Here is a 57671-nt window from a genome sequence, read left to right on the forward strand (position 1 = left end):
AGCTCAGAAGCCGAACGGCAATCCTGCTACCCCGACTTCATCGAGTACTACAATCAGCGCAGGCCACACACTGCACTCAAAGGCGCCTCACCCGCCAGCCGCGTCACCAACCAACCGGGTTAGTACATCTAGCCGTGCTGGTGGACGGATATCCGGAAGTCTTCCCCGTCAACTACAAGGTGGATCAACAGTCGGTGATCTTCCGCACCGGGGAAGGAACCAAGCTGCGGGCCGCCGGGGGACCACTCGCCGTCGCGCTTGAAGCAGACGGCCATGACGACGTCCAGGCGTGGAGCGTGCTGGTCAAAGGCAAGGCCGTCATCCTGGAGCCGTCAGAGGAGCTCCTGTCCGGGGCGGGCCTCACGTTGTTTCCCTGGCAGGCCGGAGAAAAGGACCACTTTGTCCGAATCGTCCCCACTTCCGTCAGCGGCAGGCGCTTCACCATCACGTCCCCGCTGACCTGGTGGAACCACGTGGGGCAACGTGCGGGCAGGGACTCTGCGTAGCCGGCGGCGGGCCCATCGGCCCTTTGCTGAACGACTCCTTGCTGGTAGCACTGACCTATGATCGCGTCCCCCACCGCCGCCGCTGCCAAGCCTCCGTTCGACGCCGTCATTTTCGACTTGGACGGGGTGGTCACCAACACGGCCCTGGTCCACCATGCCGCATGGAAGGACGCCTTCGACCGGATCCTGCAGGACCCGAGGATTCCATCCGGTACCAACCGTGCCCCGCTCAGCAGGTCGGACTACCTCACCTTCATCGATGGCATGCCCCGCGAGGAAGGCGTGGTGCGGTTCCTGGCAAGCAGGGGAGTGCATCTTGAAATAGGCCAGGAGACAGATGAGGCCGGAACCTGGACCGGATTCGGCCTGGGCCGGTGGAAGAACGCCCTGTTCCTGGAACACCTCCAGCGGGATGGCGTCCAAAGCTACCCCGGAACGCTGCAACTGCTGCAACGGCTCGCACGCGCGGAGGTGCCAACGGCCGTCGTCACGTCAAGCCGGAACGCCGCGTCGGTTCTGGCGGCAGCGGGCATACAGGGCTTCTTCACCGTGGTGTTGGACGGAGCGGCGGCGGCACGTCTTGGGCTGCAGGGAAAGCCGGCACCTGACGCTTTCCTTGAGGCGGCAGCCAGGCTGGGAGTCGCTCCATCGCATGCCGTGGTGATTGAGGACTCCGCTGCAGGCGTTGAGGCAGGGCGGCGGGGCGGTTTTGGCCTCGTGGTGGGGATCGACCGCACCGGCAACCGCAGGCAGCTCGAAGCCGCGGGCGCCGGAACAGTCCTCAACGACGTGGGAGAGCTGGACCTGGGCCAGGTCATCGGCAATGCCTGGCACCTCGTGTTCGAAGGTTTCGACGCCGCCCACGAGGGACACCGGGAAGCCCTGACCACCCTTGGCAACGGTTACATGGGCGTCCGTGGGGCGGCGCCGGAGGGTGGTCCGTTCAGCTACGCAGGAATGTACCTCGCCGGCGTCTACAACCGTGTCAGGGCAAAGTCCGCCGACGAGATGCTGCTGGAAGAACACATGGTCAACGCACCCGACTGCCTTCCCCTTGATCTTCGCCTGCCCGGCCGGCAATGGTGGTCGGAAGGCGGCATGGCCGTGGTGCGCGAACGGAGGGTCCTGGACCTCAAGAGGGCGGTGCTGGAGCGAAGGCTGTTACTGGAGGGGCCGGACCGGCGGCGCCTGGAAGTGGTACAGACCCGCTTTGCGTCCATGGCCGAACCCCACCTGCTGGCCCTTCAAACGGTTATTACGGCACTGGGCTGGAGCGGAGCAGTTGAGGTCCGCAGCGGAATCAATGCCGGTGTCCGCAATGCCAACCTGCCCGAACGCGCCCAAGGATCCGATGTCCACCTGGCAGACAGGACAGCCCCGCCGTGCCCGGACCAGGACCTGCCCCCGGACGCCGCCTCCGTCGTCGAAGTTGAAACCACCCAAAGCCTGATCCGCATCGCCGCAGCCTACCGGACCCATGTTTCTCCTGGGGCGGCCGGAACCGAGGTGGGCAGGAAAGGGGCTTTCCACTTCCGGACCCTGCGGCTCTCCCTCGAGGCCGGTATCCCGGTCCAGATCACCAAGACGGTGGCGGTGGTGACGTCCCGCGACCGGGCCATCGCCTCGCCGGAAACGGGGGCCCGTGCGGTCCTTGAGCGTACCGGCGGAAACTTCGATGCATTGCTGGCGGCGCACGAGGAGGCATGGCGGCGCGAGCTCCGTCCGTTCCTGGTGGAGATTGACGCGCCGGTCCAGGTGCGGCTGGTCCTCAACCTGCACATCTTCCATCTCCTGCAGACATTGACACACCACACGGCTGAACTGGACGCCGGCGTTACCGCCCGCGGCCTGCACGGCGAGGGCTACCGAGGCCATGTCTTCTGGGATGAGCTGTTCGTCCTCCCGGTACTCACCTCAAGGACTCCCGATATTGCCCGCTCAGTGCTCGATTACCGGTGGCGCCGGCTTCCGGCGGCCCGGCACGCGGCTGCCACGGAGGGACTCGCAGGCGCGAAGTTCCCGTGGCAAAGCGGAAGTGACGGGACCGAAGAAACCCCAAAATGGCTGTACAACGACAGGTCCGGCAGGTGGGTGCGGGACCACTCGCACCTGCAGGTCCACTCCGGCCTGGCCGTGGCCTTCAATGCCTGGCAGTACTTCCAGGCCACGGGAAACAAGATCTGGCTCCTCCAGAAGGGGGCTGAGCTGGTCATCGAGGTTGCCCGGTTCTTCCACTCCCTGGCGGCCTACGACGACCACGGCGGCAGGTACCACCTGCGGGACGTGGTGGGTCCGGACGAGTACCACACGGGCTATCCCGGCCGCGACAAACCCGGGCTGGATGACAATGCGTACACCAATGTCATGGCGGCCTGGGTCTGCTCGCAGGCAGCAGGCATCATGTCCTTCCTGCACGGCAGCGAGCGTGCCGGACTCATGGAACGCCTTGGAGTCAGCGAGGAGGAAACAGCCGGGTGGGCGCACATGGGAACCGCCATGTACGTGCCCTTTCACAGTGACGGCGTGATCAGCCAGTTCGAAGGCTACGGGAACTTGCAGGAACTCGACTGGGAACACTACCGGGACCGGTACGGCGACATTGAACGGCTGGACCTGATCCTCGAAGCTGAAGACGACGCAACCAACGGCTACAAACTGGCAAAGCAGGCGGATGTCCTGATGCTCCCGTACCTCCTGGGCCATGAAGGGTTGATCGCCATCCTCCAGCGGCTGCACTACGGCTTTACGCAGGAACAACTCAACCGGACCATCGAGTACTACCTGGCCCGGACGGCCCACGGGTCCACGCTGAGCCGGGTGGCACACGCCTCTGTCCTGGCAGGCCTGGATGCGGACCGGGCATGGGACAGCTTCCGGGAAGCGCTCGACGCCGACCTCGACGACACCCAACACGGCACCACCCGCACGGGTATCCATTTAGGTGCGATGGCCGGAACCATCGACGTGGTCCAGCGCAGCTTTGCGGGGCTGCGGTTCAGCGGCGACACCATCCTGTTCGCTCCCAACCTGCCGACGGGGCTCCGTGCGGTAGCCTTTGAGGTCCTGTACCGGGGCCACCGCCTCCGGGTCAACCTTAAGGACGGGCACATGAGCATCGCTTCCGCACCCGGTGACGCCGGCCCCATCACTGTGCACGTGTCCGGCAATGATGTGGTCCTTCCACCCGGCCAGACCCGGCAGTTCCCCATACCTGTAAAGGATCCGGGGGTGGCGGCGTCATGAAGAGGCTGGGGATCCTCACCAGCGGGGGTGACTGCCCGGGAGTCAACGCGGTTATCCGGGGAGCCGTGCTGGGCGGTGATGTTGCGCATGGGTACGAATTCCTGGGATTCCGGGATGGGTGGCGTGGTGTCCTGGAACAGGACGTTGTTCCGTTACCCCGGACGAGCGTCCGGGGTATTTCGCGCCTGGGCGGAACCATCCTGGGCACGTCCAGGACCAATCCGCTGGTGGAGAAGGGGATCGACGGCGTCCGCGCCTGCGTCCAGCGCAACGGCCTCGACGGACTGATTGCCATCGGGGGAGAGGGCACCTTGGCGGCAGCCCGCGAGCTGTGCGGACAGGGCATCAATGTGGTGGGGGTGCCCAAGACCATCGACAATGACCTCGGCGCCACGGACTACACGTTCGGCTTTGATACGGCGGTCCAGACTGCCACCGAGGCCATCGACCGCTTGCGGACTACAGGCGAATCCCATCACCGGTGCATGGTTGCCGAAGTCATGGGCCGCAATGCGGGCTGGATAGCACTGCATTCGGGAATGGCCTCCGGTGCGCACGCCATCCTGGTGCCTGAGCACCCCGTGTCCCTGGACCAAATTTGCTCGTGGGTACTTTCCGCCCGTGACCGTGGCAGGGCGCCCCTTGTCGTCGTGGCCGAGGCCTTCGCGCCCGAGGGCCACCCGGCCCCCTACTCTCCCCGTGGCCTGGATACCTTCGGACGGCCGCGCCTGGGAGGCATCGGACTGCTGCTGGAGGGGGAACTGCAGATGAGGACAGGCATCGAAACCCGGGCCACGGTCCTGGGCCACATCCAGCGCGGTGGCGAACCCACGGCCTTCGACCGTGTCCTTGCCACCCGGCTGGGGCTGGCCGCCGTCGAGTCCGCTGCGGCAGGAAGGTGGGGCACCATGGTGTCGCTTCGGGGCACCGACATCGTCAACGTTGGCCTCGAGGAAGCGCTGGGGGCACTGAAGGTGGTGCCGGAGGCGCGCTACCAGGAGGCCGCTGTCCTGTTCGGCTGACTGTCCTCCGGCCGGATCCGCAAAACGGCGGATCCCGTAATCCTGTCGGCTGCCAGGTCTTCCAAAGCTCTGTCCGCAGCATCGAAAGGGTAGGCCGTAGTGGTGATGGACAGGGAAAGCCGCGCCGCGAGGGCCAGGAACTCACGCCCGTCGGCCCGGGTATTGGCTGTCACGCTGCGCACCTGGCGTTCGAAGAAGAGCTCCCTGCCGTAATCCAGGGAAGGGATGCCGCTCAGGTGGATCCCGGCGATGGCCAGGGTCCCGCCACGGTCCAGGGCACGCAGCGCGACCGGGACCAGACCGCCCACCGGGGCGAAGAGAATGGCAGCATCGAGCGGTACCGGCGGGCTGTCGTAAGCGTCTCCCGCATACTCAGCACCCAACTCCATTGCGAGCGCCCGGGCATTTTCGGAACGCGTCATCACGAACACGGAGGCGCCCTGCTTGAGCGCGAGCTGGGCCGTGATGTGCGCAGAGCTGCCGAAGCCGTAGATGCCCAGGCGCCCGCCAACGGGCAGGGCGGCGCGCTTCAGGGCCCGGTATCCGATGATCCCGGAACAGAGCAGCGGCGCGGCCTGTTCGTCGGTGAAGACCGCGGGTACCGGGTAGGCAAAGTCCTCTGAGACGGTCATCTGCTCGGCATAGCCGCCGTCCCGGTCCCATCCGGTGAACACCGGTGCTACGCACAGATTCTCGTCGCCGCGGCGGCAGTAGTCGCAGCGGCCGCAGACACCGCCCAGCCATGCTACCCCGACCCTGTCACCGGGCCTGAAGCGGGAGCAGTCCGGCCCCGTTTCAATGACGACGCCGACTGCTTCGTGCCCGGGCACCACCTGCGGGTGCCGCGGAGGCAGGTCTCCCTCGGCGAGGTGGAGGTCGGTGCGGCAAACGCCGCAGACGCTCACTTCCACAAGGATTTCACCGGCTGCTGGCCGGGGCGCGGCGCGGATCCCCTGTACCAGTGGATGGGTGGATATGGCGCCGGGCTCATTAACCCACCATGCGCGCATTGTTTCTCCTGCCCGGAGCCTGCAGGCCCGTGGCTCGCGGCGGCCCGCTTACTCGAAGCCGGCCCGGGTCGCGTCGTCCAGGGGGCTCTGCCACAAAAGTGGGGCGTTCATGGTGAAGCGCCGTCCCGTTACCGACTCCGGCGTGATGCGGATGAAATGCTCCTGCCCCACGCCCTGCCAAGGAAACAGGGCCCGCCGGATGTCATCAAGGTCAGGCCCTGTCGGCACTGTTTCAACGGCCTTGCCCTTGACTACGACGCTCCACGCAAGGCCGAACTGTGCGCTGACAGCATCTGCTTCCAGCGCCACGGTGGCGTCCGACTCGATGGCCTGCTGCTTGGTGCCGGCACCGGTGCGGAAAACCAGCGTTTGGCGGTCCACCTTGTAGTTGACGGGAAAGACGTCGGGATGGCCGTCGGCGATGACGGCCAGCCGCCCCACCCCGGTTTGGCCGAGGAGGGTCCAGCACTCTTCCGCATCGAGGATTTCCGGGACAGGTACGTTCGTGTTGTCAGTCATAGGCCACAGCGTAGGCAACTCTCCGGCATCCGGAAAGGGCATAAAGGCCCGGCGAAAAAGGGAGGACCTATGGCACTTGGGACCCGCCCGGCCCGGTGGGACGCTGTGGGATGCCTGCTGGGGCTGCACAGTCCGCGCAAGCCGCCCGGCATGCCACAGGGCCGGCCTTCAGCCTAAGGAGAATCCCATGAAAGCCCTCGTCTACGGCGGACCCGGGGAGAAGTCCTGGACCGACGTCCCGGACCCCAGAATCCAGCAACCTGGTGACGCCATTGTCAAAGTCGACACCACCACCATCTGCGGCACGGATTTGCACATCCTCAAAGGTGACGTTCCCGCCGTCGAACAGGGGCGCATCCTGGGCCATGAGGGCGTGGGAACCGTTGTGGAAACCGGTCCGTCCGTCACCGGACTGAAGCTGAACGACCGCGTCATCATCTCCTGCATCAAATCCTGCGGCCACTGTGCGAACTGCAGGACGGGACTTTATTCGCACTGCCTGGGAGCCGAGGGCCAGGAAGGCGCCGGCTGGATTTTCGGCCACCTGATCGACGGGACCCAGGCGGAATATGTCCGGGTCCCCTACGCCGAAAACTCGCTGCACCTGCTGCCCGGGGGCGTCAGCGACGAGCAGGCGGTGATGCTGTCCGATATTCTTCCCACCGGGTTTGAAATCGGCGTCCAGTACGGTCGGGTGAAGCCAGGCGACACTGTGGCGGTGGTCGGTGCCGGGCCCGTGGGACTGGCGGCGATCACCACGGCCGGGCTCTATGGGGCGGCCACGGTCGTAGCCATCGACCTGGACGCCAACCGCCTCCTCAAGGCCACGGAGTTCGGCGCCACGGACACAGTTCTCTCGGGCAGAGCTGACTGGAAGGACCAGGTCATGGCCCTGACCGGAGGGCGCGGCGTCGACGTCGCCATCGAGGCCGTGGGCGTCCCTGCAACCTTTTCCATGTGCACCGGGATAGTGCGGCCCGGCGGATCTGTGGCCAACGTCGGGGTGCATGGAAAACCAGTGGAACTGCATCTGGAGAATCTATGGATCCAGAACATCAACATCAGCATGGGTTTGGTGAATACCAACACCACGCCCATGCTGCTCAGGCTCGTGGCGCAGGGGAAGATCAAGGCGGAGAAATTCGCCACGCACCACTTCGGCTTCGACCAGTTCCTCGACGCCTACGACACGTTCTCCCGGGCTGCCGAGACCAAGGCGCTCAAGGTGATCCTCACATCGTGACGTCCTGGCTGGAACTGCACAGGCCTGGCGGGAACTGCGGAGGGGCTGCCGGGACCTAGAGCCAGTCCGCGGAGAAGTCGACCGGCGGCCACCACCGCGTGCGCGACCGCACGGCAAAACGCCGCCCGGTGATGTCCGTGGGGGTAATGGCCACCAGATGGTCCTTGATACCCGGCTCCCACGGTTCCCGGTCGGCATCGGCGTCCGGCAAAGCCATCCGTTCCTCATCGAAGGGTTCCGGCCTGCCTTTGGCCACCACGCTCCAGACCTCCGTGGCGTACGGATTGAGCCCGTCCACTTCCAGGGCTGCAACTGCGCCACTGAGCAGGGCTCGCAGCTTGGTGCCCGGTGCCGTGCGGAACACCAGCGTTTCCCCGGCAACGGAAAAGTTCACCGGAAAGATCTCGGGCACGTCACCGTTGATGACTGCCAGCCGGCCGATGTAGGAGGACCGAAGATACCGCCAGCATTCGTCGGGATTCAACAGTTCGGTCCGGGACCCGGCAGGCGAATCAGTCATGCTACCGATCCTAGAGCCTGGACACCAGCCGCGCACGGGTGGGCACAGGACCCGGCATGGCGCCCGGACGTTGGAACAGGAACGTCAACCCGCATCTCCTGAAGAGGGATTCGACCCCCACGCAGGCGGCGATGACGGCCGCGGTCAAGGCAAGCGGGTAGACCAGCGCGATGGGCAATGACTTCGAGATGGCCGGCCCAACCGGCGACAAAGGGCCGTGGAAAGCCAGCACAAGGAAATCCATGATGGGCGTGTGCAGGAGGTAGATGCCAAGCGTGCGCCGCCCAATCCACGACCCTGCCACCGCAATGGGCCGGTACCTGGTGACCGCACTGATCATCGCTACCAGTGCAATGACAGCGGCCAGTCCTTGAACTATGAAGACGGCCTGATCGAGGCCGGGGTGGATCTCCGGCAGCGCCATCAGGGCAACGAAGGCCGGGAGTGACACCGCGAGACAGCGCAGCCTGCGGGCGCCCGCGATGTGCAGGAAGATGTTCTTTCCGTAGACACCGGCGGCGAAGAAGACCGCAAGCTCCGGGACTTTGCCCCACTGGCCGGCGGTGCTGTCTACCAGCACGGCGGTGATGATGCTCAAGGCTGCAAGAGCGGCCAGGACCACCGACGACGGGAGTTTCCTGCAGAGGGCCAGCAGCGGGACGTAGACGGCCAGGGCGTAAATGAACCAGAGGGGAGTGTCCGGGGCGATGAGCTGCAGGAAGAAATCGCCGGCAGAGCCAACCCGCTGCGGCCGCGGCGAACCCGCCAGGACGACGCTGAGCAGTGCATAGAGAAGCAGCCATACGGCGTACAGGTAGTAGTTGTTCAGGCTGTACTTCCACGCCCTGCCGTTCCCGAACCCGTTGCGGACCTTGGAGGCGGCAAGGATTCCGGAGACGGCAAGGAGCAGCGGCATGCGGACCGAGCCAAGTCCGGTGGCCACCATGTCCCAGAAGGTGAACGCTACGCTGGCCTCGTGCTCGAAGCGGAGGAAGTGCCACAACCCAACGTGGAAGAGCACCACCGCGACGACGCACAGGCCCCGTGCCGCATCAATCCATTCGACGCGGACCTTTGCCGGCTGCTCCGCAACGGCTGGTCCGTGATTCCCCCGTGACATTGCCCCAAGCTAACAGCGCGGCAGCAGGTATTTCTCTACTTGATGGAATATTGAGGGCGTTGAGGGTACCCTCACAAAGTGCAGCGCTGCCCCGGCACCGTTCACCGAAGGCGTAGCCGGCGCGGGACTGGATTCGGGCCCTGCATCGTTGACTTCCGTAAGGCCCCTGAGGGCACCCGACCGCCGAGAGCGGAACTGAATCCGGAGGTGCGCCATGGAACAGGCGCAGGAACCCATGCCAGCGGACACAGGCGACGTCCTGGACTCTTACTCGCAGACAGTGATGCGCGTCGCGGCGGCAGTCACGCCCCACGTCGCAGCCATTGAAATGACGGCGCAGCGCCGCAACGGACGGGTCAGGGTGGGCGCAGGCTCCGCAGTCCTCTTCACCGAGGACGGCTATCTGCTCACAAACTCCCACGTGGTGGCCGACACCCGGCAAGGCTTCGCGGTCTTTGGCGACGGCAGCAGGATGGAGCTGGAACTGGTGGGCGCGGACCCGTTGTCAGACCTTGCCGTGGTGAAAGGTTCGCGGCCCGGGATTCGGCCTGCAGAGTTCGGTGCGGCGGAATCGCTCCGGGTGGGCCAACTGGTGGTCGCAGTGGGAAACCCGCTGGGACTTGCCGGTTCGGTGACCGCGGGGGTGGTCAGCGGCCTGGGCAGGGCCATTCCGGTTTGGTCGGGCGGTAACCGGCGGGTCATCGAGGACGTCATCCAGACAGACGCGGCCCTGAACCCCGGAAACTCCGGCGGTGCGCTGGCGGACACCCACGCCAGGATCGTGGGCATCAACACTGCCGTGGCCGGAGCCGGATTGGGGCTGGCGATCCCGATCAACGCCACCACTCGCAGGATTATCTCCGCTCTGCTGTCAGACGGAAGGGTGCGCCGCGCGTACCTGGGCCTGGTGAGCACCCCGATGCAGCTCGGCTCGAGCGCCGTGATCCGCACCGGGCGGCGGCAAGGGCTTCGGGTGGTTGAGGTGCTGCCCGGTTCGCCGGCAGGCAAGGCAGGCCTGTCGGCAGGGGACGTCATTGTCACAGCCGGCGGCCACCCGGTCAGCAACGCCGAGAGCCTGCAGCGCCTGCTGTTCGCCGATGCCATCGGCCAGCCGCTCGACCTGGCCGTGCTGCGGGACGGCGCCGAGCTCCACCTGACGGCTGTTCCGGAGGAAATGACGGCCAACGGCGCTGGATAAGGGTCGACGGCGGCCCGGCACCGTGGGCGGGCACGTCCGGAAGGCGAAGTACGAAAGGCTACTGGCTGACCGGAGGCGCTTCCACGTCAGCGATGCCCACGAAACGCGTCCCCACGCCGTCGTACTCGCTGCGGACGCAGCCGGGGCGCACGGCGGGAACGTCCGAAGGGGCGTGGTGCCCGCACACCACGTAGGTGAAGTCCGGCCACCACTTCTTGGGCCGGGCGGCTTCCTCGTACCCGCAGACGGCGCATTCCAGGTGTACCCAGACGGGCCGTTTGCCGGTGCGGTTGGCCCGTGACTGCACCAGCCAGGGCGGGGGATTGTCCATGATGCCGCGGAGCTCGTCCTCCGACATCCATTTCGGCAGGCCGTGGCGCTGTGCCATCTCAAGGGGAACATCAAGGGTTATTGCTGCGTCGCGTCTGCTGATCATCACCTTCCACCATACGGGAGCCGGCCAAATCGGCAGAGGACAGCCCGCTTAACCGCCGAGGACGCAGCCCGGGTGCGGGGTGTCGCTGGAGACCCACAACGCTGAGGCGATTTCGTCAGCAAGGTCGTAGTCGCGGGTGCCGCCCGAACCGGCGATCCGGACCATCAGCGCGCCGCCAAACGGCCGCCGTCCCATCACCTCGACTTCGGCGTCGAGGTCGATGTCCTGGGCGGCGAGGTACCGCAGGAGCTCGGGGTTGTCATCGCTGATCCTGGTGATCTTGCCGCTGTGTCCCTGGTCCAGCGCGGCGAGCAGGTGGGCGCGCGGCATCAGGACCTGGCCGTCCGCGGTGGGGATGGGGTCGCCGTGCGGGTCCCGCTTAGGGTCCCCGAGCTTGGCGGCAACGCGCTCGATGAACGTATCCGACACTGCATGCTCCAGCTGTTCAGCTTCATCGTGGACCTCGTCCCAGCTGTAGCCGAGCCGCTGGACGAGGTAGGTCTCGATGAGCCGGTGGCGCCGGACCATGGACAGGGCCAGGCGCAGGCCGGCCTCGGTCAGCGTGACGGCGCTGTAGGGCTTGTGGTCCACCAGGCCCTGGTCCTTCAGCTTCCGGACCATTTCCGAGACCGAGGAATTTGCCACTCCCAGCCGCTGTGCCAGCTGGGAGGACGTGATGGGCTTGTCCTGCCATTCGGTGAATGAGTAGATGACCTTGACGTAGTCCTCGATCGAGGAGGAGGGCGCGCTGGTCTTCACATGCCCAAGCCTACCGGTTTGGCCGGTGCGGCAGAGTGCGCCGCTTCGGCCACCCCGCCGCAGACCGCGTGCGTCATGCCTTGGTGGCGCGCCAGGCCAGGGTGAGGTAGGGAAGGTCAAGTTCCTGGCCGGGGGCATGGGCCAGGTGCTCGTGCAGGTACCAGTCCAGGTTGGCCAGAACTTTTGCCCGCGTCGCCTCACCGGCCCGAAGGTAGTAGCTGCGCGACTTGGTGAGCTCCATCAAGTGCCCGGTGGTCACCCTGTCCTGCCAGTGGGTGACGTGACCTTCGAGCCGGTGGAATTCTGGCCCGACGACGGGCTTGTGGCCGGGCCGGTACACATCGCCGGCGTGCATGATCCGGGAGAGCCGGTGCACCCAGGGGACGGAGGTGTCCAGCTGGTTCCAAACCAGGCCAAGTGTTCCGTGCGGGCGCAGGACGCGCGCCAGCTCGGTGCTTGCCGCCAGGGGGTCGCACCAGTGCCACGCCTGGGCAACGGTCACGACGTCGAAGGCAGCGTCGGGAAGGCCTGTCGCCTCGGCAGTCCCCGGCGCAGCCGTGGCGGCGGGGCAGTGGGCCTTCAGCTGGGCGAGCATGTCCGCAGAGGGGTCGACGGCGGTGACGTCCAGCCCCATGGCCAGCAGCAATGCGGTGAACTTTCCCGTACCGGCGCCGACGTCCAGGGCGTCATGGGCTCCGGCCGGTACCAGCCACCGTGCAGATTCCGCAGGATAGCCGGGACGGACCCGCTGGTAGTGGCGGCCGCCGTCCTGGAAGCTCTGCCCGAGCTCCGTGCGCCGGCCGTGATCAAGCCTGGGGCCACCCCGAACCACGCGTGGCCTCCTTCTGGTGCTGCTTGCGGATGTCCTTCGAATTTACCGCATGCCCGGCATCAGCAGGCAGCCGCCGCCCCGCCGCCTAGTCGTCCAGGCAGGGGGCTGCTCCGGCCGTCCCGGGGGTATTGGGCGCCCAGTGCGGGTAGGTGCGGAAATCATTGGCGGGCACCCAGCGGCCCGCATCCACCACGTAATCCCATCCCAGTCCGTTGCTGCGCAGCGTCCGGATGCCGGCGAGGAGGCGTTCGGCGTCTTCCAGCCGCGAACCCACGCCGAAACTTGCCCGGAGGGAGCCGGACGGCAGGCCCAGGCGCTTCAGCAGGGGATGGGCGCAGAAGCGGCCGTCGCGCAGGCCCACCCCGTGCTCTGCGGAAAGGTAGGCGGCCACCAGCCCTGCGTCGTAGCCCTCGACCGAGAAGTTGACCACGCCGATGGTGTCCGTTTCCGGGTTGGTGTCCTTGAAGATCTGGTGGACGGTGACGCCGTCGATGTCCTGCAGGCCCTCCACCAGGAAGGAACGGATGGCGGATTCGTGGGCGTGCCACCGGTCCTGGTCGAGTTCGGCGATGACCTGGGTGGCGCGGGCCAGGGTGGCGGCGCCGAGGACGTTCGGCGAGCCCCCCTCGTGGCGGGCCGGGCCCGTGGCCCAGCTGACGCCGTCGAGCCGTGCTTCCTTGACCGCCCCGCCGCCGGCGAGGTGCGGGACACCGGTGTCCAGCCAGTCGGGACGTCCCACCAGGACACCCGCGCCGAACGGCGCGTACAGCTTATGGCCGGAAAAGGCGAGGTAGTCGACGTCGTCCGCGCTGATGTCCACCCTGCGGTGCGGCGCGAGCTGGGCCGCGTCCACCACGATCCGGGCGCCGTGCTGGTGGGCCAGCGCGGCCAGGGCCCGGATGGGAAGAATCTCGCCGGTGACGTTGGAGGCGCCGGTGACGGCCAGCAGGCTGACGCCGCCCTGCTCCAGCTCGGTCCGGACGGCGTCCAGGGTGCCGGTGATGGTGTCGGCGGCAACGATGCTGCGGTGCGGAACGCCCTGCCACGGCAGGAGGTTGGCATGGTGTTCGATGTCCAGGTAGAGGACCTCGCCGTCATGCCGGCCGTCGGTAGCAGGCAGGCAGCCGGCCAGGAGGTTCAGCGAATCGGTGGTGTTGCGGGTGAAGATGACCGAATCATCCGGCCGGCCGCCCACGAAGTCCCGGACGATGCTGCGGGCGTTCTCGTAAACGGACGTGCTGATCTGGGACGCGTAGCCGGCCCCGCGGTGGACGCTCGCGTAGTACGGCAGGATCTCGTTCAGGTAGGCGGAGACCACGGAGAGCGCCGGAGCGGATGCGCCGTAGTCAAGGTTCGCGTACCGGATGTGGCCGCCGGAAATCAGTGGTGCCTGGATTTCCGCGCCGGTGACGGCAGCAAGGGGACGGCCGGCAACGGCGTGGCGATCTCCGGGAGCGCCGGATTCGGCAATGGCGGGCTGGGGGGAGACGGTGGCAGTTGTCACAGAGACCTCACTTGAATACAGGACTCCGGCATAGGGAATCCGCGCTTGCCGCATCCACTCCGGACCGGCCTGGTCGTCACCCGGGGCACCCCGCCGCGAATGGAGGGTTGCCGGCCAGCAAACCGGGGTTTTGCGCTGGCACTCGTGACCTGCATAAAAGCGTAGGACATGGGGCGGCCAGGATTGAAGCCGCGGCAATTGTTAAGGGCTTTGTTACGCAATATCGAATAAACGACGCCGGACACCCCCGTCTGGAGGTGTCCGGCGTCGCAATATTCGCCTAAGGGGGCCAAACCGTGGCAGTTACAGCAGGTCGTCCAGGTACGGGTTGAGGCGGTGCAGCACCTCTGAGTGCAGGATCGAGTTGGTGGCCAGCGCGTTCCCGCCGAACGGTCCGTCCTCGCCTTCGAGGGAAGTGAACCGGCCGCCCGCCTCAACCACGATCGGCACCAGCGCAGCCATGTCGTAGAGGTTGAGCTCCGGTTCGCAGGCAATGTCCACCGAGCCCTCTGCCACCATGCAGTACGACCAGAAATCGCCGTAGGCCCGGGTCCGCCAGACGTCTTCGGTCAGCCCGAGGAACTCGTCGAGGTTGCCGCGTTCCTTCCAGCCGCTCAGGCTGGAGTAGGAGAGGGAGGCGTCGGAGAGGCTGGACACGTCGGAGACGCGCAGCCGGGTGGCAGCTGCCAGGGACCGGCCCATGTACGCGCCCATGCCCTTTGCCGCCCACCAGCGCTTGCCGAGGGCCGGGGCGCTGACCACGCCCACCACAGGCTCGCCTTCATCCACCAGGGCGATCAGCGTGGCCCAGACCGGGACGCCCCGGACAAAGTTCTTGGTCCCGTCAATGGGATCGATGATCCAGCGCCGTGAACCGTGCCCGGTGCTGCCGAACTCCTCACCCAGGACGGCATCGCGGGGCCGGGAGCGCGAGAGCTGGCCGCGGATGGCTTCCTCCGCTGCCTTGTCGGCGTCGGTGACGGGCGTCAGGTCCGGCTTGGTCTCAACGTGGAGGTCCAGGGCCTTGAAGCGGCTCATGGTCTGGTCATCCACGGAGTCGGCCAGGACATGGGCCAGGCGCAGGTCATCGTTGTAGCTCGAAGCGGGTTGGATCATGGTTACAAACTACCGTCTGTGGACGCTTCTGCCGGGAGAACGCGTCAGTTGACGCTGCCGAGCTCTTTGGTTTCCTGTGCGTCCATGCGCGGGTCCGTGCCGAGCAGCCGCCGGAGCGATGCCAGGCGTGCCGGGCCGGTGGGACCTGCGTGTCCGCCTGCCACCCAGTCGTCGAGGCCGCAGTTCACCGCGTTTGCAGTGTGCTTGCACCCGCGTTCACAGTTTTCGATGCCGGGGGACAGGTCGGGGAAGGAGCGCAGGATCCGGTCCGGGTCCACGTGTGCCAGTCCGAAGGAACGGATACCGGGGGTGTCAATGATCCAGCTGCCGGCCGGCGCGTCCGCCAGGCGCAGGGCCAAGGCCGACGACGACGTGTGGCGGCCGCGCCCCGTGACCGCGTTCACTCCGCCGGTGGCCCGCTCGGCGCCGGTCAGCGCATTCACCATGGTGGACTTGCCCACGCCGGAGTGCCCCAGCATCACGGTGACCTTGCCGTCGAGATGGGCGCGGAGGTCGGCCACCGCCGCGCTGTCCAGCCGGGCGGAGAGGCCGTCGTCCGACCGTGCATCGATCCCGGAGGCCTGTGCATCGGCGGTCCGGCTGATGATCACCGGGAAGTCCAGGTGGGTGTAGTTGGACAGCAGCTCCGCGGGGTCTTTCACGTCGGCCTTGGTGACCAGCAGGATCGGCTCGATCCCGGCGTCATAGGCAGCCACCAGGGCGCGGTCGATGAACCCGGTGCGTGGTTCCGGGTTGGCGGCCGCCACCACAATCACCAGTTGGTCGGCGTTGGCCACCACGGCGCGCTCGACGGGGTCGGTGTCGTCGGCGCTGCGGCGCAGGAGGGTGTGGCGGTCCTGGATTTTCACCAGGCGGGCAAGTGTGTCCGGTGCCCCGGACACGTCCCCCACGAGTGAGACGAAGTCGCCGGCAACCACGGGCGAGCGGCGCAGTTCGCGGGCCCGCGCCGCGATGACAACGCGTTCGTTGCCCGAGTCTTCGCCCACCACTGCCGTGTACCGGCCGCGGTCCACCGTGATGATCCGTCCGGTGACGGCATCGTCATGGCTGGGCCGGTCCTTGGTGCGGGGCCGGGAGCCTTTCTTGCTGGGGCGGATCCGGACGTCTGATTCGTCCCAGGAGTCAGTGCTCCGCGCCACTGCCGCGCCCTTCCGGCCCCGGGGTCCCGGCAGCATCCTGGGCCAGCATGTTTGTCCACAGTTGCGGAAAGTCGGGCATGGTCTTGGCTGTGGTGGCGATGTCCTCCACCTGGACGCCGTCCACCGCGAGGCCCAGGATTGCCCCGGCCGTGGCCATGCGGTGGTCGGCGTAGCTGTGGACTACGCCGGCGTGCAGCCGGGCGGGCCGGATGACCAGGCCGTCGCTGGTTTCCTCGGCGTCGCCGCCGAGCCGGTTGATTTCCGCGACCAGGGCCGCCAGCCGGTCGGTCTCATGTCCCCTGAGGTGTGCGATCCCGCTGAGCCGGGAAGGCCCCGTGGCAAGGGCGCACAGGGCCGCGACCGTAGGAGCCAGCTCACTGGTGTCAGCGAAGTCACCGCCCTTGATCTCCGGGCCGCCGGTGACGGTCAGGACGCCGTCAGCAAGGGAGACGGTGGCTCCCATCCGGGCCAGGATGCCGCGCCAGAGGTCGCCCACCTGCTGCGTTTCCAAGGGCCAGTTGGGGATGCGGACCGTACCCCGTGAGGCCAGGGCCGCCGCCAGGAAGGGCCCGGCGTTGGAGAGGTCCTGTTCAATCCTTTGGTCGAAGGCGCGGATGGGTCCCGGTGCCACCACCCAGTGGTTGGGGACAGAATCGTCCACTGACACGCCGGCGCCGCGCAGGACAGCCACCGTCATGTTGATGTGGTCCAGGCTCGGCACAGGCTTTCCGACATGCTCAAGGTGCAGGCCCTCGTCGAATCTCGCTCCCACCAGCAGGAGGGCGGAGACGAACTGCGACGAGGCGCTGGCGTCGATCACCAGGTGGCCACCCCGGACTGCGCCGGTGCCCTCCACCACGAACGGGAGCGACGACGGCGCGGTGCCGTCTTCGGCGGAAACGGCCACGCCCAAGGCTTTGAGGGCTTCGATGATGGTCCCCATGGGACGCTTCCGGGCATGGGGGTCGCCGTCGAACACACTGGCGCCGTTGCGGAGCGCTGCGAGCGGCGGGACGAACCGCATGACGGTGCCGGCAAGCCCGCAGTCGATCCTGGTGGCGGACGGCGCGGCTGCCGCCGGGAGCGGAACAACCTCCAGGTCAGGCCCAAAGGATCCGTCCCCTGGCACTTCGGTGATGGTGGCGCCGAGCTGCCTGAGCGCTTCGATCATGAGTGCGGAGTCCCTGGAGTGCAGGGGTGCCCGGAGCCGGGACGGGCCGTCCGCGAGGGCCGCGAGGACCAGGTACCTGTTGGTCAGGGACTTCGATCCGGGGACGGTCACGGTGGCGTTGACGGGCCGGGACGCGAAAGGTGCGGCCCAGTGCTGGACGGGTGTTCCGGAGGTGTCCCGGGTGGCAGCTGCTGCGGTCATTCGTGCTTAGGCTCCCGCGGCGTGCTCGACGGCGCGGCGTACGGCCTTGTCCGCCTTGTTCAGCTTCTTGGTGGTGGTCCGGCGGGCGTCGGCGGCCAGGTGCGAAGCGTTCCGGCGGGCGTCGGCGGCCAGGTGTTCGGCGCGCCAGGCGAGGCCGGGCTTGCCTGCAGTGTCCACGGAGGCGAGCAGGGCGCCGCCACTGAGGGAGAGGTTCTTGAGCAGCTGGTTCCTGCGGCCTTCGCGCCCTTCCTTGCTGCTGATGTCCGCGCTGCGCCACTCAACGAAGGTGTTCAGGAGGGAAACCACGGTGAGCAGGCCGGCCGAGAGCCGGGAGAACTTGCCAAGGCCGAACAGGACGCCGGCTCCCACCTGGGTTCCGCCGATGACGCGGGCCAGGGTCTTCTCGTTCGTCTGGAAGGGAAGCGAGGCCGCAGCCTTGCGCAGCAGGGGTGAGAGCTGCTGTGCAGTGTCGTCGGAGTTCTTGAGCTTGTCCAGTCCGGCAAGAACGAAACTGGAGGCGAGCATGGGCCTGGCGAGCGTGCGGACAAAGGACATGGATTTCCTCCTGGATGGACGAACCGCGGCGAGCGGCGGAGTCGGTCCTAGTCTTGCACTTTTGGGGAATATTTGCCCGCGGGAGACGGTTATGGCTGTCGGGTCTGAAGGATGGGCCCGGCGATCAATCACCCGATACAGAGCGGAGTTGGGCCTTGCGGAAGGTGTTGGACGGGACCAGACAGGCGGGACCGGTGGCAGTGGACAAGCTGGCCACCGAGCCGCCCGGGTACGGCATGCCCCCGGCAGGGCGGCTGACAGTAGACTTGAAGGCGATGAGCACCCTGGATCCGGCCGTCGCGGCCATGTATGAGGCTTCTCCCGGCGAAGCGAACGGCAGGGAAGGAACGTCACCCCTGGCCGCAGGGCCGGCGGATGCCGGTCCGCCGGCCGTTGACGCGGACGCCGAAGACAGCACCGTGGACGTTGCCACGGAAAGCGTGGAACAACGCCGCCTTCGCTTTGAGCGGGACGCCATGCAGTATGTCGACCAGCTGTACTCCGCGGCGATGCGTATGGCCCGGAACCCGTCGGACGCGGAGGACCTGGTCCAGGAGGCCTACACCAAGGCTTTCTCGGCATTCCACCAGTACAAGCCCGGCACCAACCTCAAGGCGTGGCTCTACCGGATCCTGACCAACACGTACATCAACCTGTACCGCAAACGGCAGCGTGAGCCCCTGCAGTCCAACTCGGACAGCATCGAGGACTGGCAGCTGGCCCGGGCGGAATCGCACACGTCAAGCGGACTGCGTTCGGCCGAGGCTGAAGCCCTGGACCACCTTCCGGATTCTGACGTCAAGAGGGCGCTGCAGGACATTCCGGAAGAGTTCCGCCTGGCGGTCTACTTCGCGGACGTGGAGGGCTTCGCCTACAAGGAAATTTCAGACATCATGAACACGCCCATCGGCACCGTGATGTCCCGGCTCCACCGCGGCCGGCGAATGTTGCGGGACATGCTCGCGGAATACGCCGCCGAGCGGGGATTCAAAACGGCCGCGGATGCGTCGGATGCGGCAGGAAGCAAAGCACAGGAGAACAGGAAATGAGCGACTGCCAGGGATTGGGCGACTGCGACGATACCCGGATGCAACGCATCTACGAGTACCTTGACGGGGCACTGACCCGCGAGGATATTACGGAAATCAAGAACCACCTTGATGACTGCCCCGAATGCACGGAGCAGTATGACCTCGAATGCGTCATCCGCAACATGGTCAAGCGGTCCTGCACCGAATCCGCACCGGACAACCTCAAGAACGCCATCCTGGACCGGATCCACGCGATCCGTCCCGTGGAGGCGTAGGTACCGGACGCGGTAACGCCCATCAGGGCCGAAGACAGCAAAGGACCCCGTAAGCCGAGTGGCTTGCGGGGTCCTTCACTTGAACCGTAGTCCCTGGCATTTGCCTAGGTGTTGGGGCGCTTCCCGTGGTTCGCGCCGCCACGCTTACGGTCACGACGCTTGCGTGCACGCTTGCTCATAGCTGGCCTCCTTACTGTTGGTACTCAAAAGAGCTGCCCTCAAGTCTCCCACATGATCTGGCGCCCCGCGAACCGGGAAACGGCGGATGACCTGCGGCAGGGCTGCGTGGCGGGGTGCTAGGGCTGGAGGGTGCCGCGGATGGCCGCACGGGCGTCGTCCAGGGCCGTCCTGACCGTCTCCAGCGTCATGGGGCTGATGGGCCGGTGCATGGCCTGGCGCCGCAGGTCCGCGCGGAGCTCGTCGCGGAAATCCTGCAGCAGCAGTTCTGCCTCCCTGAGCGGCTGCCCCCTGCGCGCCTGCGACTGGCCGCTTCCCGGCGGAGTGGTGGCCGAGGCAGCCGCGGCACGGGCTGCCTCCGCCGCTGCCGCAAGGTCGCTCCGGAACCCCCGCATGCTGCTGCGGATGTCCTCCCTGAGGGTTCCGGAAAGCCGTTGCACCGAGGCTGCGATGTCATTCTCAACGCCCGCCAGGTCCTCGCGGCGCCGGTTCAGTTCAGCAAGGCCGGCGGCGGTGATGCGGTAGTTGGTGCGCCGTCCCGCCGGCTCGGTGGACACCAGTCCGTCCTCTTCGAGCTTGCCCAGCCTGGGGTAGACGGTTCCCGCACTCGGTGAATAAGTCCCGCCGAACCGGTCCTTGAGCGCCTTGATGAGCTCGTAGCCGTGCTTGGGGCCGCTTTCGAGCAGGGAGAGGAGATAGAGGCGCAACGCACCGTGTGCGAAGACGGGAGGCATCAGCGTTCAGCTTCCCCAAGGGAGTCGACGGGCGCCGGTGCCGGTTCGTGCGAGATCGAGGTTTTGCCGGACACCGAGTTGGTCCGGACAAGCATCAGCTGCCCATCGGGCCCGGCAATCGTCTCCACCTTGCCGTTCGTAAGGAGGCACTGGTGGCCGTCCAGGATCACCGCCCCGCCGGCGGACTTGGCGACGATGTCGACGCCCACGTCAGCGGGCAGGCGGATGGTGAGGTCTCCCGAGACGGAGTTGGAGCCAAAATCCTGCGTGAAATCGAGCAGCTCGAAGCTGAGGTGTCCGCTGACGGTGTTGGTGCGTACGTGGCTGAAGTGGCCGGACGCAGTGACTTCACCGGAGATGCTTTTGGCGGTAAGGACACCCCGGTGGTTCCTGACGGCCACGCTGCCGCTGACCGTGTTGACCTGCAGTTCGCCGGAGGTGCTGTCCGCAGTGACGGAACCCGCCACGGTGTTGAGCCGGACATGGGCGGCAATACCTGAGACGGTTCCATCCCCCCTCACGGTTCCGGCTTCCACCTCCACTCCGCGGGGAACGGCGACGGTGATGACGGCGGAGTTGTCGCTGGTGTGGTTGACGGTCTCCATGAGGTTCTTGAACCAGCCCTGCGCACCGTGCAGTTGATGCCGGACTTCCAGCCTGCCGCCGTTCAGGGACACCGCCACGGGGTCGCCGTGGACCTCGGAGAATTCCAGGCGAACTGCGGGTGCGTCGTGCTCGATGATCTGAAACCTGCCCCCGACCATGCCTAGTTTCACGGACGTCACGGCGTCCACGTCGATGGTCTGCGGGCTGGCGACTGTCCAGTTTTCTCCGGCCATGGTCCCCTCCAAAGGCGATATATCGCGTTATCGCTCCAAGGTATCGCCGCCCGGTGGCGGGGTCAAGATATATCTCGAACGGCGCTACTGGGGCGCGTCCATGCCCAGCCACTGGAACCAGCCGCGGTGCAGCACCAGCCATGCCATGAGGCCATACCCGGCCTGGCCTGGGGTTCCGCCGTTTGCGGCGAGGTCCTGGCGCCACTGTTCGTGGTTCAGCAGGGGCGAGAACGTGTCAACGTAGAGGTGCTTGCGGCGGGTGGTCACATCCGCGAAAGCGGTATTGAGTTCGTCCAGCCGGCGGTTCTGGGCGGGGTCCAGGGTGGGGGGTGGCCCCACGACGAATACTTCGATCCGGTTCTGGGAAGCCGAGTCCAGGATATTGGCCAGGTTCAGCCGGCTCCGTGCAGTGGAGAGGCCGAACTCGATGTCGCGGCCCGAAAGGCCGATGACCAGCCGGTTCTCCGCCTGGGGGCTGAATCGCCTGCCGGCTTCATCCAGCCAGCGCGCAGCGAGGCCTTCCGTACCTTCCTGCGGGCAGGGGAGGGCATAGCTTTCGAGCAGCATGCCGTCCTGGGGAGTGCGGGCCAGGACGCGGCCCAGCCAGCCAAGTGCCCGGGGATCGCCCAGTCCGGCCAGCAGTTCGTCTCCTACAGCCGCGATCCGCAGCTTCCTGTCTTCCACGCGTTCCTCTTTACTTCGGTACGGGTTACTTCGATACGGCCGCTGCCATCGTTGCCGCCGCAGCTGCGGCGGCGCGGGGAGGCGCTGTCAATCCATTAAACAGAACTGCCCGGCCGGAGTCGGGTATTTCGACTCCGGCCGGGCAGCCTTACTGCTTACTTCCGTGCAAATGCCTGCTTCAGCAGGACATCCTGCTCCGCAGCGTGCCGTTTCATGGAACCGGCGGCCGTGGAGGCCGATGCCGGGCGGGACACCAGGCGGACGCGGCGGTCGAGGGCCTCCGGCAGGTGCAGGCCCATAAACGGCCACGGCCCCTGGTTGGCAGGTTCGTCCTGGGCCCACACCACTTCGGCGTTGGGGTACTTGGCAAGTTCCGCCTCGATCTCGGCGTGCGGCAGCGGGTAAAGCTGCTCCACGCGGATGATGGCGGTGGTCTTGTCACCGGTCTTCTGCCGGGTGGACAGGAGATCGTAGTACAGGCGGCCGGACACCAGGAGCACGCGTTCGACGGCGGTGGCCGGCAGCTGCTCGTGGTCACCGATGACGGGGCGGAACGTGCCGTTGGTGAAGTCCTCGACCGACGACGCGGCAGCCTTCAGGCGCAGGAGCTGCTTGGGCGTGAAGATGATCAGCGGCTTGCGCGGGCGGCTGTACGCCTGGCGGCGCAGCAGGTGGAAGTGCGAGGCCGCCGTGGTCGGGTTGGCCACGATCATGTTGTCCTCGGCACACAGCTGCAGGAACCGCTCGATCCTGGCGGAGGAGTGGTCCGGGCCCTGTCCCTCGTAGCCGTGCGGAAGCATCAGGACCAGCGAGGAGCGCTGGCCCCACTTCTGCTCGGCGGACGAGATGAATTCGTCGATGATGGTCTGCGCGCCGTTGACGAAGTCACCGAACTGGGCCTCCCACAGGACCAGGGCATCCGGGCGTTCCACGGAGTAGCCGTACTCGAAGCCCATGGCGGCGTATTCGGACAGCAGGGAGTCGTAGATCCACAGCTTGGCCTGGTCATCGGAGAGGTTGCCCAGGGGCAGCCATTCCTTGCCGTTGGCACGGTCGTGGAAGACGGCGTGGCGCTGCACGAAGGTGCCGCGGCGCGAGTCCTGGCCGGCCAGGCGTACGGGGACGCCCTCCATGATCAGCGAGCCGAAGGCCGCAATCTCGCCGAAGCCCCAGTCGATACCACCCTCGCGGGACATCTGTTCGCGCTTCTCCAGAAGCTGCTTCAGCTTGGGGTGGACCGTGAAGCCGTCGGGGATCTCGACGTGTGCCTTGCCGATCCGGGCCAGGGTTTCGGCGCTGATGGCCGTGGAGGCCGGTGCGCTGACGCTGGAATCGGACTGCTGTGCCTTGGGCCGTTCGATGTCGGACACGGCAGCGGAGTCGGCGGTCACGATCGGGATAGGCGAGGTCTGGGCGGCGTGGGTCTCGGCAAAGACCCGTTCCAGCCGTTCCTGGTAGTCGCGGAGCAGCTGCTCGGCTTCTTCCTCGGTGATGTCGCCGCGGCCGATGAGTGACTCGGTGTACAGCTTGCGGACGGAGCGCTTGGCTTCGATGAGGTTGTACATCAGCGGCTGGGTCATCGAGGGGTCATCGCCCTCGTTGTGGCCCCGGCGGCGGTAGCACACCATGTCGATCACAACGTCCTTGTGGAAACGCTGCCGGAACTCGTAGGCCAGCTGGCCGATGCGGACAACAGCCTCGGGGTCGTCGCCGTTCACGTGGAACACCGGCGCCTGGATCATCTTGGCAACGTCCGTGGAGTAGGTGGACGAGCGCGACGACGACGGTGCGGTGGTGAAGCCCACCTGGTTGTTGACCACGATGTGGATGGTTCCACCGGTGCGGTAACCCCGGAGCTGGGACAGGTTCAGCGTTTCAGCCACCACGCCCTGGCCGGCGAAGGCCGCGTCGCCGTGGACCATGATGGGCAGGACAGGGAACGACTCGCCCTGGTCCAGCCGGTCCTGCTTGGCCCGGACGATGCCTTCGAGGACGGAGTCCACGGCTTCCAGATGCGACGGGTTGGCGGCGAGGTAGACCTTGGTCTCCTTGCCGTTGTCCGAGGTGAAGGTGCCTTCGGTGCCCAGGTGGTACTTGACGTCACCGGAGCCCTGCACGGAGCGCGGATCCTGGGTGCCCTCAAACTCACGGAACACCTGGGCATAGGTCTTGCCGGCGATGTTCGTCAGCACGTTGAGGCGGCCACGGTGGGCCATGCCGATCGCAACCTCGTCCAGGCCGTCGTCGGCGGCATCGGACATGATGGCGTCAAGCAGCGGGATCAGGGACTCGCCGCCTTCCAGCGAGAAGCGCTTCTGGCCCACGAACTTAGTCTGCAGGAACGTCTCAAAGGCCTCGGCGGCGTTCAGCTTGGAGACAATCCGCAGCTGTTCCTCGCGGCTGGGCTTGGAGTAGGCGTGCTCCAGCTGGTCCTGGAACCACTTGCGCTCGGCAGGCTCCTGGATGTGCATGTACTCGATGCCCGTGGTGCGGCAGTAGGCATCGCGCAGGACGCCGAGGATGTCGCGGAACTTCAGCATCGGCTTGCCGCCGAAGCCGCCGGTGGGCCATTCGCGGTCCAGGTCCCAAAGGGTCAGGCCGTAGGTGAGGACGTCGAGGTCCGGGTGCTTGCGCTGGACGTACTCCAGCGGGTCGGTGTCCGCCATGAGGTGGCCGCGGACGCGGAAGGAGTGGATCAACTGCTGGATCCGGGCCACCTTGTTGATCTCGTCGGCCGGGTCCACCTGCAGGTCCGGGCTCCAGCGGACGGGCTCGTACGGGATGCGCAGGGCTTCGAAGATCTCGTCGTAGAAATTCTGCGCGCCCAGCAGCAGCTGGTGGACCAGCTTGAGGAACTCGCCGCTGCCGGCGCCCTGGATGACGCGGTGGTCGTACGTCGAGGTCAGGGTGAGGACCTTGCTGATGGCGTTCTGGGCGATGATCTTCTCGCTGGCGCCCTGGAACTCTGCGGGGTAGTCAAGGGCGCCGACGCCGATGATGGCGGCCTGGCCCTTGGAAAGGCGGGGCACCGAGTGGACGGTGCCAATGCCGCCGGGGTTGGTCAGGGACACGGTGGTGCCCTGGTGGTCCTCGGCGGTTAGCTTGCCGTTGCGGGCCCGCTTGATCAGGTCCTCGTACGTGTGCCAGAACTCGGCGAAGTTGAGGGTCTCGGCCTTCTTGATGTTCGGGACCATGAGCAGCCGGGTGCCGTCGGGCTTGGGCATGTCGATGGCGATGCCGAAGTTGACGTGCGCAGGCTGGACGGCAACGGGCTTGCCGTCTACCTCGTCGTAGTACACGTTCATGGAGGGGAACTGGGACAGGGCGCGGATGACGGCGTAGCCGATGAGGTGCGTGAAGGAAACCTTGCCGCCGCGTGCGCGGGCCAGGTTTGAGTTGATGACCACACGGTTGTCGATGAGCAGCTTGGCCGGAATGGCACGGACGCTGGTGGCAGTGGGCACCTGGAGGCTGGTGACCATGTTGGTGGCGATGGCCTTCGCCGGTCCGCGGAGGACGGAGACGACGTCTTCCTCGGGTGCGGTGGGTGCCTTGACGTTCTTGGGCAGCTGCGCCGGGATGGGCTGCGAGCCGGTGCCGGCCTCGGTCTTCTTGCCGCCGTCGCGGGCTTCCGTGGCCGGGGCCTTCTTGACGGGTGCGGGGGCTGCCGGTGCGGCAGGCGCCGGGGCAGCGGCGGCGGCCGGCGCAGCGGGGGCGGCAGCCGGCGACGGTGCCGGTGCTGCGGAAGCCTGCTTCACGATGGGGAGTTCCCGGGTGGGAGGGTTGGCGGCCTGTGCGGAATTTCCGTTGGAAGAAGAACCGTTGCCCGAGTCGAAGGATTCGAACAGGGGCCACCACTTGGCATCCACGGCGTTCTTGTCCTGCTGGTACTGCTCGTACAGTTCGTCAACGAGCCACTCGTTTCCGCCAAATTCCTCTGGTAGACGGTGGCTTGGCTGCTCTGGCACTTGAAATACGCCTCTTCCATGAGTTTGATTTCTCTTTGGCCCCCCGGTGCTTCAGCACTACGTTCGAACCAGTCTCTGCGTCCTCTGAACCCGGACCTTTGCAAGTCTAGTGAGCATCCTGTGTTAACTGCCAATAAGGGTGACTCAAATCATGAAGTGACGAACCCGGGCCCGAATATGGCGGCCACCGGCCTGCCGCCGGGGGCCGTCATCAGCCCAGCGCGGCAGGCGCGAAGGCGTGCCAGCAGGCCACTTCCGGCCGCCCGGCCGAGCGTCCGGCGCGGGGCTGCTCCTGTAGACTGAAATTCTTATGGACAGTAAATCTAGGTGCCGGCCTGGGCGCTGTCAGCGGAGCTCGAAGAGCAGCGCCGCGCAGTCCGCCCCCAGAGCCGGCAAACCCCGACAACGCGCCCATCACCAGCCCACGGCCCAGCTTGCCGCAACCCGCACGGACCAGGCGTCGGTATCCGCCGATCATCCTCCGCCGGGACGAAACAGCTTTTCCACACCACGGCCGCTTCCCCTTCCGGCACAGCCCGCGCTCCGGGCGGGATGCTGAATGGAGTGGTTCCTCCTCGCAGCAGGCTTGCTGCTGATCGCCGGCACCGGGTTCTTCGTGGCCGTCGAGTTCTCCCTCATCGCCCTGGACCAGGCCACCGTCCAGCGCGCAATCGACGACGGCGACACGGGCGCGGTGCCCTTGCTCACCTGCCTCAAGTCGTTGTCAACGCAGCTGTCCAGCTGCCAGCTCGGCATCACGCTGACCACCTTGCTCACCGGTTACGTTATGGAACCCTCGATGGGCCGCCTCCTCAAGGCGCCGCTGGGCGCCGTCGGACTTCCCGACGTGGCGGTGGAGTCCGTGTCCCTGATCCTGGCGATGGTGGTGGCGACCCTGCTGTCCATGCTCCTGGGTGAGCTGGTGCCGAAAAACATGGCCATCGCACTCGCTTTTCCCGTGGGCCGCGCCCTGGCCGGCCCCCAGCTCGTCTTCACCACCATCTTCAAGCCGGCCATCCTGGTCCTCAACGGATTTTCCAACAAGGTCCTGCATGTCTTTGGGCTGGAAGCCAAGGAGGAGATTTCGGGAGCCCGGACGCCGGCGGAGCTCGCCTCGCTGGTCCGCAGGTCTGCTGCGATGGGAACCCTTGACGCCGGGACTGCCAACTTCATTGCCCGCACCCTGAACTTCTCCACCAGGACAGCGGCGGACGTGATGACACCGCGCATCAGGCTGGAGACGATCGACGCAGACCAGCCGGTTTCCGACGTCGTGGATGCGGCACGCCGGACCGGCTACTCACGCTTCCCGGTCATCGGTGATTCGGCCGATGACATCCGTGGCCTGGTGCACGTCAAGAAGGCCGTTGCCGTTCCGTGGGAACGCCGGCAGAACCTCGAAGCGGGCGCCATCATGACCGAGGTGCTGCGCGTGCCCGAAACCATCCACCTGGATGCGCTGCTGGCCGAGCTCCGGGAGGGAAACCTTCAGCTGGCCGTCGTGCTGGATGAATACGGCGGAACCGCCGGCATTGCCACCCTGGAAGACCTGGTGGAGGAAATCGTGGGCGAGGTGGCGGATGAGCACGACAAGGTCCGGCCGGGGCTGCTGCAAAGCGCCTCCGGCGACTGGTACTTCCCTGGGCTCCTCCGTCCCGATGAGCTGTCCGAGCAGATTCCCGGCCTGAGCGTTCCGGATGAAGCGGCCTATGAAACCGTGGGCGGCTATGTCATGAGCAAGCTCGGCAGGATCGCGGCCGTGGGCGACACCGTTCCGGTCAACGGCGGGACACTCAGCGTGACCCGGATGGACGGCCGCAGGATCGACCGTATCTGCTTCCACCCCGCGGCGGAGCCGGCTGCGCAGGACGCCAACCACAGGAGCAAGCCATGAGTGACTGGGCCGGAATACTGTGGCTGGGCGTCCTCCTGCTGGGCAACGCCTTCTTCGTGGCCGCTGAGTTCGCCATCATGTCCGCGCGCCGCAGCCAGATTGAACCCCTGGCGGACGCCGGCTCAAAGCGCGCCCACACCACCCTGCGCGCCATGGAAAACGTCTCCCTGATGCTGGCATGTGCGCAGCTGGGCATCACGGTCTGTTCGCTGTTGATCCTGCTGGTGGCCGAGCCGGCAATCCACCACCTGCTCGCGGTCCCCATCGAGACGGTGGGCCTCCCGGCGGAAGTGGCTGACGTGGCAGCCTTCGCTGTGGCCCTGATGCTGGTGACCTTCCTGCACGTGACATTCGGCGAGATGGTGCCCAAGAACATCTCGGTGTCCGTGGCGGACAAGGCAGCACTGTTCCTGGCCCCGCCGCTGCTGTTCATCTCGCGGCTGGTCCATCCGGTGATCTCAGTCCTCAACTGGTCCGCCAACCACATCCTCAAGCTGATGCGGATCGAGCCCAAGGACGAGGTCACGTCCTCCTTCACCCTGGAGGAGGTGCAGTCGATTGTGCAGGAGTCCACGCGCCACGGCTTGGTGGATGACGACGCCGGGCTCATTACGGGTGCGCTGGAGTTTTCGGAGCACACGGCTGAGGACATCATGGTCCCGATCGGAAACCTGGTCATGCTGGGGGCCTCCACCACCCCCGTGGAGTTCGAGAAAGCCGTCAGCCGCACTGGTTTCTCCCGGTTCCCCATGCTGGACGACGAGGACATGCTCTACGGCTACCTCCATGTAAAGGACGTGCTGTCCATACCGGAGTCCGCCTATGAACTGCCCATCGCCGAAAGCCGGGTCCGGTCACTGGCAAACCTGGCCCTGGATGACGAGATCGAAAAGGCCATGTCCGTCATGCAGCGCACCGGATCCCACCTGGCGCGCGTGATTGGCCCGGACGGCAACACACGCGGGGTGCTCTTCCTTGAGGACGTCATCGAACAGCTGGTCGGCGAAATCAGGGACGCAACCCAGGCCACCGGAATCCGCAGGCTGGGCCAGCCGAACGGCAGCTGAAACCCCGGACGCGCCCCTGGCTGTTCCCGGGGGCGCGTCGGGGGTGGGCCTTGGAAAGCAGCGCGTCCACCTAAATAGGAATCATTCGCATTTAGGTATAGGCTGGGCATTGTTGTCCTCCCCATCCTGTGTGAACTGAGGTTTTCCGTGCGCCGTCCAGCCGCTGCCAGCTCTTTCCTTGCCGCCCTCGCCGGTGCCGGCCTCCTGCTCAGCGCCTGCAGCCCCCAGCCGTCGCAGACCGCGGACCAGGCGCAGGGGATCAACGTCGTGGCCTCAACAAACGTCTACGGTGACATTGCCCGCACCATTGGCGGGGACAAGGTCAACGTGACGGCCATCATCAACAGTGCCGGGCAGGATCCGCACTCCTACGAGGCGACCGCCCAGGACCGGCTGGCTGTGTCCAAGGCCCGGCTCGTCATCGAAAACGGGGGCGGCTACGACGACTTCATCCACACCCTGGTGGAGAGCAGCAAGCTCGACAGCGCCTCCGTGCTGACCGCCGTCGAGGTTTCCGGCGTGGCCCACCCGGACGAAGCTGCCAGTGCAGCGCCATCCGCCACCGCCGAGGCAGCAGCTGGCCATGACGGTCACGACCACGGCGGCCTTAACGAGCACGTCTGGTACAGCCTGCCTGCCATGGAGCGGATGGCTGACGGCATAGCGGACAAGCTCGCAGCGCTGGACCCCGGCGCTGCGGCTACCTTCTCCGCCAACGCTGATTCCTTCAAGTCCTCCCTGTCCTCCCTCCACGGCCACCTGGATGCCATGAAAGCCGCCGGGGGAGGGGGCCGGGTGGCAGTCACGGAGCCGGTCCCGCTGTACATGCTGGAAGATGCCGGGCTGGCGAACGCGACGCCTGAGCAGTATACGGCCGCTATCGAAGAGGGCACTGACGTTCCTCCCGCCATCCTGAAGGAAGCCTCGGACCTGGTCGGTTCCAAGGCAGTCCGCCTGCTGGGCTACAACGCCCAGACGGAAGGACCCCAGACCGAGGCGCTGAAGAAGGCGGCGGAAACCGCCGGAGTGCCCGTTGTGGACTTCACCGAGACACTGCCCGAAGGCAAGACCTACCTGCAGTGGATGACGGACAATGTGAACAACATCAGCAAGGTTCTGGAGACAAACAGGTGAATTCCGTCGTCAGCCTCAAAGGGGCGCGCCTCAGGTTCGGCCAGCGCACGCTCTGGGACGGCCTTGACCTGGACATCAGGCCCGGCGAGTTCTTCGCCGTGCTGGGTCCCAACGGCAGTGGCAAGACCAGTTTCCTGAAAGTCCTGCTGGGCCTGCAGAAACTGCACGCCGGAGAAGCGATGCTTGGCGGGCGCCCCGTGGAACGCGGCAGCAACCTGATCGGCTACATACCCCAACAGAAGTCCTTTGCGCCGGACACGCCCATGCGTGCCCGCGACCTGGTGGGGCTGGGAGTGGACGGACACCGCTGGGGAATCCGGCTCTCGCAGGGCAGGACAAACCGGAAGGTTGACCAGCTCCTGGAACTCGTGGGTGCATCCGACTACGCCAACGTCCCGGTGGGGCAGCTCTCCGGCGGCGAACAGCAGCGGCTTCGGGTGGCCCAGGCCCTGGCGACCGATCCCCAGGTCCTGCTCTGCGACGAGCCCCTGTTGTCCCTGGACCTGCACCACCAGCAGGCGGTGAGCGCCCTGATCAGCAAGCAGAGCCGCGAGCACAACAGCGCCGTGGTCTTTGTGACCCACGAAATCAACCCGATCATCGAGTACGTGGACCGGGTCCTCTACCTGGCCGGGGGACGTTTCCGCGTCGGAGCGCCCGATGAGGTCATGACCACCGACGTGCTGTCCGACCTTTACGGCAGCCATGTGGAGGTGATCCGCGCCAACGGCCGGCTCGTGGTGGTAGGCCTTCCCGACGCCACCACCCACCACCACGCCGGTGCGGACACGATGGCAGGGGAGGTGCTGTAATGGACGCCGACAGCATCCTGGGCGCCATCTTCAATTTCGACAACTACGGCGAGCTGCTGGTCCTGGTCCAGAATTCCATCTGGGCGGGTGCCATCCTGGGGCTGCTTGGCGGCCTGGTGGGCATTTTCGTCATGAAGCGCGACCTTGCCTTCGCAGTCCACGGTATTTCCGAGCTGTCCTTCGCGGGAGCCGCTTTCGCACTCCTGGTCGGGGCGGATGTGGTCTTCGGCTCGCTGGTTGGATCGGTGGCGGCCGCACTGCTGCTGGGCCTGATGGGAGTCCGCGCGCGGGACAAGAACTCGATCATCGGGGTCATCATGCCGTTCGGGCTGGGACTGGGCATCCTGTTCCTGTCGCTTTACCAAGGCCGCGCGGCGAACAAGTTCGGGCTGCTGACCGGGCAGATCGTTTCCGTGGACACAGTCCAGCTCCAGGCACTCGCCGGGACCGCCGTCGTCGTGATGCTCGTGCTGCTGGCCATCTGGCGGCCGCTCAACTTCGCCAGCGTTGATCCGGAACTCGCTGAGGCGCGGGGAGTGCCCGTCCGCAGCCTGGGCATCGTGTTCATGATTGTCCTGGGCGTCAGCGTGGCCCTGTCCATCCAGGTGGTGGGCGCCCTGCTGGTCCTCGCCCTGCTGATCACCCCCGCTGCCGCGGCGTTGCGGGTCACCTCATCTCCGGTGGCGGCGGTGGTGCTCAGCGTGGTCTTCGCCATGACGGCCACGGTGGGCGGGATACTGCTGGCCCTGGGCGGCCGGATCCCCATCAGCCCCTATGTCACCACGTTGTCGTTCCTGATCTACGTGGTGTGCCGCACGATCGGCTCGGTACGGGAGGCCCGTGGCCTCAACGGGCGGGTCCTTACAGCTTCCCGGCAGCCTTAAGGGCGGTGCAGTCCGGGCACAGCCCGAAGATTTCCACCGTGTGGTCCACCTCGGTGAACCCATGCTCGGACGCAGTGCGCACGGCCCACGTCTCCACGGCGGGGGCTTCCACCTCCACGGCCTTCCCGCAGTTCCTGCACAACAGGTGGTGATGGTGGCCGGTCACCGCGCACCGCCGGTACACCGCCTCGCCATCGCCGTTGCGCAGCACGTCAACCAGGCCCTCATCGGCGAGTGACTGCAGGATGCGGTAGGCGGTGGCAAGCGACACCGACACACCCTGGTTCTGCAGGATCCGGTAGAGCTCCTGGGTGCTGACGAAGTCGTCCAGCCGGTCAAGGGCAGCACTGACGGCTTTGCGCTGCTTGGTAACGCGCTGTTCCTTGCCGCCTCCAGCCGGGGACGGGGCGGCGGAATCAGCCTTGACGCCGGTAGGCATGGACGAACTCGCTTCCGTGGGGGGCAAACATCAAGATTACCAGCCGGATCTTCCTGGACGGCGTTCGTGGACAGCGTTCCGGAACGGACCCTAGGCTGGCGCTTATGAAGCTGACCAAATACACCCATGCCTGTGTCCGGCTCGAGAAGGAAGGCGGGGTCCTGGTCCTGGATCCCGGATCCTTTTCCGAATCAGCGGAGGCGCTGTCCGGGGCCCACGCCGTACTGGTGACGCACGAACACGCTGACCATTTGGACACCAAGGCCGTGGTGGAGGCCCTCCACGGCAACCAGCACCTTGAGCTCCACGCTCCGGCGGGCGTGGCAGAGCAGCTGCGCCAGGAGGCTCCGGGTGCCGCGGACCGCATCCACGCGGTGGAGCCGGGGTCCTCGTTCCAGGCGGCGGGCTTCGACATCCGCAGCTTTGGCGGCCAGCATGCCCTGATCCACCCCCAGATTCCCATGGTGGCCAACATCGGCTTCCTGGTGGACCAGAACGTGTACCACCCGGGGGATTCCTTCATCATTCCGGACGGCATCACGGTCCAGACACTCCTGGTTCCGCTGCACGCCCCCTGGAGCAAGTCCGCCGAGGTAGTGGACTTTGTGATCGGGGTGCGGGCGCCGCGTGCCTTCCAGATCCACGACGGGCTGCTCAACGACAACGGCCTGGGAATCGTTGAAGGGCACGTCAAGCGGATAGGGGCCAAGTACGGCACGGAGTACCGGCACCTGGCACCGCGCGAGTCGGTGGAGGTCTAGTTGGTCCACTCCCCGGTGTCCAGGAAGCGCGCAATCACCGCTTCGTATGGCGCCGGGTCCAGTCCCTGGCCGGCCAGCCAGTCCTGGTTCCAGTAGTTGCCCGCATAGCGTTCGCCGCCGTCGCACATCAAGGACACGATGCTGCCCCGGCGTCCCTCCGCCAGCATGCCGGCAATTGTCTGCCAGACGCCCCACAGGTTGGTGCCGGTGGACGGGCCGGCGTGCAGGCCCGCGAAGGAGTGCAGGTGGCGCATCGCAGCAACGGACGCGGCGTCGGGGACCTGGACCATCCTGTCGATCACCGTGGGAATGAAGCTGGGCTCCATCCGCGCCCGGCCAATGCCTTCGATCCGCGAAGGCAGGCCCGTGGGCTGTGCGGCTGATTCCCCCAGCCAGCCGGGGTAGAACGCGGAGTTTTCCGGGTCCACCACCAGCAGCCTGGTGGGATGGCTGTGGTACCGCAGGTACCGGCCGATCGTGGCGCTGGTTCCGCCGGTGCCGGCGCCCACCACGATCCAGTCCGGCACCGGGTGCGGCTCCAGGCTGAGCTGGCCAAAGATCGATTCGGCGATGTTGTTGTTGCCGCGCCAGTCCGTGGCCCGTTCCGCATAGGTGAACTGGTCCATATAGTGCCCGTTGCAGGTGGCAGCCACCTCTTCCGCCGCCGCGTAGACGTCAGAGGCGTTTTCCACCAGCAGGCATGAACCGCCGAACTTCTCGATCAGCGCGATCTTCTCCGGGCTGGTGGTGCGAGCCATGACGGCGACGAAGGGCAGACCCAGCAGCTGGGCGAAGTACGCCTCCGAAACAGCGGTGCTTCCGCTGGAGGCCTCGACGATGGTGGTGTCCTCCCGGATCCAGCCGTTGACCAGGCCGAACAGGAACAGCGACCTGGCCAGCCGGTGCTTGAGGCTGCCGGACCGGTGGGTGGACTCGTCCTTGAGGTACAGCTGGATGCCCCAGTGCTCCGGCAGGGCCACCGAGTAGAGGTGGGTGTCCGCGGAACGGTTGTTCTCCGCCGTGATGGTGCGGATGGCCTGGTCCGCCCAGTCCCGGTCCGTTCCGCCGCTGCCCGTGCCGGTGCTGCCCTCGATCTTCACCGCACCAGCCTACCCGCGGCAGCCGGACTGCCCGTCTAAAGTTGGACCGTTGCCGGCGCCAGCACATGGCCCGTATTCCGCAGAAGGAGCACCATGAAGCCATTGATCGACGTCCCCGGCCTTGAAGCCAGGCTTGCTTCCGGGCTCCGGACGGTACTGCTGGACGTGCGGTGGGTGCTGGGCGATCCGCATGGCCAGGACCACTACCTGGCGGAGCACCTGCCGGGCGCGGTGTTCGTTGACCTGGCCACGGAGCTTGCCGATCCGGCCGTGCCGGACCGGGGCCGGCACCCGCTGCCGTCCCGCGACCGTTTCCAGGAGTCGGCCCGCCGGTGGGGCCTGCGGAACGGTGACGTGGTGGTTGCCTACGATGACAGCGGGAACATGGCGGCGGCCAGGCTGTGGTGGATGCTGCGCGACGCCGGCGTCCGCGAGGTCTACCTGCTCGACGGCGGTTTGGGCGCCTGGCGTGCCGCCGGCCTGCCGCGTGAGGCGGGCCCGGTCCATCCCGTCCCCGGCGATGTTGAGCTGGGCACCGGGCAGATGCCCGTGGCCGACGCCGGTGCTGCCGCCACCTGGCCGCAGAGCGGCCTGTTGCTCGACGCGAGGGCGGGGGAGCGGTACCGGGGCGAGATTGAACCGGTGGATCCACGTGCCGGCCACATTCCCGGAGCAGTCAGCGCCCCCACCGCTGCGAACCTGGACCAGGCCGGGCGGTTCCTTGCCCCGGCCGAGCTGCGGCGGAGGTTCGAATCCCTGGGCGTGCAGGACGGCCGGCCGGTGGCCGTCTACTGCGGCTCCGGCGTCACCGCGGCGCATGAGGTGGCCGCACTGGAACTGGCCGGGTTTTCCGCTGCGCTCTACCCGGGCTCCTTCTCGGAGTGGTCCAACCGCCCGGACCTGCCGGTCGCCACCGGCGCGGAACCTGGGGACGGCGCGGCTCCGGGTGGAATCTCCGGCGGAGCCGGGGGTAGCGTCGCACTATGACACCAGGACGTCCCGTACCACCGCCCCTTGCCCATCCCATTCCGCCCGTGGCCGGAGCCGCGCCCGCAGCCGCCGGAACCCCAGCAGTCGCAGCCCCGGACTCCGGCGTGCGCGCCGCAGCGTACGGCGCCGTGTCCGGAGCCAGCGGGCTGGTGCCGCTGACGGTCGCCAGACGCGCCCCAAAACCGGACGATGTGGAAATCGCCATCGAGTTCTGCGGGCTCTGCCACTCCGACGTGCACGCCACCCGCGGAGAATGGGGCGGCCAGACATACCCCCTGGTCCCCGGCCACGAAATCGTGGGAACGGTCAGCAGGACCGGTTCGAACGTCACCGATTTCGCAGTGGGCGACCGCGTGGGCGTTGGCTGCATGGTGGACTCCTGCCGCGAATGCGAAAGCTGCCTGGACGGCCTTGAGCAATACTGCGAAAAGGGGATGACCGGCACCTACGGCGCAAAGGACCGGCGGAACGGGGACGCCATCACCCAGGGCGGTTATGCGTCGTCCATCGTGGTGGACCGCCGCTACGTCCTGCGCGTACCGGAATCGCTGGATCCGGCAGCCGCCGCGCCACTGTTGTGTGCCGGCGTCACCACATTTTCGCCGCTGCGCCACTTCGACGTGGAGGAAGGCGACGTGGTGGGCGTCGTGGGGCTTGGCGGGCTGGGCCACATGGCGGTCAAGCTGGCCAAGGCCATGGGCGCGAAGGTGGTGGTGTTCACTACATCCGAATCCAAGGTTGCGGCCGCCCTGGAACTGGGCGCGGATGAGGTTGTCCTGTCCCGCGATGAGGCCGCGATGGCCGCCGCGAACCGCAGCATCGACCTCATCATCGATACTGTGGCGGCCCCCCACGACCTGAACCCCTTTTTCCGCACCCTGCGCGTGGACGGCGCGCTCTTCCAGCTGGGGCTGCCCTCCGAAGCCATGCCGCCGGTCAATCCGGGTGCCCTGATCCGTCGCAGGATCGCCTATGCAGGCTCACTGATCGGCGGCATTGCCGAAACGCAGGAGATGCTCGACTTCTGCGCCGAGCACGGCGTGGTTGCCGATATCGAGATGGTGGCCGCCGGACAGCTGAATGAAGCCTACGACCGGATGGTCGCTGGAGACGTAAAGTACCGGTTCGTGCTGGACACCAGCACGCTGCAGGCAGCAGCCGAGGAGGCAGACGCATGAGCACCCTGTTCACAAAGATCCTGAAGGGCGAGATTCCCGGCCGGTTCGTCTGGCGCGAGGACGACGTCGCGGCGTTCCTTACCACCGGACCGCTTGCCGACGGCCACACACTGGTGGTCCCCACCGAAGAAGTGGACCGGTGGACTGACGCCACGCCGGAGACCCTGGCCAGGGTCATGGAAGTGGCACGGCGGATCGGTGCGGTCCAGGTGGACATCTTCCGCGCCCGGCGGGCCGGGCTGATCGTGGCCGGCTACGAGGTCAACCACCTGCATGCGCACGTGTGGCCGTCGCAAAGCATGGCCGACTTCGACTTCGGCTCAGCGGACCAGAATCCCGATCCCGCAGTACTGGATGCCAACGCCGAAAAGCTCCGCGAGGGCCTCCGGACGGCCGGCTACGGGGACTTCGTACCTGCGGCCTGACGTCCCGTCATCGTCCTGCGTGCCCGGCTTTTGCCGGCCGGGCACGCAGGACGCGCTGAGCAGCAGAAGGTGTTCAGGCCGGGGCGAGGGCCTTGTTCAGCACCGTTCGGATGCGCTTCTCGGACACGGAGTAGGCAGTTCCGAGCTCGACGGCGAACAGGCTCACCCGGAGTTCCTCGATCATCCAGCGCACCTGGGTTAACTCCCGTCCGGCACGCCGCCCCGGCAGCAGCGCCGACACGGCGTCGTCGTAGTCGTCTTCCAGCCGTTGCACCACTGCCATGTTCAGGGCATCCCGCTGCACGTTCCCGGGCAGGCGCTCCAGCCGCTTCTCGATGGCCGCAAGGTACCGCGGAAGCTGGCTGAGCTGGGCGTAGCCCGTGCGTGCCACAAAACCCGGGTACACCAGTTGCTCCAGCTGGCTCCTGACGTCGTTCAGCGCACTGATCAGGGCCAGGCTGGTGGTGCCCTTGAGCTGCTTTTCGATCCGCCGGGTGCTGGCCAGGATGCGCTCGACGACGGCCGTGACCGTGAAGACGGTGTCAATCAGTTCAGCGCGCACCAGCTCATACAGGGCGTCAAAGGCCTGGCGGTCCCAGGGCAGTTCCGGTGGCGTGAGCTTGTCGATGGCCGCCAGCGCACAGTCCGCGATCAGGGCCGACACCGAGCCGTGCGGGTTCTGGCTGAACGTGAGTTTCTCGGTGTTGCTCAGGTGCTCCAGGACGTAGCGGTCCGGCGCCGGAACGCGCAGTGCCAGCAGCCGGATCACCCCGCCGCGCATGGCGTCGAGCTGTTCTTCTGACGTCTGGAACACGCGCAAGGCTACCGTCTTGCCCTGGTCCACCAGCGCCGGATAACCGGTAACTGTGTGGCCCTTGACCATGCTGCTCACCTGGCGTTTGATGGTGCCGAAGGTCCATTCGGTCAGGCCTTCCTGCTCCACGAACCCTGCCGTGGCCGGGGCTCCCGGCACCCCGGCGCCCTGCTGACGGGCCGGTGGGCCGCCGTCGGACGCCTTTCCCTTCCGGCGCTGCCCGTTAGGGGCGGCTCCGGGCGCAGTGGAGGCCGGGGTGGCGCCAAGCGATTCGGCGATGGCACGCCGGGTGGCGGGGGCAAGCTGCTCCTGAAGCCCGGCGAGGTCCTTGCCCTCGCCCAGGACTTTGCCCTTGCTGTCCACCACCTTGAAACTGACGCGCAGGTGCGGGGGGACCGCGTCCCAGTTCCAGGAGCCGGGCGGGATGACCGCGCCGCGGATCCGCCGCAGCGCAAGCTCCAGCGAGGGCTCCAGATCGTCCGTGGCGGGATCGAAGTCGGACTCGAGGACGGCAACTGCCTGCCGGGCGACATCGGGGGCGGGGACGAAGTTCTTCCGGATCTGCTTGGGCAACGACTTGATCAGGGCGGTCACCAGCTCCACCCGCTGGCCGGGGATCAGCCACCGGAACGGGGCGTCGTCGAGCTGGTTCAGGAACAGGACCGGCACTTCGGCAGTGACGCCGTCGGACGGGTCGGGGGCTGAGCCCGGTGCCACCGGATGGAATTCGTACGTCAGCGGAAGCTCGAAGCCCTTGTGCAGCCAGGTCTTCGGGTAGGCGGAGACGTCCAGGTCGTCGGCGTCATCGCTGAGGAGCAGTGACTTGTCGTAATCCAGGAGGTCCGGGTTCTCCCGGCGGGCATCCTTCCACCACTTGTCGAAGTGCCGCTCGGACACCACGTCGGGGCCGATCCTGGCGTCGTAGAACTCGAACAGCGTTTCGTCATCCACCAGCAGGTCGCGGCGGCGCATGCGGGCCTCGAGTTCCTCCACCTCGTGCAGGAGCGCCCGGTTGCGGTGGAAGAACTTGTGGTGGGTACGCCAGTCGCCTTCCACCAGGGCATGCCGGATGAACAGCTCACGGGCAACCACCGGATCCACCCGGCCGTAGTTGATCCGCCGCTGGGCGATGATCGGAACGCCGTAGAGGGTGACCTTTTCGTAGGCCATGACCGCGCCCTGCCTGGTGGACCAATGGGGTTCGCTGTAGCTGCGCTTCACCAGGTCCGGGGCCACCTGCTCAGCCCATACCGGATCGAATTTGGCGGCCACCCTGGCCCAAAGCCGGCTGGTCTCCACCAGCTCGGCCGCCATGACAAACGTGGGGGACTTCTTGAACAGCGCCGATCCGGGGAAGATCGCGAAGCGGCTGCCCCGGGCGCCGGCGTATTCGCGCTTGCGCTCGTCCAGGATGCCGATGTGGCTAAGGAGTCCGGAGAGCAGGCTGATATGGATGCCGTCGTGGTTGCCCACGGGATCCGCCAGGCGCTTGTTGTCCAGCGTGATCCCCAGCGGACGGGCAAGCTGGCGCAGCTGGGTGAAGAGGTCCTGCCACTCCCGCACCCGCAGGTAGTTGATGAACTCGGCGCGGCACAGCCGCCGGAAGGCCGATGACGAGAGCTCCTGCTGCTTCTCCTGCAGGTAGTTCCAGAGGTTGAGGTAGCCGGTGAAGTCAGAGTTTTCGTCCCGGAAGCGGTTGTGCTTTTCCGCGGCAAGTTGCTGCTTGTCGGTGGGCCGTTCGCGCGGGTCCTGGATGGTAAGCGCGGCAGCCAGCACCATGACCTCGCGGACGCAGCCGCGCTTTCCCGCTTCCACGATCATGCGGCCCAGGCGCGGATCCACGGGCAGCTGGGCAAGTTTCTGCCCGACGGCGGTGAGGCCGCCGCCCTGCGGCCCGCCCCTGCCGCCGGCTGCTTCAGCCTTGGTCCCGGTACCTTGGGAGCGCGGGGGAGCCAGGGCGCCGAGCTCGCGAAGGAGGGTGACGCCGTCGTTGATGGCCCGGGTTTCCGGCGGTTCGACGAAGGGGAAGTCCTCCACGTCCTTGGGCCCCCTTGCCACGCCCATGGCGGTCATCTGGAGGATGACGGCGGCGAGGTTGGTCCGCAGGATCTCAGGATCGGTGAACCGGGGCCGGGATTCGAAGTCTTCCTCGGAGTACAGCCGGATGGCGATGCCGTCGGACACGCGGCCGCAGCGGCCCGAGCGCTGGTTGGCCGACGCCTGCGAGACGCGCTCGATGGGCAGGCGCTGGACCTTGGTGCGGTGCGAGTACCGGGAAATGCGGGCGGTGCCGGTATCGATGACGTATTTGATGCCCGGAACTGTCAGTGACGTTTCCGCCACGTTGGTGGCCAGCACGATGCGTCGCTTGCTGCCCGGATGGAACACCTTGTGCTGCTCCTGCAGGCTCAGGCGCGCAAACAGGGGAAGGATCTCGGTGTTGGCCAGCCTGCGGTTGGACTGGATGCGGGCCTGCAATGCTTCCGCGGCGTCCCGGATTTCGCGCTCGCCGGAGAAGAACACCAGGATGTCCCCCGGGGCTTCGGCGGCAAGTTCGTCCACGGCATCGCAGACGGCGTCCAGCGGATCGCGGTCTTCCTCAAGTTCGTCGTCAGAGGCGTCTTCTTCGTCCGCTTTCGGCTGCGAGAGGGGGCGGTAGCGGATTTCCACCGGGTAGGTCCGGCCGGACACCTCAACAATGGGGGCAGGGTCGTCCGGGGTGCCGAAGTGCTTGGCGAACCGTTCGGGATCAATGGTGGCCGAGGTGATGATGACCTTCAGGTCCGGCCGCTGGGGGAGGACCCGCTTGAGGTAGCCCAGGATGAAGTCGATGTTGAGGCTGCGTTCGTGCGCCTCGTCAATGATGATGGTGCTGTATTTCCGCAGCAGTTTGTCCCGCTGGATCTCGGCGAGCAGGATGCCGTCGGTCATGAGTTTGACCTTGGTCGCCTTGCTGACCTCACCCGTGAACCGGACCTGGAAGCCTACTTCCTGCCCGATCTCGACACCGAGCTCCTCCGCGATGCGCTCCGCCACGGTCCGCGCTGCCAGCCGGCGGGGCTGGGTGTGCCCGATGAGGCCTTTCTCGCCCAGTCCCAGTTCCAGGCACATTTTGGGGATCTGGGTGGTCTTTCCGGAGCCGGTCTCGCCGGCGATGATGGTCACCTGGTTGGCGGCGATGGCGGCCATCAGGTCCTCGCGGCGCTCGGAAACCGGCAGCTCGGCGGGATAGGAGATATGAAAAGTCATGGCTGCAGACAGTCTACTGCCGTAGGGAACCGCCCCTTCGTCGTTTCCCGGCCGCCGCCCGCCCTCAGCCGGGCCCGTCGGTGTCCGCGCCGGGAAGTGGTCCGCCGGCTTCCTCCGCGGCGGCCCGCGCGGTATCAACCAGGATGCGCCATGGACCGGTGAGGGCATGCTCGGGCAGGGCAGCCCTGCGCTGCCCGGCCGTGATGGAGTAGATGAAGCGGTCCGGCCGGGGCGCCTCGAAGGCCGCCGCGGCTGCCCGTGGAGTGCTGGGAACCGCATCCCACGGGCAGGCCTCGACAATGGGCTGCCACTGGCTGAGGTCGCTGTCCGTCCGGGCGTCCACCGTCCACACGCGAGTGATTGCCGCGATCCCGCCGGTGCGCTCCACCTTGATCTTCATGGCCTGGCCCCTGGGCTTCCATACGGCCCGGGGCCAGTGAGTGGGCCGCCGGGCAGTGGTTAAACCTTGACCTTCACAGTTTCCCACGCCGCCCCCACGGCGTCATGCTCCGGGGACTCCGGACCAAAAAGGTCGGCGGCAGCGCGGACCGTGGCACGGGCAAAGACGGTGAACGTGGCGGCGGGCGGCAGGGAACCGTTGGTCAGGGTCTCGTACCAGATCCGGCCCGGAGCCTCCCACGCGCAGCCGCCCAGTGCCTCCGCCACCAGGTAGAAGGCGCGGTTGGGGATGCCGGAGTTGATATGTACGCCGCCATTGTCCGCGCTGGTCCGGACGTAGGAGTCCATGGAGTCAGGCTGCGGGTCCTTGCCCAGCACGTCGTCGTCGTACGCGGTCCCCGGCGCCTTCATGGACCGCAGGGCCCGCCCCTGGACCTTGGACGTGAAGAGCCCTTCCCCGATCAGCCAGCTGGCCTGCGCGGTGGTCTGGTTCTTGACGTACTGCTCAACGAGCGCGCCGAAGACGTCGGACATGGATTCGTTCAGGGCACCCGCCTGGTTGCGGTACACAAGCCCCGCCGAGTACTGGGTGACCCCGTGTGCCAGCTCGTGACCGATGACGCTGACGGATTTGGTGAAGCGCTCGAAGACGTCGCCGTCGCCATCGCCGAAGACCATCTGGCTGCCGTTCCAGAAGGCATTATCGTACAGCTTGCCGAAGTGCACCGTGGCGTCCAGCTTCAGCCCTCGGCCGTCCACCGAATCCCGCCCGAAGGCGTCGGCATACAGCCTGTGCGTGTTCCCCAGCCCGTCATAGGCCTCGTCCGTAGCGGCATCGCCGGTGGCGGGTCCGCCTTCTTCGCGGGCAGGCCTGCCCGGGAGGGTTTCGTCCCCGCCGGCGTCGTAGACGGCGCGGTTGACGGGTCCTGGCTTTTCCGGCCGCAGGCCCGGCGGAAGGGCCGGAACAGCCTGCGAACGCGCAGCCTGGAACGATTCGACGTGGCCCAGCGCCTTCCTGGCGGCGCTTGCCGCGGACGAGAACTCCGGCGCATCCTGCTGCGCCAGCCGCCGCAGCATGTACGGCGGAATGATTGAACAGAATGGAACGTGCATGGCGTACCCCCTCAACTAGGTGAAATCAGCCTAAGAGGAGCCACCGACAATGACAGGGACGCCACCGGCACGAATTCAGCAGCCGCCGGGCGCTGGAGCGGGCAGGGCTGGGTACGGTAGGCGCATGGCTGAAACCGAAAAGCGAACAAAATCCAGCTCCACCCTGCTGACTGTCATCATCGCCTTCGTGGCGAATGTGCTCGTGGCGGCGGCAAAGTCAGTGGCCGCTGTCCTTTCCGGCTCGGCCTCGATGGCCGCGGAGGCAGCGCATTCCTGGGCGGATACCGGAAACCAGGTGTTCCTGTTCTTCGCGGAGCGCCGCTCTGCCCGGCCGCGGGACAAGAGCCACCCCATGGGATACGGCCGGGAAGCCTATGTCTGGTCGATGTTCGCCGCGTTCGGCCTTTTTACCGCCGGGGCAGTGGTGTCCATCATGCACGGCATCCAGGAGATCATTGCCCCTGAACCGGCGGCGGATTTCACCGTGGCGTACATCGTCCTTGCCGTGGCCTTCGTCTTCGAGGGAGTCTCCTTCGTCCAGGCGTTCCGCCAGACCCGGAAGGCGGCCCACGAGCTGGAACGGCACACCCTTGAACAGGTCCTGATCAGCTCCGATCCCACCCTGCGCGCGGTCTTCGCCGAGGATGCCGCCGCGCTGATCGGCCTCGTGGTGGCGTTCGTGGGCGTATTCCTGCACCAGGTCACCGGCTCGCCCCTGCCGGACGCGATCGGTTCGATCGTCGTCGGCGTGTTGCTCGCCGTCGTCGCGGTTGTCCTGATCGACCGCAACAGGCGCTTCCTGGTGGGCCAGGGCGTCACCCCGGACATCGAGCGCTCCATGGCCCGGCGGGTGCTGGAGCACCGCGACATCGCCCGGCTCACCTACCTGCACCTGGAATTCGTCGGCCCGCGCAAGCTGTACCTGGTGGCGGCGGTGGATCTGGAGGGGGACCACCCGGAGCACGAGGTGGCGGTGGCCCTGCGCCGGATTGAGCGTGAGCTGGAGGACCACGAAACGGTAGAGGAAGCCGTCCTGACCCTGGCAACCCTTGACGAGGCAGCCCTGCGTTTCTGAGCCGGCGCCTTCCGGCGGCCCGGACCGGCAGGGGGCAGGACGCACGGGAACGAAAAACCCCCGCCGCTTCAAGAAGCGGCGGGGGTTTCCATGTGCCCTCGGTAGGATTCGAACCTACGGCCTTCTGCTCCGGAGGCAGACGCTCTATCCCCTGAGCTACGAGGGCAAATTCCGGATATCCTGCCGTTCCCGGCGGGACGTCCTAGAGCTTAGCAGGAAGGTGGCCCGCAAGGGAAAACCGCCGCCCGGACCAGTCCAGGGTGGTTGCCGAAGCAGCCTCAGTAGCCCGAGAAAGAGTCCGTCCGGACCCGCCGCGCCCCGGCCCGCCTGGCCGCGCGGCGGAGGGATGCGACGCTTGCGGGCGAGCCGGAAACGTAAACCTCCCGGCGGTCGATATCCGGGACAAGCGCTGCAAGCGCCGTTCCATCCAGCCGGCCGGACGCGCCGGCGGACGCGGAGGCCAGGCCGGCAGGCGGGTCGGAGCCATCCGCCAGCCGCACCAGTACACGCATGCCGGACGTCCCGAGTTCTTCCGCGTAGGCCACCTCATCAGCGCTCCTGGCCAGGAGCAGGAGCACAGCGTCCCGCTCCCGCAGGGCCCCGGAAGACAGGTGGGACACAAATGGCGTGATGCCGATGCCCGCCGCGATGAGCAGAACCGGCCGGCGGGGATCCCGCGGCAGGACGAAGTCGCCGCCCACCGCCGTGGCTGTCACTTCGTCCCCCGGCTGCAGCGCCAGGAGCGCCGCCTTTGCCGCAGACAGAGGGCCCGCCGTCCGGACGCCAAATTTCACCAGGCGCTCGCCGGGGGAGCCGGTCAGGCTGAACACCCGGCGCCGGCCTTTTCCATCCGGCCTGGCCTGCGGCAGGTCCAGCTCCATGTACTGTCCGGGGAGGAAACGTACCGGGCGGGCGGGCTCGAACGAGAACTCGGCGGTGGTGGGCGTCAGCGGGCGGCTCCCTGCGAACCGGAGCTTTACGGCCCCGCGCTGGCCCGCCAGGAAAGCCAGCAGGTTGCCCGCCAGCAGCGCCGCCTCCGGGGAGTTGGCCACAATGCCCAGGTTCCACGGCACCGCGAAGAGCACCCCAACCACAGCTGCAAGTGCCAACTGCTGGGGCCGCCGCGGCGGCAATGTCAGGGGCTCGGTCAGCATGAAGCCCACAAAGAAGAGCACAGGACGCTGGGCGAGGGCCTGCCAGACGCCCATCCCGGCCGTCATCCCCGAGCGAAGCAGTTCAAGGGTAATGATCGCGGTGGCTGCCCCCGTGAACACGGATGCCATCAGCACCTTGCGTGTCCGGTGCAGGACCACCAGCACGCCCGGGACCAGCACCCAGAGCATGGCCGGCGTCGCGGCCCACCACGTGGCGATGTTCAGCCCGGTGAGTCCGGTGGCAAACGCGCCGGCCGCGGCGGGATTGAATATGTGCCGTCCGCGCCACGCCAGTGCGTATTTGGACGCCGACGCCAGCACGCACGCCAGCGCCACCCCCGCCAGGTCCCTCGGTTGCAGGGACGGCCAGAACAGGAAATAGAGCAGCAGGCCGGTGATCAGCGAGGACTCGGTATGGGGGTTGACCCGGAAGAGTGCCGCCAGGGCCCGGTTGGCGGCGTAGGTCAAGCCCAGGCACAGCGCCAGGTGTGCCAGCATTTCCGGGATTCCGAACGTCAGCCAGCCCAGCACATTCAGCAGCAGGCTGTAGGCGGCGAGTACTGCCAGGACCACAAGGATGAGCCGGTACATGGTGAACCTGCCCACGGCGGTGCCTATCCGGCCCGTCAGGGAGGGTGCCGGACCGGTTTGTGGTGTGTCCACGGGGCTCATGCGAACAGCTTCCCTTCGAATTCGGTGGAATAGGCTGCGCTGCCGTCGGAAAAGACCGTCAGCCAGGAAAAGTCGAACGCCTCCTGGAGCAGGGCGCCCGGAACGAAGAAGAGGGCGGTGGCGAGGGCATCGGCAACCATGGCCGTCTCCGCCAGTGCCCAGGTGGCGACGGCGGTCCGGACCGGCTGCCCAGTGGTTCCGTCCAGGACGTGGTGCAGTCCGTCGCCCCAGGCGCGCCGGTTGGCGGCCGAGGCACACAGGGCCCGGCCCTCCAGGTCCACCACGCCAATCGCCTGTGCCGGGTTGTAGGGGTGTTCAAGCGCCACGCTGACGGGTCCGGTTCCGCGGGCCAGCAGGTCCCCGCCGGCATCAATGACGAACCCGCCCACACCGGCGGCCGCCAGCTCCTGCGCCAGCAGGTCCACCAGCAGGCCCTTGCCGGCGGCGCCAATGTCCAGGACCACAGGGGCGCCGGCAGTCAGGACCGTTCCGGACCACGTGAGGACCGATTCCCAGTCCGGTGCCGGGAGCGGCGGCCCCGCTGCCCGGAGGGAGTACGCTGCGTCATACCCCAGTCGCTCCAGGCTCCCGCCTATGAGGGGTGTCATGGCGCCGTTCGTCAGGTCGTAAAGCTGCCGGTACAGCTCACCCAGTGGCGCGGCCTCCTCCGGGAAGGAGTAGCGTCCGGGCCGCCGGGCCATGGCTGCAACGCGGGAGTCGGCGCGGAAACGGGACCACTCGCCGTCGAACTTTTCCACCCTGCCCAGGACCCGTGTCCGCACGGCTGCGGGCAAGGGCAGGGGAGTGGTGATGTGCCAGCCGGTGCCGATCGCCTGGAACGAAAAGTCTTCCTGGTCCGTCGCGGACACCGCCTAGTGCGCCTCCGCCTTGATCTTCTCCAGCGCCTGGTTGAACCCTCCGCTGGTCAGTGAGGACCCGGAAACCTTGGAGACGTTGAGTTCATCGATGTTCCTGCCCACCACCTGGGCTGCGATGCCCCCGGCGAACTGGCCCTGGAATTTGCGGGTGTTGGGGTTGGACGGGTGCTGGCTGATCTGGACGTCCGTGACTTTTCCCGCTGCCAGCGTCAGCTGAACACCCACCGTTTCCGTGCCGTTGGGCGAGACGTAGTTGCCGTCCGCACTGTAGGTGCCGTCTTTGTAGGTGCCGCCGCTGCCGGCCAGGGCGGAGGATCCGGCAGTGGGGGCGCCCGGTGCCGCGGCAGTACCGGGGGTGCTGTCGGCGGTGGACGGCGCGCAGCCCGCCACGATTCCCGCCAGGGACAGCCCTGCGATACCGGCGAAGAGGCTTCTCCGGAGCAGGACTGTGGAAACAGAAGGGCCTTTCAAGGACAAATCACTCCCGGGAGTGATGGGGCTTTTAGGGATGGAGGGTCTCATGAAGGCTCTCGTTTCTCTGTGGGCTGTTCACTTCCGTGGGGCTGCCACCTGCTGTGGGGCGGCGCCGTGCGGCAGTGGCTACGGTTGAGTCAACGCCGGATCCGCCCGAATGGTTCACGGAACCGGCCCGGAAGATTCCTTTTCCACGCCGCGGGGGGCGTGCACAGCCCAAATTCTTTGCTGTCACTGGCCCCCGGTACGCTAGAGGGGTGACTCCCGAAGAACTTTCCCTCGCCATATCCGCCTGCCTCAAGGACGCCGTCGCCGCCGGCGATATCGACCTTGCGGCATCAGCCATTCCGGCTGAGGTGCGCGTGGAGCGACCCAAGAACCGGGACCACGGCGACTGGGCCACCAACATCGCCCTCCAGCTCGCCAAGCAGGCCGGCACCAACCCGCGCGAATTCGCCGCCGTCCTCAGCAGCCGGCTCAAGTCCATCGACGGCGTCTCCGCCGTGGATATCGCCGGGCCCGGATTCCTGAACATCACCGTGGACGCCGCAGCCGCCGGTGCCCTGGCCAAGGCCATCGTCGAGGCCGGCAAGGACTACGGCACCAACACTGCGCTCGCCGGACGCACCGTCAACATGGAGTTCGTCTCCGCCAACCCCACCGGGCCGCTGCACATCGGGCACACCCGCTGGGCCGCCCTGGGCGACTCGATCGCCCGCGTGCTGCGCGCTTCGGGCGCTGATGTCACCGCGGAGTACTACATCAACGACGCCGGCTCGCAGATGAACACCTTCGCCAACTCCGTCTACTCCCGCCTGCACGGCCTTCCGGTGCCGGACGGCGGCTACCCCGGGCAGTACATCGCCGAGCTTGGCCATGAAGTCCTCACCGCGCACCCGGACATCCGTGAGCTCACCGAAGTGGCCGCCCTGCCGGTCATCCGGGCCGCCGCCTACGAGGCCCAGATGAAGGACATCAAGGCCACCCTGGCGGACTTCGGCGTCGAGTTCGACGTCTTCTTCTCCGAGCAGGAGCTGCACGACGCCGGCGCCATTGAGAGTGCCGTGGCGCGCCTTCGCGAGCAGGGCCACGTGTTCGACGACGGTGGTGCGGTGTGGCTGCGGACCACGGACTTTGGCGACGACAAGGACCGCGTCATGATCCGCGCCAACGGCGAGCCCACGTACTTCGCCGCGGACGCTGCCTACTACCTGTCCAAGAAGGACCGTGGCTTCACGGAGAAGATCTACCTCCTGGGCGCCGACCACCACGGCTACATCAACCGGCTCAAGGCCATCGCCGCCGCTGCCGGTGACGATCCCGAGGTGAACATCGAAGTCCTGATCGGCCAGCTGGTGTCCGTCAACGGCGCTAAGCTGTCCAAGCGCGCCGGCAACATCATCGAACTCAAGGACCTGATCGACTGGCTGGGCAAGGACGCCGTCCGCTACTCCCTGGCACGGTTCCCCGCCGACTCGCCGCTGACCCTTGATCCGGAACTGCTGAAGAAGCACAGCAACGAGAATCCGGTGTTCTACGTCCAGTACGCCCACGCCCGCTCCCGGGGCGCCGCGCGCAACGCTGTGGCCGCCGGCGTCGAACGCCAGGTGGACGGCCAGGACAGCTTCGATGCGTCGCTCCTGGACCACGCCACGGAAAACGAGCTGCTGTCCTACCTGGGCAGCTACCCGTCCATCGTGGCCAAGGCTGCCGAACTGCGCGAACCGCACCGCGTGGCGCGCCACCTGGAGGCCATCGCAGGGGCGTACCACCGCTGGTACGACGCCTGCCGTATTGCCCCCATGGGTGAAGAACCCGTCACGGACCTCAACCGCACCCGGCTCTGGCTTAATGACGCCACCAGCCAGGTGTTGGCGAACGGCCTTGACCTGCTGGGCGTTTCCGCGCCGGAACGGATGTAGGACCCATGACGCACACAGCAGCACAGGGCTCTCCGCTTGCCCCGGAGTGGCTTGCCGTTCCGGATGACCTCAATGCCCTCCACGAACCGATGTGGGCCGGCGACGCAGCGCGCAACGCCGACGGTGAACTCGCCATTGGCGGCATCCCCGTCAGCGAGTTGCAGCGGCAATACGGGACCCCGCTTTTCGTGATGAGCGAGAACGACTTCCGTGCCCGGGCCAGGGCATTCAGCGACGCGTTCAACAACGCCTTCGCGGATATCTGCGGGGGAGTGGACGTCTACTACGCCGGCAAGTCGTTCCTCTGCACCGCGGTGGTCCGCTGGGTGGAGGAAGAGGGGCTGCGGCTGGACACGGCCTCGGGCGGGGAACTCGCCGTGGCCTACCGGGCCGGAATTCCCGGGGCGGACGTCGCCCTGCACGGCAACAACAAGTCCGACGGCGAGATCCACAGGGCGCTTGACATGGGCCTGGGGCGGATTGTGGTGGACAGCCTCGATGAGCTCGTGCGCGTCGGTGCGATCGCGCAGGGGCGCGGGGAGCAGGCGAAGGTCATGCTGCGGCTCACCCCCGGCGTGCATGCCCACACGCACGAATTCATCGCCACCGCCCACGAGGACCAGAAGTTCGGCCTGTCCATGGCGGCCGACACCACCGATGAAGCCGGGATCTCCGCTGCCGAGGAAGCGGTGGCCGCTGCATCAGCGCATCCCGGTATCGAGTTGCTGGGCCTGCACTGCCACATCGGCTCCCAGATCTTCGAGCCGGACGGCTTTGCGCTGGCCGCCGAGAAGCTGCTGCGGTTCCTTGCCGCCATGCAGGAAAAGTACTCCATCATCCTGCCGGAGCTGGACCTTGGCGGCGGCTACGGGATCGCCTACACGCCGGTGGACACCCCGCGCCCTGCCGCGGAGATCGCCAACGCGATGGCCGCCGTCGTGCGTTCCACGTGCGGCGAACTGGGCATTGACGCGCCGCGCATCTCCATTGAACCGGGACGTGCGATCGTTGGCAGCACTACCTTCACCCTGTACGAAGTGGGCACGCTGAAGACGGTCCGCGTGGACGCACCCGGCTCGTCCGGTGACGGTGACGCGGGCAACAACGTTACGTATCCCCGCCGGTATGTTTCGGTGGACGGCGGCATGAGCGACAACGCCCGCCCGGTGCTGTACGACGCGGATTATTCGGCAGTCCTGGCCTCCCGCACCTCCAGCGCCGCCCCGCAGCTGTCCCGCGTAGTGGGCAAACATTGCGAGAGCGGCGACATAGTTGTTAGAGATGTATATCTGCCCGAGGACGTGGCAGCCGGTGATCTGCTTGCTGTACCGGGAACCGGCGCCTACTGCTGGGCCCTCTCGAGCAACTACAACTATCTGGCCCGGCCGGGCGTTGTCGCGGTGCGCGACGGATCTTCCCGGCTGATTGTCCGCGGGGAAACCGAAGAAGATCTGCTGAACCGCGACATGGGAGCCTGAATGACGGAAATGCGAACGCTGAAAGTAGCCCTGCTGGGCTGTGGCAACGTTGGAGCCCAGGTTGCGCGGATCCTCATTGAGGACGCCGACGCCCTCGCTGCCCGCACCGGTGCCCGCCTGCAGCTCAGCGGCATCGCCGTGCGCAACGTCAACGCTGCCCGCGACGTGGACCTGCCGCAGGAGCTCTTCACCACCGACGCCGAAACCCTCGTCAAGGACGCGGACCTGGTGATCGAACTGATGGGCGGCATCGAGCCTGCCCGCACCCTGATCCTCTCCGCGCTGCGCAACGGCGCCTGCGTTGTCACCGGCAACAAGGCACTCCTGGCCCAGGACGGCCCCACCCTCTACGAAGAAGCGGACAAAGCCGGCGTCCAGCTGTCCTACGAGGCCGCGGTGGCCGGCGCCATCCCGATCCTGCGCCCCATCCGCGACAGCCTCTCGGGCGACCGCATCACCCGGGTGCTGGGCATCGTCAACGGCACCACCAACTTCATCCTTGACCAGATGGACACCACCGGCGCCCAGTTCGCCGATGCCCTCGCCGAAGCCCAGCGCCTTGGCTACGCGGAAGCGGACCCCACTGCCGACGTCGAAGGCCACGACGCCGCCGCCAAGGCCGCCATCCTCGCGTCACTGTCCTTCCACACCCGCTTTGCGCTGGACGATGTCCACTGCGGGGGAATCACGTCCGTCAGTGCTTCGGACATCGCCGCCGCAAAGGACGCCGGCTTCGTCATCAAGCTGCTGGCCATCGCGGAGAAACTGACCGACGCCGACGGCAAGGAAGGCGTGTCCGTCCGCGTGCACCCCACCCTGCTGCCGCGCGAACACCCGCTGGCCGCCGTCCGCGGTGCCTTCAACGCGGTATTCATCGAGGCCGAAAACGCCGGAGAGCTGATGTTCTACGGCCAGGGCGCCGGGGGCACCGCGACGGCATCCGCTGTCCTGGGCGACCTCGTGTCAGCAGCCAGGCGCCTGGTCCTGGGCGGTCCCGGCCGCACCGAAACCACCACGGGCCACGTTCCCGCGCTGCCCATCGACGCGGCCACCACGAGTTACTACATTGGCCTGGACGTCGCCGACCAGCCCGGCGTCCTGGCAAAGATCGCCCAGCTCTTCGCCGAGCACGGCGTCTCCATCGAAATCATGCGGCAGACCATCCACCGCGATTCAGCTTCCAACGTGGAGTCGGCCGAACTGCGGATCGTCACCCACCGTGCGTCAGAGGCTGCCCTCGCAGCCACCGTCGAGGCCGTGAAGGGCCTGGACGTCATCAATTCAGTTACATCCGTTTTGCGGGTAGAAGGAGTCTAAGTGGCTCACCAATGGCGCGGTGTCATCCGCGAATACGCTGACCGTCTGCCCGTGACGGAGTCCACCAGGGTCATCACCCTGGGCGAGGGCGGCACCCCGCTGGTGCACGCGCAGAAGCTCTCCGAACTCACCGGTTCCGAGGTCTACCTCAAGGTGGAAGGCATGAACCCCACCGGCTCCTTCAAGGACCGTGGCATGACCATGGCGATGACGGCAGCAGTTGCCTCCGGCGCGAAGGCCGTTGTGTGCGCTTCCACCGGCAACACGTCCGCCTCTGCTGCTGCCTACGCTACGGCCGCCGGCCTTAAGTGCGCGGTGCTGGTGCCCGAAGGCAAGATCTCCATGGGCAAGCTCAGCCAGGCGATCGCCCACGGGGCCACCCTGCTCCAGGTGGACGGCAACTTCGACAACTGCCTGGACATAGCCCGCAAGCTGGGGGAGTCCTACCCCGTCTTCCTGGTGAACTCGGTAAATCCCGCCCGCATCCAGGGCCAGAAGACCGGCGCCTTCGAAGTGGTCGATTCCCTGGGTGACGCACCGGACATCCACGTTCTGCCCGTGGGCAACGCCGGCAACATCACGGCCTACTGGAAGGGCTATAAAGAGTACTCCGCTCCCTTCGAATCGGAGACGGCCGGTACCCTTCCCGCCGTATCCACCAGGACACCTGCCATGTGGGGCTTCCAGGCCGCCGGTGCCGCCCCCTTCGTCGCAGGCCACCCCATCACGGAACCGGACACCATCGCCACTGCCATCCGCATTGGAAACCCGGCGTCCTGGGACGGTGCCGTCGGCGCCCGTGACGAATCCGGCGGGCTCATCGAGGCCGTCACCGATGAGGAGATCCTGAACGCCCACCGCTGGCTGTCGTCCAAGGAAGGCGTCTTCGTGGAGCCCGGTTCCGCCGCAGGCGTGGCCGGACTGCTCAAGAAGCACGCCGCCGGCGAGGTCCCCAGCGGAAAAACCATCGTCATCACCGTCACAGGCCACGGACTCAAGGATCCCCAGTGGGCCTTGCGCACCGAGGACGGCAGCGATGTTCAGCCGGTCAAGGTCCCCAACGACGTCGTCACCGTAGCCGCTGAGCTGGGACTGGAAGAAAAATAACCTTGGACACCACCTCGCAGGCCGCCGTCGGACTGCAACTGATTGAGCCGGGCCAGCGCGTCACTGTCCGCGTCCCCGCCACCACGGCCAACCTTGGTCCCGGCTACGACAGCCTGGGGCTTGCCCTGGCCCTGCACGACACCCTGACCGTGGAAAGCCTGGACACGGACGAACTCGTCTTTGACCTGCGCGGTGAAGGGGCGGAAACCCTTCCCCGGGATGCCAGCCACCTGGTGATCCGGGCCATGGATGCGGCCTTTGAACGGCTGGGCTTCCGCCACGGCGGCCTGAAGGTGACTGCCGAAAACGTCAACCCGCACGGCAGGGGACTGGGCTCGTCCGCCTCGGCGGTCGTGGCGGCTGTGTCTGCTGCCAATGCCATGGTTCCAGGGGAAAACCAGCGCGGCCGCGACTGGATCCTGCAGCTTACCAGCGAAATGGAAGGCCACCCGGACAACGTCGCACCCGCGATTTTCGGCGGACTGGCGCTGTCATGGCAGGACAGTGAGCAGTACAGCAGCACCACTGCCACCGTGACCGGTTCGATCATCCCCATCGTGGCGGTACCCGACTTCGAACTGTCCACCGAAGCCGCCCGCGCCCTGCTGCCCGCATCAGTGGGACACCATGCGGCGGCCATGAATTCGGGCCGTGCGGCGCTGCTGATCCATGCATTGACGCAAAAGCCTGAGTTTCTCCTGCCGGGCACCGAGGACTACCTGCACCAGAGCTACCGGGCGGAAGCCATGCGGCCCAGCGCGGCGCTCATCGGCGCCCTCCGTAAAGCAGGCTACGCAGCAGTGGTGTCCGGCGCCGGGCCAACCGTCCTGGTGCTGGCCAACGGCGAAGCGAAGGCCAGTGAGGCACTGGCCTTCATTGAGGCCTTTACATCGGAGAACACGCCGGACATTGGCTGGCGCGTGCTGAAGCTCGCAGTGGACGTTGAAGGTGCTAAGGTGGACGTGCACCGGCGGTAATTCCGCCTATCTGATCTGCTCCTGCATTCAGTTGCTGTTTGATCTACCACTGTGAATGTATTCCGGTGCCACCTGCTTGGTCTGTCGCAGGAATCTGCAGCATCCAACTGCCCCTGAAGCGTCAGTCAGGCGTTGCGCCGTGGGCGCAGCGCAAGGTGAATCAGTATCCGGCCCTGCTGGCCGAAATCCAACCGGCAAGGCTGAAATCCGGCTGCAGATCTGAACTGCAGCCCAGATCAAATCATCGCGTCCAGCTCCCAGTCTGGACGCCGTCGAGGGGGAAGGATCCTTCGTGACCGAAACCACTGAGCTGTCGCCAGCTGTGGAACACACAACTTCTGCTGCCGAATCATCGGCCGCACCCGCCAAGAGCAGTGGCCTCGCCGGCCTGAAGCTCGCCCAGCTGCAGGCCCTCGCCAGCCAGCTCGGTATCTCCGGCGGCTCCCGCATGCGCAAGGGGGACCTGGTTTCGGCCATCTCCGCCCACCGCGCAGGGACCCTGACCGTTAAGACTCCTGCGAAGGCAACGGAAAAGGCTCCGGAAAGCAGCGTGGCTCCTGCCGCAGCCGCTCCGGAGGCCGCTGCCGCGGAAGCTCCTGCCGCTGAAGGCACCCGTGCCCGCGGCCGCGGCCGCAGCCGCCGTGCTGTCAGTGACGGCGTGGTTGCCCCGGCAACCGAAGCTCCCGTCGTGGAAACCGCTGCCGCACCTGCCGCCGCAGCCGTCGAGGCGCCGTCGGCCGCCCCCGCGGAAACCACCGAGGCAACGGAAGGCGCCCCCGAGCGCCGCCAGCCGCGCACCCGCAACCGCCGCCGCGGCGAAGCCGCTGCCGCCTCCGTCCAGGAAGCCCCGGTGGAAACCCCGGCAGAGCAGCCGGCCGCGGAACAGCGTGCAGGCGAACAGCGTGCAGGTGAACAGCGCACCGAAACCCCCGCAGAAGCAGGGGACGCCAGCCAGCGCACCGAACGCCGTGACGGCGGCCGCACCCGCGGCCGTGACAACACCCGCGATTCCGATGGCGGCCGCGACAATGCCGGCAGCCGCGAAGCCGGCCAGCGCGATGGCAGCCGGGACAACCGCGACAACGACGACGCCGACGGCGGAAGCCGCCGCAACCGCCGTAACCGCCGCGACCGGAATGACCGCAACGACCGTTCCGGCGGCCAGGACCGGGACAACTCGCGCAACGACCGCTTCCGCGACCGCAACGACCGCCGTCGCGGCCGCAACCAAGGCCCGGACGTAGACGACGTCGAGGTCACCGACGACGACGTGCTGCTGCCGGTCGCCGGCATCCTCGACGTCCTGGAGAACTACGCGTTCATCCGCACCTCCGGTTACCTGCCCGGCCCCAACGACGTCTACGTCTCCCTGGCCCAGGTCAAGAAGTACAACCTGCGCAAGGGTGACGCCGTGGTAGGCGCAATCCGTGCACCGCGCGAAGGCGAAGACCGCAGCCAGCAGTCCAACCGCCAGAAGTTCAACGCCCTGGTCCGCGTCACGTCCGTCAATGGCAAGACGCCGGAAGAACTCAAGGACCGCGTCGAATTCGCCAAGCTGGTTCCGCTGTACCCGTCGGAGCGCCTGCGCCTCGAGACCGACCCCAAGAAGATCGGCCCCCGTGTCATCGACCTCGTCGCCCCGATCGGCAAGGGCCAGCGCGGCCTGATCGTCTCCCCGCCCAAGGCCGGCAAGACGCTCATCCTGCAGTCCATCGCCAACGCGATCACCACCAACAACCCTGAGGTCCACCTCATGATGGTGCTGGTTGACGAACGGCCCGAAGAAGTCACGGACATGCAGCGCACCGTCAAGGGTGAGGTCATTGCCTCCACCTTCGACCGTCCCGCAGACGACCACACCACCGTGGCCGAACTTTCCATCGAACGCGCCAAGCGCCTCGTGGAAATGGGCATGGACGTGGTGGTCCTGCTGGACTCCATGACCCGCCTGGGCCGTGCCTACAACCTGGCAGCACCGGCCTCCGGCCGCATCCTGTCCGGTGGTGTGGACTCCGCAGCCCTCTACCCGCCCAAGCGCTTCTTCGGTGCCGCCCGCAACATCGAAAACGGCGGCTCGCTCACCATCCTGGCCACCGCCCTCGTTGAGACCGGCTCCAAGATGGACGAGGTCATCTTCGAAGAGTTCAAGGGCACCGGCAACATGGAACTACGCCTGTCCCGCCAGCTGGCAGACAAGCGCATCTTCCCGGCCGTGGATGTCAACGCATCCGGTACCCGCCGCGAAGAGAACCTGCTCTCGCCCGAAGAAGTCAAGATCATGTGGAAGCTGCGCCGCGTCCTCTCCGGACTCGAGACCCAGCAGAGCCTTGAACTGCTCACCAACAAGATCCGGGAAACCCAGAGCAACGTCGAGTTCCTCATGCAGGTCCAGAAGACGACGCTTGGTGCGAAGTCGGACAACGACAAATAGTTTCACCGAGGGCGGGGCCGACGCATTTTGCCGGCCCCGCCTTTGTCGTTCGGATTTTGCCGCCCCCGCCCCTTCGCTGGGCGGCTTCGATCTTCGATCGTTCGCCGCCCAGCTCCGGCAGGCCCGATGCCACTCCCGGGGCGGCAAAATCCGAACGCCATGCAGTTATCTCACCAAATGCGGGCACGCGTCCGGACGTGCGGTCAGTCTCCGCATGGCAGTCATTAGACTTGTACAAGTCGAAAGAGGTTTATAGATGTTTGAGTCCGTACAGGGCCTGCTTGATGAGCATGACTCCATCCAGGCGCAGCTGGGGGATCCTGCTGTTTATGCTGACCAGCGGCTTGCCCGGAAGCTGGGGCGGCGGTCGGCTCAGCTCAATGGCATTGTTGAGGCCTACCACAAGTGGGAAGGCATCCGGGATGACCTTGCTGCCGCCAAGGAGATGGCTGCCGAGGATCCCGAGTTTGCTGCCGAGGTGCCTGAACTCGAGGCCGCGCTGGAGACTGCTGCCGCCAAGCTGCGGCGCCTGCTGATTCCGCGCGATCCGGACGACGCCCGCAACGTGATCCTCGAGGTCAAGGGCGGCGAAGGTGGCGACGAGGCTGCCCTGTTCGCCGGCGACCTGCTGCGCATGTACACCCGCTACGCGGAGTCCCGCGGCTGGAAGACCGAAATCATCTCCGCCACCGAATCGGACCTGGGCGGCTACAAGGACGTCCAGGTGGCCGTCAAAGGCAACTCGAACGACCCCGCTGAGGGCGTCTACGCCCGGCTTAAATTCGAAGGCGGCGTGCACCGCGTCCAGCGCGTGCCCGTGACCGAGTCCCAGGGACGCATCCACACCTCGGCTGCCGGCGTGCTGGTCCTGCCCGAAGTGGACGAGCCGGAAGAGCTCGAGATCAACCAGAACGACCTCAAGATCGACGTCTACCGGTCCTCGGGCCCGGGTGGCCAGTCCGTGAACACCACGGACTCCGCTGTGCGCATCACGCACCTTCCCACCGGCATTGTGGTGGCCATGCAGAACGAGAAGTCGCAGCTGCAGAACCGTGAGGCCGGCATGCGCGTCCTCCGTGCCCGCATCCTGGCGCACCAGCAGGAGCAGATCGACGCCAACAACTCGGAACAGCGCAAGTCGCAGATCCGCACCATGGACCGCTCCGAGCGCATCCGCACGTACAACTACCCGGAAAACCGGATCGCCGACCACCGCACCGGCTACAAGGCCTACAACCTGGACCAGGTCATGAACGGTGACCTGGAACCGGTCATCCAGTCGGCGATCGAAATGGACGAACAGGCGCGGCTGGACGCCATCGGCGACTGATCGGAAGCTGCCACCCATGACCGAGCCCACCTCCACGGTGCCTGCCCAGACCCAGACACTGGCTGCAGCTGTCCGTGAGGCTGCCGCACTGCTGGCTGAGGCCGGGGTCCCCAGCCCCCGCGCCGACGCGGAGCTCCTGGCGGACCACCTCCTGAACGTCGGGCTGGGACGCCTGCGCTCCCTGATGCTTGGCGACACTCCCGCACCGCCGGGGTATGCCGAGCTGGTGGCCGAACGTGCGCGCAGGATCCCGCTGCAGCACATCACCGGAGTGGCATATTTCCGCTACCTGGAGCTGGCGGTGGGGCCGGGGGTCTTCATTCCGCGTCCGGAGACCGAATCGGTGGTCCAGCTGGCCATCGACCATGTCCGTGGCATGGACAGTCCCCGCATTGTGGACCTTGGGACGGGGTCCGGCGCCATCGCCGGTTCGCTCGCCTCCGAGCTTCCCGGAGCCGAGGTGCACGCTGTCGAATTCAGCCCGTTCGCGCACGCCTGGGCGGCGAAGAACCTGGCGCCCCTGGGCGTCAACCTTGTCCTGGGGGACCTGCGCGACGCCTTCATGGAGCTCAACGGAAGCGTCGACGTCGTGGTTTCCAACCCTCCGTACATCCCCGCCGAAGCCATCCCCAACGAACCCGAAGTAGCCCTGCACGATCCGCCGGAGGCTTTGTACGGCGGGGGAGCGGACGGCATGGAACTTCCGACGGCGGCAGCGGCCTCCGCTGCCCGGCTGCTGCGGCCGGGGGGCTACTTCGTCATGGAACACGCAGA

At 66.8% G+C, this 57671-nt stretch carries 50 protein-coding genes, 1 tRNA gene, 1 pseudogene and 1 riboswitch (1 of these 53 running past the window's edge); of the genes and pseudogenes, 26 read left to right on the forward strand and 26 right to left on the reverse strand.

What is annotated here, in order from left to right:
• From PUN51_RS12895 to PUN51_RS12910, 4 genes and pseudogenes are all read left to right on the forward strand, one after another.
• Positions 1-123: integrase core domain-containing protein (locus PUN51_RS12895; protein WP_275181331.1), on the forward strand; the 123-nt coding region annotated here is incomplete at its 5' end.
• Between the two features lie 2 nt (positions 124-125).
• A pseudogene (locus tag PUN51_RS12900) lies at positions 126-506 on the forward strand (pyridoxamine 5'-phosphate oxidase family protein); the annotation flags it as partial.
• Between the two features lie 57 nt (positions 507-563).
• On the forward strand, positions 564-3749 hold the full coding sequence (locus PUN51_RS12905) for an HAD-IA family hydrolase (protein WP_224026500.1): 3186 nt from the start codon (positions 564-566) through the stop codon (positions 3747-3749).
• Positions 3746-4771, forward strand: coding sequence for an ATP-dependent 6-phosphofructokinase (locus PUN51_RS12910; RefSeq protein ID WP_224026499.1), 1026 nt, complete (start codon positions 3746-3748; stop codon positions 4769-4771). The genes PUN51_RS12905 and PUN51_RS12910 overlap by 4 nt, the downstream gene beginning before the upstream one ends.
• On the opposite strand, the gene PUN51_RS12915 is transcribed toward PUN51_RS12910, so the two are convergent.
• Positions 4741-5781 (reverse strand): zinc-dependent alcohol dehydrogenase family protein, encoded by a 1041-nt coding sequence (locus tag PUN51_RS12915; RefSeq protein WP_224026498.1) that lies wholly within the window; start codon positions 5779-5781, stop codon positions 4741-4743. The two genes, PUN51_RS12910 and PUN51_RS12915, sit on opposite strands and share 31 nt — an antisense overlap.
• Positions 5782-5829: 48 nt before the next feature.
• Positions 5830-6300: a pyridoxamine 5'-phosphate oxidase family protein gene (locus PUN51_RS12920; RefSeq protein ID WP_224026497.1), complete on the reverse strand. Its 471-nt coding sequence runs from the start codon at positions 6298-6300 to the stop codon at positions 5830-5832.
• Between the two features lie 187 nt (positions 6301-6487).
• Here PUN51_RS12920 and PUN51_RS12925 point away from each other — a divergent pair, with 187 nt between their 5' ends.
• Complete coding sequence (locus tag PUN51_RS12925) at positions 6488-7543, forward strand: zinc-dependent alcohol dehydrogenase family protein (protein WP_275181238.1); 1056 nt, start codon at positions 6488-6490, stop codon at positions 7541-7543.
• A 55-nt stretch (positions 7544-7598) separates the two neighbouring features.
• Here PUN51_RS12925 and PUN51_RS12930 read toward each other — a convergent pair whose 3' ends face one another.
• Positions 7599-8063 (reverse strand): pyridoxamine 5'-phosphate oxidase family protein, encoded by a 465-nt coding sequence (locus tag PUN51_RS12930; protein WP_224026495.1) that lies wholly within the window; start codon positions 8061-8063, stop codon positions 7599-7601.
• Positions 8064-8073: 10 nt separating this feature from the next.
• Positions 8074-9183, reverse strand: a complete 1110-nt coding sequence (locus tag PUN51_RS12935) for an acyltransferase family protein (RefSeq protein ID WP_275181239.1) — start codon at positions 9181-9183, stop codon at positions 8074-8076.
• 214 nt (positions 9184-9397) lie between these two features.
• Here PUN51_RS12935 and PUN51_RS12940 point away from each other — a divergent pair, with 214 nt between their 5' ends.
• On the forward strand, positions 9398-10381 hold the full coding sequence (locus PUN51_RS12940) for a S1C family serine protease (protein WP_275181240.1): 984 nt from the start codon (positions 9398-9400) through the stop codon (positions 10379-10381).
• Positions 10382-10439: 58 nt separating this feature from the next.
• Here the strand turns inward: PUN51_RS12940 and PUN51_RS12945 are convergent, their stop codons facing one another.
• From PUN51_RS12945 to PUN51_RS12980, 8 genes are all read right to left on the reverse strand, one after another.
• Positions 10440-10817, reverse strand: a complete 378-nt coding sequence (locus tag PUN51_RS12945; RefSeq protein WP_159631605.1) for a hypothetical protein — start codon at positions 10815-10817, stop codon at positions 10440-10442.
• Between the two features lie 48 nt (positions 10818-10865).
• Positions 10866-11576: a metal-dependent transcriptional regulator gene (locus tag PUN51_RS12950; protein WP_159631606.1), complete on the reverse strand. Its 711-nt coding sequence runs from the start codon at positions 11574-11576 to the stop codon at positions 10866-10868.
• A gap of 73 nt (positions 11577-11649) precedes the next feature.
• Complete coding sequence (locus PUN51_RS12955; RefSeq protein WP_275181241.1) at positions 11650-12408, reverse strand: class I SAM-dependent methyltransferase; 759 nt, start codon at positions 12406-12408, stop codon at positions 11650-11652.
• 85 nt (positions 12409-12493) lie between these two features.
• Positions 12494-13912, reverse strand: a complete 1419-nt coding sequence (locus PUN51_RS12960; RefSeq protein ID WP_275181242.1) for an aminotransferase class V-fold PLP-dependent enzyme — start codon at positions 13910-13912, stop codon at positions 12494-12496.
• A gap of 36 nt (positions 13913-13948) precedes the next feature.
• Positions 13949-14062: riboswitch (SAM riboswitch) on the reverse strand.
• 153 nt (positions 14063-14215) lie between these two features.
• Complete coding sequence (hisN, locus tag PUN51_RS12965) at positions 14216-15028, reverse strand: histidinol-phosphatase (RefSeq protein WP_159631609.1); 813 nt, start codon at positions 15026-15028, stop codon at positions 14216-14218.
• A gap of 44 nt (positions 15029-15072) precedes the next feature.
• Positions 15073-16188: a ribosome small subunit-dependent GTPase A gene (rsgA, locus tag PUN51_RS12970; protein WP_159631610.1), complete on the reverse strand. Its 1116-nt coding sequence runs from the start codon at positions 16186-16188 to the stop codon at positions 15073-15075.
• The gene (gene aroA / locus PUN51_RS12975; RefSeq protein ID WP_275181243.1) at positions 16172-17560 is read right to left on the reverse strand and encodes a 3-phosphoshikimate 1-carboxyvinyltransferase; all 1389 of its coding nucleotides are present in this window, start codon (positions 17558-17560) and stop codon (positions 16172-16174) included. The genes rsgA and aroA overlap by 17 nt, the downstream gene beginning before the upstream one ends.
• A 6-nt stretch (positions 17561-17566) precedes the next feature.
• A complete protein-coding gene (locus PUN51_RS12980; RefSeq protein ID WP_159631612.1) occupies positions 17567-18115 on the reverse strand; it encodes a DoxX family protein in 549 nt (182 codons plus the stop codon).
• A gap of 236 nt (positions 18116-18351) precedes the next feature.
• Between PUN51_RS12980 and PUN51_RS12985 the strand changes: the two genes are divergently transcribed.
• Positions 18352-19164 (forward strand): sigma-70 family RNA polymerase sigma factor, encoded by an 813-nt coding sequence (locus PUN51_RS12985; protein ID WP_159635361.1) that lies wholly within the window; start codon positions 18352-18354, stop codon positions 19162-19164.
• Entirely contained in the window at positions 19161-19421 is a 261-nt protein-coding gene (gene rsrA, locus PUN51_RS12990) for a mycothiol system anti-sigma-R factor (protein WP_056334975.1), read from the forward strand. The genes PUN51_RS12985 and rsrA overlap by 4 nt, the downstream gene beginning before the upstream one ends.
• Before the next feature lie 104 nt (positions 19422-19525).
• On the opposite strand, the gene PUN51_RS20845 is transcribed toward rsrA, so the two are convergent.
• The 5 genes from PUN51_RS20845 to PUN51_RS13010 all read right to left on the reverse strand — a co-directional run bounded on the left by PUN51_RS20845 (position 19526) and on the right by PUN51_RS13010 (position 25823).
• Complete coding sequence (locus tag PUN51_RS20845; RefSeq protein WP_369299106.1) at positions 19526-19600, reverse strand: 50S ribosomal protein bL37; 75 nt, start codon at positions 19598-19600, stop codon at positions 19526-19528.
• A 117-nt stretch (positions 19601-19717) separates the two neighbouring features.
• Positions 19718-20332 carry a PadR family transcriptional regulator gene (locus PUN51_RS12995; RefSeq protein WP_224026488.1) on the reverse strand — a complete coding sequence of 205 codons (615 nt, stop codon included), beginning with the start codon at positions 20330-20332 and terminating at the stop codon, positions 19718-19720.
• Positions 20332-21171, reverse strand: a complete 840-nt coding sequence (locus PUN51_RS13000) for a DUF4097 family beta strand repeat-containing protein (RefSeq protein WP_224026487.1) — start codon at positions 21169-21171, stop codon at positions 20332-20334. The genes PUN51_RS12995 and PUN51_RS13000 overlap by 1 nt, the downstream gene beginning before the upstream one ends.
• 84 nt (positions 21172-21255) lie before the next feature.
• Positions 21256-21855 carry a GDSL-type esterase/lipase family protein gene (locus PUN51_RS13005; protein WP_141160025.1) on the reverse strand — a complete coding sequence of 200 codons (600 nt, stop codon included), beginning with the start codon at positions 21853-21855 and terminating at the stop codon, positions 21256-21258.
• A 155-nt stretch (positions 21856-22010) separates the two neighbouring features.
• Positions 22011-25823 carry a multifunctional oxoglutarate decarboxylase/oxoglutarate dehydrogenase thiamine pyrophosphate-binding subunit/dihydrolipoyllysine-residue succinyltransferase subunit gene (locus PUN51_RS13010; RefSeq protein WP_275181244.1) on the reverse strand — a complete coding sequence of 1271 codons (3813 nt, stop codon included), beginning with the start codon at positions 25821-25823 and terminating at the stop codon, positions 22011-22013.
• 559 nt (positions 25824-26382) lie between these two features.
• Between PUN51_RS13010 and PUN51_RS13015 the strand changes: the two genes are divergently transcribed.
• The 5 genes from PUN51_RS13015 to PUN51_RS13035 all read left to right on the forward strand — a co-directional run bounded on the left by PUN51_RS13015 (position 26383) and on the right by PUN51_RS13035 (position 31614).
• Positions 26383-27717, forward strand: a complete 1335-nt coding sequence (locus tag PUN51_RS13015; protein ID WP_275181245.1) for a hemolysin family protein — start codon at positions 26383-26385, stop codon at positions 27715-27717.
• Positions 27714-28784, forward strand: coding sequence for a hemolysin family protein (locus PUN51_RS13020; RefSeq protein WP_275181246.1), 1071 nt, complete (start codon positions 27714-27716; stop codon positions 28782-28784). Before PUN51_RS13015 ends, PUN51_RS13020 begins: the two co-directional genes overlap by 4 nt.
• A 147-nt stretch (positions 28785-28931) precedes the next feature.
• Positions 28932-29918, forward strand: coding sequence for a metal ABC transporter solute-binding protein, Zn/Mn family (locus PUN51_RS13025; protein WP_275181247.1), 987 nt, complete (start codon positions 28932-28934; stop codon positions 29916-29918).
• The gene (locus PUN51_RS13030; RefSeq protein ID WP_275181248.1) at positions 29915-30730 is read left to right on the forward strand and encodes a metal ABC transporter ATP-binding protein; all 816 of its coding nucleotides are present in this window, start codon (positions 29915-29917) and stop codon (positions 30728-30730) included. Before PUN51_RS13025 ends, PUN51_RS13030 begins: the two co-directional genes overlap by 4 nt.
• Positions 30730-31614, forward strand: a complete 885-nt coding sequence (locus PUN51_RS13035) for a metal ABC transporter permease (protein WP_275181249.1) — start codon at positions 30730-30732, stop codon at positions 31612-31614. The genes PUN51_RS13030 and PUN51_RS13035 overlap by 1 nt, the downstream gene beginning before the upstream one ends.
• Here PUN51_RS13035 and PUN51_RS13040 read toward each other — a convergent pair.
• Complete coding sequence (locus PUN51_RS13040) at positions 31592-32053, reverse strand: Fur family transcriptional regulator (protein WP_159631620.1); 462 nt, start codon at positions 32051-32053, stop codon at positions 31592-31594. The genes PUN51_RS13035 and PUN51_RS13040 overlap by 23 nt on opposite strands.
• A gap of 104 nt (positions 32054-32157) precedes the next feature.
• Between PUN51_RS13040 and PUN51_RS13045 the strand changes: the two genes are divergently transcribed.
• Positions 32158-32814 (forward strand): MBL fold metallo-hydrolase, encoded by a 657-nt coding sequence (locus PUN51_RS13045; protein WP_275181250.1) that lies wholly within the window; start codon positions 32158-32160, stop codon positions 32812-32814.
• Here the strand turns inward: PUN51_RS13045 and PUN51_RS13050 are convergent.
• Positions 32811-33914, reverse strand: coding sequence for a PLP-dependent cysteine synthase family protein (locus PUN51_RS13050; protein WP_275181251.1), 1104 nt, complete (start codon positions 33912-33914; stop codon positions 32811-32813). The two genes, PUN51_RS13045 and PUN51_RS13050, sit on opposite strands and share 4 nt — an antisense overlap.
• Before the next feature lie 93 nt (positions 33915-34007).
• On the opposite strand from PUN51_RS13050, the gene PUN51_RS13055 reads away from it, so the two are divergent.
• From PUN51_RS13055 to PUN51_RS13065, 3 genes are read left to right on the forward strand one after another with little or no spacing between them, the layout of a single operon-like run.
• Positions 34008-34901 (forward strand): sulfurtransferase, encoded by an 894-nt coding sequence (locus PUN51_RS13055; RefSeq protein WP_275181252.1) that lies wholly within the window; start codon positions 34008-34010, stop codon positions 34899-34901.
• Positions 34898-36082 carry an NAD(P)-dependent alcohol dehydrogenase gene (locus PUN51_RS13060; RefSeq protein ID WP_224026480.1) on the forward strand — a complete coding sequence of 395 codons (1185 nt, stop codon included), beginning with the start codon at positions 34898-34900 and terminating at the stop codon, positions 36080-36082. Before PUN51_RS13055 ends, PUN51_RS13060 begins: the two co-directional genes overlap by 4 nt.
• Positions 36079-36507 (forward strand): HIT family protein, encoded by a 429-nt coding sequence (locus PUN51_RS13065; protein WP_275181253.1) that lies wholly within the window; start codon positions 36079-36081, stop codon positions 36505-36507. Before PUN51_RS13060 ends, PUN51_RS13065 begins: the two co-directional genes overlap by 4 nt.
• A gap of 73 nt (positions 36508-36580) precedes the next feature.
• Here the strand turns inward: PUN51_RS13065 and hrpA are convergent, their stop codons facing one another.
• The 3 genes from hrpA to PUN51_RS13080 form a co-directional block, all read right to left on the reverse strand.
• Positions 36581-40570 carry an ATP-dependent RNA helicase HrpA gene (gene hrpA, locus PUN51_RS13070; protein ID WP_224026479.1) on the reverse strand — a complete coding sequence of 1330 codons (3990 nt, stop codon included), beginning with the start codon at positions 40568-40570 and terminating at the stop codon, positions 36581-36583.
• Between the two features lie 64 nt (positions 40571-40634).
• Entirely contained in the window at positions 40635-40970 is a 336-nt protein-coding gene (locus tag PUN51_RS13075) for a protealysin inhibitor emfourin (protein WP_224026478.1), read from the reverse strand.
• 59 nt (positions 40971-41029) lie between these two features.
• Positions 41030-42082 carry a M4 family metallopeptidase gene (locus tag PUN51_RS13080; RefSeq protein ID WP_275181254.1) on the reverse strand — a complete coding sequence of 351 codons (1053 nt, stop codon included), beginning with the start codon at positions 42080-42082 and terminating at the stop codon, positions 41030-41032.
• A gap of 124 nt (positions 42083-42206) precedes the next feature.
• On the opposite strand from PUN51_RS13080, the gene PUN51_RS13085 reads away from it, so the two are divergent.
• Positions 42207-43157 carry a cation diffusion facilitator family transporter gene (locus PUN51_RS13085; protein WP_159631629.1) on the forward strand — a complete coding sequence of 317 codons (951 nt, stop codon included), beginning with the start codon at positions 42207-42209 and terminating at the stop codon, positions 43155-43157.
• A gap of 93 nt (positions 43158-43250) precedes the next feature.
• Here PUN51_RS13085 and PUN51_RS13090 read toward each other — a convergent pair.
• The 4 genes from PUN51_RS13090 to PUN51_RS13105 form a co-directional block, all read right to left on the reverse strand.
• Positions 43251-43323 (reverse strand) — tRNA-Arg (locus tag PUN51_RS13090).
• A gap of 112 nt (positions 43324-43435) precedes the next feature.
• Complete coding sequence (locus tag PUN51_RS13095) at positions 43436-44983, reverse strand: ferredoxin--NADP reductase (RefSeq protein ID WP_275181255.1); 1548 nt, start codon at positions 44981-44983, stop codon at positions 43436-43438.
• Positions 44980-45852 carry an FAD:protein FMN transferase gene (locus tag PUN51_RS13100; protein ID WP_275181256.1) on the reverse strand — a complete coding sequence of 291 codons (873 nt, stop codon included), beginning with the start codon at positions 45850-45852 and terminating at the stop codon, positions 44980-44982. The genes PUN51_RS13095 and PUN51_RS13100 overlap by 4 nt, the downstream gene beginning before the upstream one ends.
• Positions 45853-45855: 3 nt before the next feature.
• Positions 45856-46269, reverse strand: coding sequence for an FMN-binding protein (locus PUN51_RS13105; protein ID WP_275181332.1), 414 nt, complete (start codon positions 46267-46269; stop codon positions 45856-45858).
• A gap of 323 nt (positions 46270-46592) precedes the next feature.
• Here PUN51_RS13105 and argS point away from each other — a divergent pair, with 323 nt between their 5' ends.
• The 8 genes from argS to prmC form a co-directional block, all read left to right on the forward strand.
• Positions 46593-48257, forward strand: coding sequence for an arginine--tRNA ligase (gene argS / locus PUN51_RS13110; protein WP_159631632.1), 1665 nt, complete (start codon positions 46593-46595; stop codon positions 48255-48257).
• A 5-nt stretch (positions 48258-48262) separates the two neighbouring features.
• The gene (gene lysA, locus PUN51_RS13115) at positions 48263-49735 is read left to right on the forward strand and encodes a diaminopimelate decarboxylase (RefSeq protein WP_275181257.1); all 1473 of its coding nucleotides are present in this window, start codon (positions 48263-48265) and stop codon (positions 49733-49735) included.
• Positions 49736-51052, forward strand: coding sequence for a homoserine dehydrogenase (locus PUN51_RS13120; protein WP_275181258.1), 1317 nt, complete (start codon positions 49736-49738; stop codon positions 51050-51052).
• Complete coding sequence (gene thrC, locus PUN51_RS13125) at positions 51053-52159, forward strand: threonine synthase (RefSeq protein WP_224026471.1); 1107 nt, start codon at positions 51053-51055, stop codon at positions 52157-52159.
• Between the two features lie 2 nt (positions 52160-52161).
• Positions 52162-53136, forward strand: coding sequence for a homoserine kinase (gene thrB, locus PUN51_RS13130; RefSeq protein WP_275181259.1), 975 nt, complete (start codon positions 52162-52164; stop codon positions 53134-53136).
• Between the two features lie 292 nt (positions 53137-53428).
• Positions 53429-55567, forward strand: coding sequence for a transcription termination factor Rho (gene rho, locus PUN51_RS13135; protein WP_275181260.1), 2139 nt, complete (start codon positions 53429-53431; stop codon positions 55565-55567).
• Between the two features lie 256 nt (positions 55568-55823).
• Positions 55824-56897, forward strand: coding sequence for a peptide chain release factor 1 (gene prfA / locus PUN51_RS13140; RefSeq protein ID WP_275181261.1), 1074 nt, complete (start codon positions 55824-55826; stop codon positions 56895-56897).
• Positions 56898-56913: 16 nt separating this feature from the next.
• Positions 56914-57671, forward strand: partial view of a peptide chain release factor N(5)-glutamine methyltransferase gene (prmC, locus tag PUN51_RS13145; RefSeq protein WP_275181262.1) — the 5' portion only. The gene runs 148 nt beyond the window's last position; only the first 758 of its 906 coding nucleotides appear in the window; the start codon lies at positions 56914-56916; the stop codon falls past the right edge of the window.

It is taken from the genome of Arthrobacter sp. NQ4 (assembly GCF_029077345.1).
Classification (GTDB): domain Bacteria; phylum Actinomycetota; class Actinomycetes; order Actinomycetales; family Micrococcaceae; genus Arthrobacter.

Coding starts and splice junctions, on each gene's coding strand:
- PUN51_RS12905 (WP_224026500.1), top strand. CDS start 564: ATGATCGCGTCCCCCACCGCCGCCGCTGCCAAGCCTCCGTTCGACGCC.
- PUN51_RS12910 (WP_224026499.1), top strand. CDS start 3,746: ATGAAGAGGCTGGGGATCCTCACCAGCGGGGGTGACTGCCCGGGAGTC.
- PUN51_RS12915 (WP_224026498.1), bottom strand. CDS start 5,781: ATGCGCGCATGGTGGGTTAATGAGCCCGGCGCCATATCCACCCATCCA.
- PUN51_RS12920 (WP_224026497.1), bottom strand. CDS start 6,300: ATGACTGACAACACGAACGTACCTGTCCCGGAAATCCTCGATGCGGAA.
- PUN51_RS12925 (WP_275181238.1), top strand. CDS start 6,488: ATGAAAGCCCTCGTCTACGGCGGACCCGGGGAGAAGTCCTGGACCGAC.
- PUN51_RS12930 (WP_224026495.1), bottom strand. CDS start 8,063: ATGACTGATTCGCCTGCCGGGTCCCGGACCGAACTGTTGAATCCCGAC.
- PUN51_RS12935 (WP_275181239.1), bottom strand. CDS start 9,183: ATGTCACGGGGGAATCACGGACCAGCCGTTGCGGAGCAGCCGGCAAAG.
- PUN51_RS12940 (WP_275181240.1), top strand. CDS start 9,398: ATGGAACAGGCGCAGGAACCCATGCCAGCGGACACAGGCGACGTCCTG.
- PUN51_RS12945 (WP_159631605.1), bottom strand. CDS start 10,817: ATGATCAGCAGACGCGACGCAGCAATAACCCTTGATGTTCCCCTTGAG.
- hisN (WP_159631609.1), bottom strand. CDS start 15,028: ATGATCCAACCCGCTTCGAGCTACAACGATGACCTGCGCCTGGCCCAT.
- aroA (WP_275181243.1), bottom strand. CDS start 17,560: ATGACCGCAGCAGCTGCCACCCGGGACACCTCCGGAACACCCGTCCAG.
- PUN51_RS12980 (WP_159631612.1), bottom strand. CDS start 18,115: ATGTCCTTTGTCCGCACGCTCGCCAGGCCCATGCTCGCCTCCAGTTTC.
- PUN51_RS12985 (WP_159635361.1), top strand. CDS start 18,352: ATGCCCCCGGCAGGGCGGCTGACAGTAGACTTGAAGGCGATGAGCACC.
- rsrA (WP_056334975.1), top strand. CDS start 19,161: ATGAGCGACTGCCAGGGATTGGGCGACTGCGACGATACCCGGATGCAA.
- PUN51_RS12995 (WP_224026488.1), bottom strand. CDS start 20,332: ATGCCTCCCGTCTTCGCACACGGTGCGTTGCGCCTCTATCTCCTCTCC.
- PUN51_RS13000 (WP_224026487.1), bottom strand. CDS start 21,171: ATGGCCGGAGAAAACTGGACAGTCGCCAGCCCGCAGACCATCGACGTG.
- PUN51_RS13015 (WP_275181245.1), top strand. CDS start 26,383: ATGGAGTGGTTCCTCCTCGCAGCAGGCTTGCTGCTGATCGCCGGCACC.
- PUN51_RS13020 (WP_275181246.1), top strand. CDS start 27,714: ATGAGTGACTGGGCCGGAATACTGTGGCTGGGCGTCCTCCTGCTGGGC.
- PUN51_RS13035 (WP_275181249.1), top strand. CDS start 30,730: ATGGACGCCGACAGCATCCTGGGCGCCATCTTCAATTTCGACAACTAC.
- PUN51_RS13040 (WP_159631620.1), bottom strand. CDS start 32,053: ATGCCTACCGGCGTCAAGGCTGATTCCGCCGCCCCGTCCCCGGCTGGA.
- PUN51_RS13045 (WP_275181250.1), top strand. CDS start 32,158: ATGAAGCTGACCAAATACACCCATGCCTGTGTCCGGCTCGAGAAGGAA.
- PUN51_RS13055 (WP_275181252.1), top strand. CDS start 34,008: ATGAAGCCATTGATCGACGTCCCCGGCCTTGAAGCCAGGCTTGCTTCC.
- PUN51_RS13060 (WP_224026480.1), top strand. CDS start 34,898: ATGACACCAGGACGTCCCGTACCACCGCCCCTTGCCCATCCCATTCCG.
- PUN51_RS13065 (WP_275181253.1), top strand. CDS start 36,079: ATGAGCACCCTGTTCACAAAGATCCTGAAGGGCGAGATTCCCGGCCGG.
- hrpA (WP_224026479.1), bottom strand. CDS start 40,570: ATGACTTTTCATATCTCCTATCCCGCCGAGCTGCCGGTTTCCGAGCGC.
- PUN51_RS13075 (WP_224026478.1), bottom strand. CDS start 40,970: ATGAAGATCAAGGTGGAGCGCACCGGCGGGATCGCGGCAATCACTCGC.
- PUN51_RS13080 (WP_275181254.1), bottom strand. CDS start 42,082: ATGCACGTTCCATTCTGTTCAATCATTCCGCCGTACATGCTGCGGCGG.
- PUN51_RS13085 (WP_159631629.1), top strand. CDS start 42,207: ATGGCTGAAACCGAAAAGCGAACAAAATCCAGCTCCACCCTGCTGACT.
- PUN51_RS13095 (WP_275181255.1), bottom strand. CDS start 44,983: ATGAGCCCCGTGGACACACCACAAACCGGTCCGGCACCCTCCCTGACG.
- lysA (WP_275181257.1), top strand. CDS start 48,263: ATGACGCACACAGCAGCACAGGGCTCTCCGCTTGCCCCGGAGTGGCTT.
- PUN51_RS13120 (WP_275181258.1), top strand. CDS start 49,736: ATGACGGAAATGCGAACGCTGAAAGTAGCCCTGCTGGGCTGTGGCAAC.
- prfA (WP_275181261.1), top strand. CDS start 55,824: ATGTTTGAGTCCGTACAGGGCCTGCTTGATGAGCATGACTCCATCCAG.